Origin of the sequence: Streptomyces sp. NPDC088785, assembly GCF_044750685.1 — a bacterium.
Lineage (GTDB): Bacteria > Actinomycetota > Actinomycetes > Streptomycetales > Streptomycetaceae > Streptomyces.
Map to the genome: position 1 here is coordinate 1 of NZ_JBIVKH010000021.1, position 57671 is coordinate 57671.

49 protein-coding genes and 1 tRNA gene are annotated in these 57671 nt (G+C 71.2%); 33 read left to right on the forward strand and 17 right to left on the reverse strand.

Going from position 1 to position 57671, the window contains the following annotated elements:
* Positions 1-265 precede the first annotated feature (265 nt).
* A complete protein-coding gene (locus tag ACIP5K_RS34185; protein WP_401416067.1) occupies positions 266-1114 on the reverse strand; it encodes a nitrilase-related carbon-nitrogen hydrolase in 849 nt (282 codons plus the stop codon).
* A gap of 143 nt (positions 1115-1257) precedes the next feature.
* On the reverse strand, positions 1258-2304 hold the full coding sequence (locus tag ACIP5K_RS34190; RefSeq protein WP_401416069.1) for a DMT family transporter: 1047 nt from the start codon (positions 2302-2304) through the stop codon (positions 1258-1260).
* Between the two features lie 127 nt (positions 2305-2431).
* Between ACIP5K_RS34190 and ACIP5K_RS34195 the strand changes: the two genes are divergently transcribed.
* Positions 2432-3235 carry a phosphatase gene (locus ACIP5K_RS34195; protein WP_401416072.1) on the forward strand — a complete coding sequence of 268 codons (804 nt, stop codon included), beginning with the start codon at positions 2432-2434 and terminating at the stop codon, positions 3233-3235.
* A gap of 70 nt (positions 3236-3305) precedes the next feature.
* Here the strand turns inward: ACIP5K_RS34195 and ACIP5K_RS34200 are convergent, their stop codons facing one another.
* From ACIP5K_RS34200 to ACIP5K_RS34215, 4 genes are all read right to left on the reverse strand, one after another.
* Entirely contained in the window at positions 3306-4319 is a 1014-nt protein-coding gene (locus tag ACIP5K_RS34200; protein WP_401416075.1) for a cation diffusion facilitator family transporter, read from the reverse strand.
* Positions 4320-4327: 8 nt separating this feature from the next.
* Positions 4328-5197: an acyl-CoA thioesterase gene (locus ACIP5K_RS34205; RefSeq protein WP_401416077.1), complete on the reverse strand. Its 870-nt coding sequence runs from the start codon at positions 5195-5197 to the stop codon at positions 4328-4330.
* 35 nt (positions 5198-5232) lie between these two features.
* Positions 5233-6390: an acyl-CoA dehydrogenase family protein gene (locus ACIP5K_RS34210; RefSeq protein ID WP_401416188.1), complete on the reverse strand. Its 1158-nt coding sequence runs from the start codon at positions 6388-6390 to the stop codon at positions 5233-5235.
* Positions 6391-6472: 82 nt separating this feature from the next.
* A complete protein-coding gene (locus ACIP5K_RS34215) occupies positions 6473-7072 on the reverse strand; it encodes a TetR/AcrR family transcriptional regulator (protein WP_401416080.1) in 600 nt (199 codons plus the stop codon).
* Between the two features lie 93 nt (positions 7073-7165).
* Between ACIP5K_RS34215 and ACIP5K_RS34220 the strand changes: the two genes are divergently transcribed.
* The 11 genes from ACIP5K_RS34220 to ACIP5K_RS34270 all read left to right on the forward strand — a co-directional run bounded on the left by ACIP5K_RS34220 (position 7166) and on the right by ACIP5K_RS34270 (position 21044).
* Positions 7166-8788, forward strand: coding sequence for a carboxyl transferase domain-containing protein (locus ACIP5K_RS34220; RefSeq protein ID WP_401416082.1), 1623 nt, complete (start codon positions 7166-7168; stop codon positions 8786-8788).
* Between the two features lie 15 nt (positions 8789-8803).
* The gene (locus tag ACIP5K_RS34225) at positions 8804-10738 is read left to right on the forward strand and encodes a biotin carboxylase N-terminal domain-containing protein (protein ID WP_401416084.1); all 1935 of its coding nucleotides are present in this window, start codon (positions 8804-8806) and stop codon (positions 10736-10738) included.
* Positions 10739-10749: 11 nt separating this feature from the next.
* Positions 10750-11682, forward strand: coding sequence for a hydroxymethylglutaryl-CoA lyase (locus tag ACIP5K_RS34230; RefSeq protein WP_401416190.1), 933 nt, complete (start codon positions 10750-10752; stop codon positions 11680-11682).
* Positions 11683-11687: 5 nt separating this feature from the next.
* On the forward strand, positions 11688-12848 hold the full coding sequence (locus ACIP5K_RS34235; protein WP_401416192.1) for an acyl-CoA dehydrogenase family protein: 1161 nt from the start codon (positions 11688-11690) through the stop codon (positions 12846-12848).
* Between the two features lie 122 nt (positions 12849-12970).
* Entirely contained in the window at positions 12971-14014 is a 1044-nt protein-coding gene (locus ACIP5K_RS34240; RefSeq protein WP_401416087.1) for an ABC transporter substrate-binding protein, read from the forward strand.
* A gap of 4 nt (positions 14015-14018) precedes the next feature.
* The gene (locus tag ACIP5K_RS34245; RefSeq protein WP_401416089.1) at positions 14019-14888 is read left to right on the forward strand and encodes a siderophore-interacting protein; all 870 of its coding nucleotides are present in this window, start codon (positions 14019-14021) and stop codon (positions 14886-14888) included.
* A gap of 171 nt (positions 14889-15059) precedes the next feature.
* Positions 15060-16502, forward strand: coding sequence for a lysine decarboxylase DesA (gene desA / locus ACIP5K_RS34250; protein WP_401416092.1), 1443 nt, complete (start codon positions 15060-15062; stop codon positions 16500-16502).
* Positions 16486-17760 carry a lysine N(6)-hydroxylase/L-ornithine N(5)-oxygenase family protein gene (locus ACIP5K_RS34255; RefSeq protein WP_401416095.1) on the forward strand — a complete coding sequence of 425 codons (1275 nt, stop codon included), beginning with the start codon at positions 16486-16488 and terminating at the stop codon, positions 17758-17760. Before desA ends, ACIP5K_RS34255 begins: the two co-directional genes overlap by 17 nt.
* Positions 17757-18311 carry a GNAT family N-acetyltransferase gene (locus ACIP5K_RS34260; protein ID WP_401416098.1) on the forward strand — a complete coding sequence of 185 codons (555 nt, stop codon included), beginning with the start codon at positions 17757-17759 and terminating at the stop codon, positions 18309-18311. Before ACIP5K_RS34255 ends, ACIP5K_RS34260 begins: the two co-directional genes overlap by 4 nt.
* Positions 18308-20080, forward strand: coding sequence for an IucA/IucC family protein (locus tag ACIP5K_RS34265; protein WP_401416101.1), 1773 nt, complete (start codon positions 18308-18310; stop codon positions 20078-20080). Before ACIP5K_RS34260 ends, ACIP5K_RS34265 begins: the two co-directional genes overlap by 4 nt.
* A 67-nt stretch (positions 20081-20147) precedes the next feature.
* Positions 20148-21044 (forward strand): DUF4429 domain-containing protein, encoded by an 897-nt coding sequence (locus ACIP5K_RS34270; protein ID WP_401416104.1) that lies wholly within the window; start codon positions 20148-20150, stop codon positions 21042-21044.
* Positions 21045-21066: 22 nt separating this feature from the next.
* Here the strand turns inward: ACIP5K_RS34270 and ACIP5K_RS34275 are convergent, their stop codons facing one another.
* Positions 21067-22647 carry a purple acid phosphatase family protein gene (locus ACIP5K_RS34275; RefSeq protein ID WP_401416107.1) on the reverse strand — a complete coding sequence of 527 codons (1581 nt, stop codon included), beginning with the start codon at positions 22645-22647 and terminating at the stop codon, positions 21067-21069.
* Between the two features lie 196 nt (positions 22648-22843).
* Between ACIP5K_RS34275 and ACIP5K_RS34280 the strand changes: the two genes are divergently transcribed.
* Together ACIP5K_RS34280 and glmS are read left to right on the forward strand one after the other, a co-directional pair.
* Positions 22844-23101: a hypothetical protein gene (locus ACIP5K_RS34280; RefSeq protein ID WP_401416108.1), complete on the forward strand. Its 258-nt coding sequence runs from the start codon at positions 22844-22846 to the stop codon at positions 23099-23101.
* 23 nt (positions 23102-23124) lie between these two features.
* A complete protein-coding gene (glmS, locus tag ACIP5K_RS34285) occupies positions 23125-24942 on the forward strand; it encodes a glutamine--fructose-6-phosphate transaminase (isomerizing) (protein WP_401416110.1) in 1818 nt (605 codons plus the stop codon).
* Positions 24943-25848: 906 nt separating this feature from the next.
* Here the strand turns inward: glmS and ACIP5K_RS34290 are convergent.
* Positions 25849-26373, reverse strand: coding sequence for a universal stress protein (locus ACIP5K_RS34290; RefSeq protein ID WP_401416112.1), 525 nt, complete (start codon positions 26371-26373; stop codon positions 25849-25851).
* A gap of 1146 nt (positions 26374-27519) precedes the next feature.
* On the opposite strand from ACIP5K_RS34290, the gene ACIP5K_RS34295 reads away from it, so the two are divergent.
* The 5 genes from ACIP5K_RS34295 to ACIP5K_RS34315 all read left to right on the forward strand — a co-directional run bounded on the left by ACIP5K_RS34295 (position 27520) and on the right by ACIP5K_RS34315 (position 31045).
* Complete coding sequence (locus ACIP5K_RS34295; protein ID WP_401416114.1) at positions 27520-28809, forward strand: helix-turn-helix domain-containing protein; 1290 nt, start codon at positions 27520-27522, stop codon at positions 28807-28809.
* A gap of 63 nt (positions 28810-28872) precedes the next feature.
* On the forward strand, positions 28873-29475 hold the full coding sequence (gene orn / locus ACIP5K_RS34300) for an oligoribonuclease (RefSeq protein WP_401416116.1): 603 nt from the start codon (positions 28873-28875) through the stop codon (positions 29473-29475).
* A gap of 122 nt (positions 29476-29597) precedes the next feature.
* Positions 29598-29670 (forward strand) — tRNA-His (locus ACIP5K_RS34305).
* Positions 29671-29790: 120 nt separating this feature from the next.
* Positions 29791-30183, forward strand: coding sequence for a hypothetical protein (locus ACIP5K_RS34310; RefSeq protein WP_401416118.1), 393 nt, complete (start codon positions 29791-29793; stop codon positions 30181-30183).
* Positions 30165-31045, forward strand: a protein-coding gene (locus ACIP5K_RS34315; RefSeq protein WP_401416194.1) for an IS5 family transposase whose coding sequence is annotated in 2 segments (ribosomal slippage) — positions 30165-30525 and positions 30525-31045 — 882 coding nt in all. Because the reading frame shifts where the segments join, the coding sequence is not laid out codon by codon here. Before ACIP5K_RS34310 ends, ACIP5K_RS34315 begins: the two co-directional genes overlap by 19 nt.
* 212 nt (positions 31046-31257) lie before the next feature.
* Here ACIP5K_RS34315 and ACIP5K_RS34320 read toward each other — a convergent pair.
* Both ACIP5K_RS34320 and ACIP5K_RS34325 read right to left on the reverse strand, forming a co-directional pair.
* Positions 31258-31695, reverse strand: a complete 438-nt coding sequence (locus ACIP5K_RS34320; protein WP_401416120.1) for a hypothetical protein — start codon at positions 31693-31695, stop codon at positions 31258-31260.
* 275 nt (positions 31696-31970) lie between these two features.
* Complete coding sequence (locus ACIP5K_RS34325; RefSeq protein ID WP_401416123.1) at positions 31971-32516, reverse strand: flavoprotein; 546 nt, start codon at positions 32514-32516, stop codon at positions 31971-31973.
* Between the two features lie 131 nt (positions 32517-32647).
* Between ACIP5K_RS34325 and ACIP5K_RS34330 the strand changes: the two genes are divergently transcribed.
* From ACIP5K_RS34330 to ACIP5K_RS34350, 5 genes are all read left to right on the forward strand, one after another.
* Positions 32648-33826: a helix-turn-helix domain-containing protein gene (locus ACIP5K_RS34330; RefSeq protein WP_401416125.1), complete on the forward strand. Its 1179-nt coding sequence runs from the start codon at positions 32648-32650 to the stop codon at positions 33824-33826.
* Between the two features lie 165 nt (positions 33827-33991).
* The gene (locus tag ACIP5K_RS34335) at positions 33992-34408 is read left to right on the forward strand and encodes a hypothetical protein (RefSeq protein WP_401416128.1); all 417 of its coding nucleotides are present in this window, start codon (positions 33992-33994) and stop codon (positions 34406-34408) included.
* Between the two features lie 557 nt (positions 34409-34965).
* Positions 34966-35466, forward strand: coding sequence for a hypothetical protein (locus tag ACIP5K_RS34340; RefSeq protein WP_401416130.1), 501 nt, complete (start codon positions 34966-34968; stop codon positions 35464-35466).
* 73 nt (positions 35467-35539) lie between these two features.
* Positions 35540-36193, forward strand: coding sequence for a class I SAM-dependent methyltransferase (locus tag ACIP5K_RS34345; protein WP_401416132.1), 654 nt, complete (start codon positions 35540-35542; stop codon positions 36191-36193).
* Positions 36194-36661: 468 nt separating this feature from the next.
* Complete coding sequence (locus ACIP5K_RS34350) at positions 36662-37270, forward strand: hypothetical protein (protein WP_401416134.1); 609 nt, start codon at positions 36662-36664, stop codon at positions 37268-37270.
* Between the two features lie 301 nt (positions 37271-37571).
* On the opposite strand, the gene ACIP5K_RS34355 is transcribed toward ACIP5K_RS34350, so the two are convergent.
* Positions 37572-38627: a LacI family DNA-binding transcriptional regulator gene (locus ACIP5K_RS34355; protein ID WP_401416136.1), complete on the reverse strand. Its 1056-nt coding sequence runs from the start codon at positions 38625-38627 to the stop codon at positions 37572-37574.
* A 254-nt stretch (positions 38628-38881) separates the two neighbouring features.
* On the opposite strand from ACIP5K_RS34355, the gene ACIP5K_RS34360 reads away from it, so the two are divergent.
* The 7 genes from ACIP5K_RS34360 to ACIP5K_RS34390 all read left to right on the forward strand — a co-directional run bounded on the left by ACIP5K_RS34360 (position 38882) and on the right by ACIP5K_RS34390 (position 48932).
* Positions 38882-40207: an ABC transporter substrate-binding protein gene (locus tag ACIP5K_RS34360; RefSeq protein WP_401416138.1), complete on the forward strand. Its 1326-nt coding sequence runs from the start codon at positions 38882-38884 to the stop codon at positions 40205-40207.
* Positions 40204-41235: a carbohydrate ABC transporter permease gene (locus ACIP5K_RS34365; RefSeq protein ID WP_401416140.1), complete on the forward strand. Its 1032-nt coding sequence runs from the start codon at positions 40204-40206 to the stop codon at positions 41233-41235. The genes ACIP5K_RS34360 and ACIP5K_RS34365 overlap by 4 nt, the downstream gene beginning before the upstream one ends.
* Positions 41232-42140: a carbohydrate ABC transporter permease gene (locus ACIP5K_RS34370; RefSeq protein ID WP_401416142.1), complete on the forward strand. Its 909-nt coding sequence runs from the start codon at positions 41232-41234 to the stop codon at positions 42138-42140. Before ACIP5K_RS34365 ends, ACIP5K_RS34370 begins: the two co-directional genes overlap by 4 nt.
* A 151-nt stretch (positions 42141-42291) precedes the next feature.
* Positions 42292-43743 carry a GH1 family beta-glucosidase gene (locus tag ACIP5K_RS34375; RefSeq protein WP_401416145.1) on the forward strand — a complete coding sequence of 484 codons (1452 nt, stop codon included), beginning with the start codon at positions 42292-42294 and terminating at the stop codon, positions 43741-43743.
* A 125-nt stretch (positions 43744-43868) separates the two neighbouring features.
* Positions 43869-45545 carry an aspartate-alanine antiporter gene (gene aspT / locus ACIP5K_RS34380; protein WP_401416147.1) on the forward strand — a complete coding sequence of 559 codons (1677 nt, stop codon included), beginning with the start codon at positions 43869-43871 and terminating at the stop codon, positions 45543-45545.
* A gap of 10 nt (positions 45546-45555) precedes the next feature.
* Positions 45556-47259 (forward strand): aspartate-alanine antiporter, encoded by a 1704-nt coding sequence (gene aspT / locus ACIP5K_RS34385; RefSeq protein WP_401416150.1) that lies wholly within the window; start codon positions 45556-45558, stop codon positions 47257-47259.
* A 23-nt stretch (positions 47260-47282) separates the two neighbouring features.
* Positions 47283-48932 (forward strand): bifunctional aspartate transaminase/aspartate 4-decarboxylase, encoded by a 1650-nt coding sequence (locus ACIP5K_RS34390; RefSeq protein WP_401416152.1) that lies wholly within the window; start codon positions 47283-47285, stop codon positions 48930-48932.
* 90 nt (positions 48933-49022) lie between these two features.
* Here ACIP5K_RS34390 and ACIP5K_RS34395 read toward each other — a convergent pair whose 3' ends face one another.
* The 3 genes from ACIP5K_RS34395 to ACIP5K_RS34405 form a co-directional block, all read right to left on the reverse strand.
* Positions 49023-50516 carry a cellulose binding domain-containing protein gene (locus tag ACIP5K_RS34395; RefSeq protein ID WP_401416155.1) on the reverse strand — a complete coding sequence of 498 codons (1494 nt, stop codon included), beginning with the start codon at positions 50514-50516 and terminating at the stop codon, positions 49023-49025.
* Between the two features lie 110 nt (positions 50517-50626).
* Positions 50627-52027 (reverse strand): sensor histidine kinase, encoded by a 1401-nt coding sequence (locus ACIP5K_RS34400; protein ID WP_401416158.1) that lies wholly within the window; start codon positions 52025-52027, stop codon positions 50627-50629.
* Positions 52024-52728 carry a response regulator transcription factor gene (locus tag ACIP5K_RS34405; protein ID WP_401416161.1) on the reverse strand — a complete coding sequence of 235 codons (705 nt, stop codon included), beginning with the start codon at positions 52726-52728 and terminating at the stop codon, positions 52024-52026. The genes ACIP5K_RS34400 and ACIP5K_RS34405 overlap by 4 nt, the downstream gene beginning before the upstream one ends.
* A 186-nt stretch (positions 52729-52914) precedes the next feature.
* Between ACIP5K_RS34405 and ACIP5K_RS34410 the strand changes: the two genes are divergently transcribed.
* The gene (locus ACIP5K_RS34410; protein WP_401416195.1) at positions 52915-53451 is read left to right on the forward strand and encodes a hypothetical protein; all 537 of its coding nucleotides are present in this window, start codon (positions 52915-52917) and stop codon (positions 53449-53451) included.
* A gap of 21 nt (positions 53452-53472) precedes the next feature.
* On the opposite strand, the gene ACIP5K_RS34415 is transcribed toward ACIP5K_RS34410, so the two are convergent.
* Together ACIP5K_RS34415 and ACIP5K_RS34420 are read right to left on the reverse strand one after the other, a co-directional pair.
* The gene (locus tag ACIP5K_RS34415; RefSeq protein ID WP_401416163.1) at positions 53473-54366 is read right to left on the reverse strand and encodes a spermidine synthase; all 894 of its coding nucleotides are present in this window, start codon (positions 54364-54366) and stop codon (positions 53473-53475) included.
* 55 nt (positions 54367-54421) lie between these two features.
* Positions 54422-54850 carry a hypothetical protein gene (locus tag ACIP5K_RS34420; RefSeq protein WP_401416165.1) on the reverse strand — a complete coding sequence of 143 codons (429 nt, stop codon included), beginning with the start codon at positions 54848-54850 and terminating at the stop codon, positions 54422-54424.
* Between the two features lie 300 nt (positions 54851-55150).
* On the opposite strand from ACIP5K_RS34420, the gene ACIP5K_RS34425 reads away from it, so the two are divergent.
* Positions 55151-56527, forward strand: a complete 1377-nt coding sequence (locus tag ACIP5K_RS34425) for a tetratricopeptide repeat protein (protein WP_401416167.1) — start codon at positions 55151-55153, stop codon at positions 56525-56527.
* A 457-nt stretch (positions 56528-56984) separates the two neighbouring features.
* Here the strand turns inward: ACIP5K_RS34425 and ACIP5K_RS34430 are convergent, their stop codons facing one another.
* On the reverse strand, positions 56985-57578 hold the full coding sequence (locus tag ACIP5K_RS34430; RefSeq protein ID WP_401416170.1) for a histidine phosphatase family protein: 594 nt from the start codon (positions 57576-57578) through the stop codon (positions 56985-56987).
* Positions 57579-57671: the final 93 nt, after the last annotated feature.

Consider the following 57671-nt stretch of genomic DNA (forward strand, 5'->3'; position numbering starts at 1 on the left):
AAGACGACCCACCAGGGGCGCGGGGAACTGCGCGACCAGCCACGACGGCGGCGCACCCGAAAGACGACCCACCAGGGGCGCGGGGAACTGCGCGAGAAGCGGCCACCGGCGCGCGCCCGAAAAACCACCCAGGGGCGCGGGGAACTGCGCGACCAGCCACGACGGTGGCGCGCCCGAAAGACGACCCCAGGGGCGCGGGGAACTGCGCGAGACGCGGCCACCGGTGCGCACCCCCAAAGAACCGCCCAGGAGCGCGGGGAACCGCTCAGTAGAGGTCGGGGCGGCGGTCGGTGAAGACGTTGTTGTGGGCGCCGAGAGACTTGTCGCGGGCCTGCGCGAGATCACAGGACGCCAGCAACAACGCCGGCCCCCCACTAGGCACCCGCCCGGCGACCGGAAACCCGTCGGGGTCGACGATCACCGAGCCCCCGGTCCAGACGACCCCGCGCTCGTCCCCGGCCCGATCGGCGACGGCCACATACATCCGGTTCCCCGCGGCAGCGGCCTGCGCCTTGACGACCTCGGCCGGCCGCTCCCCCTCGGGCCGCGGGAACAGCGGCCAGTTCACGGGCGCGCACAGCAGCTCGGTCCCGGCGAGCGCCGCCCGCCGCACCCACTCGGGGAACTCCAGGTCGTAGCAGACCATGACCCCGATCCGCCCGACGCCGTCGATGTCGACGGTCGGGGGCGCCGCGTCGCCGGGTACGAAGAAGTCCTTCTCGGTGCCGAAGAGGTGGGCCTTGCGATAGACGGCGCGCAGCTCGCCGGCCGGGTCGACGACGACGGCGGAGTTGCGGACCCGGCCCTCGGCGTCGAGTTCGGCGAGGCCCGCGACGAGGGTGACCCCGTGCCGCCGGGCGGCGGCCGACCAGGCGGTGACGGTCGGCCCGTCGACCGGTTCGGCGAGCGCGCGGGCCTCGGCGACGGACGCGAAGACGTAGCCGCTGTTGGCGAGTTCGGGCAGTACGACGACCCGCGCACCGGCGCGGGCGGCGGCCTCGACGGCCTCCTCGGCGGCGGCCAGGTTCTCGGCGACGTCGCCGACCCCGAGGGCGAGCTGGGCGCAGGCCACGGTGGTCATCGGCCGGCCGTCCCGCTCCGTGGAGTCGTTCATCGCGGAGCCTTCCCTCTCGCCGTACGGGGGCGCGCGGGCGCACGCCTGGTGTCGGCTGGACCCTAACCCGCGCCCCCCGGGCCCGTCTCCGCCCATCCGGCCAAATGCGCCTCACGCACCTGGACACGGCGTACGGAGCCCGGTCAGCTGCCGGTGCCGGCGCTCTCCGGCCGCTCCTGCGCCTGCGCCCCCGCCCGCTCCTCCGGCCGGTCCTCCGGCCGGTCCTCCGGCCGCTCCGCCACCCGGGGGACGATCTCGGTGCCGCGCACGGCGGCCCGCGCCCGGGACCGGGAGACCGCGACGCCGGCCAGGCACAGCGCACCGCCGAGCAGGGTCAGCCAGCCGGGCACCTCGTCCAGGAACAGCCAGCTCAGCAGGACGACGATCGCGGGCACGGCGTACGTCGTCGCGCCCATCTTCCCGGCGGGCGTGCGGGCGAGCGCGTACGTCCAGGTGGTGAAGGCGAGCGCGGTGGGCACGACGCCGAGGTAGACCATGTTGAGCGTCGCGGACATCGGGGCGCGGGACGCCTCGGAGACCAGCTGGCCGGAGAACGGCAGGCAGACCGCCGTACCGATCAGGCAGGCGAACGCGGTGACCTGGAGCGGGGAGCCGTACGACAGGGCGGGCTTCTGGGAGACGACGCCGACCGCGTACGCCACGGCGGCCAGCAGGCACAGCGCGACACCGCCGACCAGCTCGCCCGTGCTGCCCCCGACGTCCCCGGAACCCGAGGAACCGGCCGACATCGACAGGCCGACCACGGCCGCTCCGGCGAACGACACGCCCATCCCGGTGAGCAGCCGCGGCGGCAGCCCCTCGCCGAGCAGCCGGGCGGCGAGCAGCGCCATCAGGATCGGGCCGACGTTCACGAGCAGGGCGGCGGTGCCGGCGTCGACGAGCCGCTCGCCCCAGTTCAGCGCCACCATGTAGGCGCCGAACCACACCACGCCCGACACCGCGATCCCGCGCCAGGCGCCGCGCGGCGGCAGCCCCTCGCGGCGGATCAGCACCAGCGCGACGAGCACCACCGACCCGGCGAGCAGCCGCCCGAGGGCCAGCGCGCCGGGCGAGTAGGCGGCGCCCGCGCTGCGGATGGAGACGAAGGCGGAGGCCCAGGCGAGCACGGTGAAACAGGCGGCGCCGACGGTGAGCGGGCCGGGTGCGGGACGCGGATCCTGAGGGGTCATACGGGGGAGGGTACGGAGAAAACCGTGCGGGGGGCACCGGAATTCCGAGGCCCGGAGCGGGGGTGGCGCCGGTCCCACTCCGCGGAACCGATCGGCGCCCCCGGGCGGCCCCCGGCACAATGGAGCCATGCCGATACCCGGGATACCCACCGACAGTCCGACCCGCGCCGCCCTGATCGACCACCTCGTCCGCACCCGCATCGCGGGCGACGTGGCCACGCCCCGCGAGAACAACCTCTCCCACTACCGCAAGCTCGCGAACGGCGACCGGCACTTCTGGCTGGGCCTGGAACTCGGCGACCGCTGGACCGACGAGCAGGACGTGCTCTCGGTGATGGCCGAGCGCTGCGGGGTCGTCGACGACCCGGAGCACCGCTACGGGCAGGACACCATCGACCCGGAGCTGACGGTGGACGCGCTGGAGCGGATGGCCGCGCGGCTGCACAAGGCGGCCGAGGACCGGCAGCGCGTGCTGTTCGCCACCGGACACCCGGGCGGGCTGCTCGACGTGCACCGGGCGACGGCGGCGGCGCTGCGCGCGGCCGGCTGCGAGATCGTCGTGGTCCCCGAGGGGCTGGCCACCGAGGAGGGCATGGTCTTCCAGTTCGCGGACGTGGCGATGCTGGAGCGCGGGGCGACGCTGTGGCACACGCACTCCCCCGACCCGATGACACGGATCCTGGACGGCCTGGAGCGCGCCGGGCGTCCGCTGCCCGATCTGGTCGTCGCCGATCACGGGTGGGCGGGGTGCGCCGCCCAGCGCGGGATCGACTCCGTGGGGTACGCGGACTGCAACGATCCCGCGCTGTTCGTCGGGGAGGCCGAGGGCACCATGCAGGTGACGGTCCCCCTGGACGACCACGTGACGAGCCCGCGCCACTACGACCCGATGACGGCCTACCTGCTGACCGCGGCCTCGCTCCTGAACTAGCCCCGCACCCGGCCCGGCGTCCGTGTGCGGCTCTCGCCGGGGAGGCCGCGCGGCGCCACCGGGGCCGGTGCTACCAGGGGTCCAGGCCCGCCTCGCGGCGCTGGGCGAATCCGGGGGTCGGGTCCAGGTACACCCGTCGTACGGCGGGGAACCGCTCCTGCAACCGCCGGGCGGCGTCCTCGCAGGCCCACTCGATCTGCGCGGCGGTGGACGCGTCCCGGAAGTCGACCTTGGCGGCGACGAGCGCCTCCCGGGGCCCCTGCACCAGCGTCGTCAGCTCCAGCACGCTCTCGACGTGCTCGCTGCCGAGCAGCAGCGTGCGGATCTCGTCGCGCACGGACCGCGGCAACGGCCGCCCCACCAGCAGTTGGGCGTTGGACCGCCCCAGCACCCAGGCGACCCACAGCAGCAGTCCCCCGATGCACAGCGAGGCGATCCCGTCCCACACCCCGGACCCGCTCAGCTGGCCGCCCAGCAGCCCGCCGGCGGCGAGCAGCAGGCCGGCGAGCGCGGCGCTGTCCTCCATGACGACGGCCTTCACGGCGGTGTCGGGCGTGTGTTTCAGGTACGTGCCGAAGGACGCCTTGAACCGGGCCGCCTCCCCCCGCGCCTGCCTGACGGCGGTGCGCAGCGAGAAGCCCTCCAGCAGGAAGGCGACGGCGAGCACGATGTAGGAGACCAGCGGATCGCCCAGGTCCTCACCGGCGACGAGGGTGTGGATGCCGTCGTAGAGGGAGAAGACGGCGCCGCCGACGAACGTGGCGACGGCGGCCAGCAGCGCCCACACGTACCGTTCGCCGCCGTGGCCCAGCGGGTGGTCCTCGTCGGCGGGCTTGGCGCCGCGCTTGAGGGCCGTGAGCAGCATCAGTTCGGTGACGGTGTCCGCGAAGGAGTGCGCGGCCTCGGAGAGCATCGCGCTGGAGCCGCTGATGAGCCCGGCGACGGCCTTGGCGAGCGCGATGCCGAGGTTGGCCGCCGCGGCGACGAGCACCGTGAAGACACTCTCCCCACCGCCCTGCCCCGCGTCGTCGGACCCGTCCGCCACCACGTCACCGCCGTCCCGTACATCCACGTACGGGACCATATGTCCGATCAGCGCGGAACGCGAACCACGCCTTCCTGGATCACGGTGATCGCGAGCCGCCCGTCCTGGGTGTGGATGCGGGCCTGTCCGAGGCCCCGGCCGCCGGACGCGGACGGCGACTGCTGGTCGTAGAGGAGCCATTCATCGGCGCGGAAGGGCCGGTGGAACCACATGGCGTGGTCGAGGGAGGCCCCGACGACGTCGCCGACGGCCCAGCCGCCGCGCCCGTGGGCGAGCAGCACGGAGTCGAGGAGGGTCATGTCGGAGACGTAGGTGGCGAGGCAGACGTGGAGCAGCGGGTCGTCCGCGAGCTTGCCGTCGGTGCGGAACCAGACCTGCGAGCGCGGCTGCTGCGGCTCGCCGACGAAGGCGAACGGCGGCGCGTCCACGTACCGCAGGTCGACGGCCTCGCGCGCTTCGAGCAGCCGGCGGACGCGGTCGGCGCCGAGGACGCCGGTGTAGCGGGGCAGCATCTCGGCGGCCGTCGGCAGCGACGCCGGGTCGGGCGCGGGCGGCATGTCCGCCTGGTGCTCCAGACCGTCCTCGTACGTCTGGAAGGACGCGGAGAGGTGGAAGATCGGCTGCCCGTGCTGGATGGCGACGACCCGCCGGGTGGTGAAGGAGCGGCCGTCCCTGATCCGGTCGACGGTGTAGACGATGGGCGCGCCGGGGTCCCCCGCGACGAGGAAGTACGCGTGCAGGGAGTGCGCGTGCCGGTCGGCCGGGACGGTGCGGCCGGCGGCGACCAGCGCCTGGGCCGCCACCTGTCCGCCGAAGACCCGGGGGACGACGGCGGACCGCGACCGGCCCCGGAAGATGTCCTCCTCGATCCGCTCCAGGTCGAGCAGATCGAGGAGGGACTGAAGTGCCTTGTTCATGCGCTCAGTTGTATGCGACGTCCGGGTCCCGTGGGTTACAGGCCCATGTTCTTCGCGATGATCATCTTCATGACCTCGCTGGTGCCGCCGTAGATGCGGTTGACGCGGTTGTCCGCGTACAGGCGGGCGATCGGGTACTCGTTCATGAACCCGTAGCCGCCGTGCAGCTGGAGGCAGCGGTCGATGACGCGGTGCGCGACCTCGGTGTTGAACAGCTTGGCCGAAGCGGCCTCGGCGGCGGTCAGCTCACCGGCGTCCAGGGCCTCCAGGGCGCGGTCGGCGACGGCCTCGGCGGCGTCCACCTCGGCCTGGCAGGCGGCCAGCTCGAACTTGGTGTTCTGGAAGGACGCGACCGGCTTGCCGAAGACGGTGCGGTCCTGCACGTACTGCTTGGCGAACGCGACGGCGGCCTTGGCCTGCGCGTACGCGCCGTAGGCGATGCCCCAGCGCTCGGAGGGCAGGTTCTGGCCGAGGTAGTAGAAGCCCTTGTTCTCCTCGCCCAGCAGGTCCTCGACGGGCACCTTCACGTCGACGAACGCCAGCTCGGCGGTGTCGGAGGTGCGCAGGCCCAGCTTGTCGAGCTTGCGGCCGATCGAGTAGCCCTCGGACGTGGTGTCGACGGCGAAGAGCGAGATGCCGAAGCGGCGGTCGTCGGCGGTCGGCGCGGCGGTGCGGGCGCAGACGATGACGCGGTCGGCGTGCACGCCGCCGGTGATGAACGTCTTCGAGCCGTTGAGGACGTAGTGCGTGCCGTCCTCGGAGAGCTTCGCCGTGGTCTTCATGCCGGCGAGGTCGGAGCCGGTGCCCGGCTCGGTCATCGCGAGGGCCCACATCTCCTCGGCGGTGACGAACTTCTCCAGGTAGCGCTTCTTCTGCTCGTCGGTGCCGAGCATCTTGATGTACGGGAGCGCGAGCAGGACGTGGACGCCCGAGCCGCCGAAGGTGACGCCCGCGCGGGCGGTCTCCTCGTACTGGATGGCCTCGAACTTGTGCGTCTCGAGGCCGGCGCCGCCGAACTCCTCCGGCACGTTGATGCCGAACAGGCCCAGGTCGGCGAGCTTGGTGTACAGCTCGCGCGGGACGATGCCCTCCTGGAACCAGGCGTCGTAGTGGGGGACGACCTCGGCCTCGACGAAGGCGCGCAGGGTCTCCCGGAACGCCTCGTGGTCCTCATCAAAAACGGTACGGCGCACGGAGAACTCTCCCTCTACGACGACTAAGCGCTTGCTCATAACAACGTTACCGGCCGGTCACCGGAGCGTCCAGAGATACACGTCACTCCGCGGCGGTCGCGAACGCCCCGCGCGCCAGCCGGTGCAGCATCCGGGCGGTGCTCTCCCGCCCGGGCAGCGACTGCGGGCGGCTCAGGTGCGGGGTGGAGTTCAGCAGGCCGAAGACGGCGTGGACGGCCACGCGCGCGTGCGGTTCGGCGAGGTCGGGGTGGACCTCGCGCACGACCTCCACCCACAGCTCCACGTACTGGCGCTGGAGGGAGCGCACCAGCTTGCGGTCGGTGTCGCGCAGGCGGTCCAGCTCGCGGTCGTGCAGCGTGATCAGGTCCCGGTCGTCGAGGGCGAAGTCGATGTGGCCCTCGATGAGCGAGTCCAGCAGCGCCTGCGGGCCGTGCTCGGCCTCGGCGAGCCGGCGCCGGCCGCCGGTGAGCAGCTGGCCGCTGATGCCGACGAGGAGCTCGGCGAGCATCGCGTCCTTGCCGGCGAAGTGGCGGTAGAGGCCGGGGCCGCTGATGCCGACGGCGGCGCCTATCTCGTCCACCCCGACCCCGTGGAACCCGCGCTCGGCGAAGAGCCGGGCGGCCTCTTTGAGGATCTGCTCGCGACGGGTGGGGGCATCGGTTCTGGTGGCTCTGGAGACCATGCGTCGATTCTAGACAGCGAGGTTAGCGGACGTTAACCTGAAGGCGACTGGTTAACGGTCATTAACATCACGACGTGGTGAGGGGACCGCAGGATGCAGGAGGCACCTGAGCTGACGAGCGCGGCCGATCCCGCCTCGGAGGCCTGGCGGGCCAATGAGGCGGCGCACCGGGCGCTCGCGGCCGAGCTGCGCGAGAAGCTGGCGGCCGCCCGGCTCGGCGGCGGCGAGCGCTCCCGCGCCCGGCACACCGCGCGCGGCAAGCTGCTGCCCCGCGACCGCGTGGACACCCTGCTCGACCCGGGCTCCCCGTTCCTGGAGCTGGCCCCGCTGGCGGCCGACGGGATGTACGGGGACCAGGCCCCGGCCGCCGGGGTCATCGCCGGCATCGGCCAGGTGTCGGGCCGCGCCTGCGTGATCGTCGCCAACGACGCGACCGTCAAGGGCGGCACGTACTACCCGATGACGGTGAAGAAGCACCTGCGCGCCCAGGAGGTGGCGCTGGAGAACCGGCTGCCGTGCGTCTATCTGGTGGACTCCGGGGGCGCCTTCCTGCCGATGCAGGACGAGGTGTTCCCCGACCGCGACCACTTCGGGCGGATCTTCTACAACCAGGCGCGGATGTCCGGCGCGGGCATCCCGCAGATCGCGGCGGTGCTCGGCTCGTGCACGGCCGGCGGCGCGTACGTCCCGGCGATGAGCGACGAAGCGGTGATCGTCCGCAATCAGGGCACGATCTTCCTCGGCGGCCCGCCCCTGGTGAAGGCGGCCACCGGCGAGGTCGTCACGGCCGAGGAGCTGGGCGGCGGCGAGGTCCACGCGCGGATCTCCGGCGTCACCGACCACCTCGCCGAGGACGACGCGCACGCGCTGCGCATCGTGCGGACCATCGTCTCCACCCTGCCCGAGCGCGGCCCGCTGCCGTGGTCGGTGCGCCCGGCCGCCGAGCCCAAGGTGGACCCGGCGGGCCTGTACGGCGCGGTCCCGGTCGACCCGCGCACCCCGTACGACGTCCGCGAGGTCATCGCCCGGGTCGTCGACGGCTCGCAGTTCGCCGAGTTCAAGGCCGAGTTCGGGCAGACGCTGGTCACCGGCTTCGCCCGGATCCACGGCCACCCGGTCGGCATCGTCGCCAACAACGGCATCCTGTTCGCCGAATCCGCCCAGAAGGGCGCCCACTTCATCGAGCTGTGCGACCAGCGCGGCATCCCGCTGGTGTTCCTCCAGAACATCTCGGGCTTCATGGTCGGCAAGGACTACGAGGCGGGCGGCATCGCCAAGCACGGCGCCAAGATGGTGACGGCGGTGGCCTGCACCCGCGTGCCGAAGCTGACGGTGGTGATCGGCGGCTCGTACGGCGCGGGCAACTACTCGATGTGCGGCCGCGCGTACTCGCCCCGCTTCCTGTGGATGTGGCCCGGCGCGAAGATCAGCGTCATGGGCGGCGAGCAGGCCGCGTCGGTGCTGGCGACGGTCAAGCGCGACCAGACGCAGGCGCGCGGCGAGGAGTGGCCCGCGGACGCCGAAGAGGCGTTCAAGGCCCCGATCCGCGCCCAGTACGACACCCAGGGGAACGCGTACTACGCCACGGCGCGGCTCTGGGACGACGGCGTGATCGACCCCCTGGAGACCCGCCAGGTCCTCGGCCTGGCCCTGACCGCCTGTGCCCACGCGCCGCTTCCGGAGAAGTCCGGCGGCTTCGGCGTCTTCCGGATGTGAGAGGAGCTTAGGGAAGTGTTCGACACAGTCCTGGTCGCCAACCGCGGCGAGATCGCCGTCCGCGTCATCCGTACGCTGCGGCAGCTCGGCATCCGCTCGGTGGCGGTCCACAGCGACGCCGACGCGGACGCCCGGCACGTGCGCGAGGCCGACGAGTCGGTGCGCATCGGCCCGCCGCCCGCCGCCGAGAGCTATCTGTCGGTGGAGCGGATCGTCGAGGCGGCCCGGCGCACGGGCGCGCAGGCGGTCCACCCGGGATACGGCTTCCTCGCGGAGAACGCGACGTTCGCGCGGGCCTGCGAGGACGCGGGCCTGACCTTCATCGGCCCCTCCCCGGACGCGATCGCGCTGATGGGCGACAAGATCCGCGCCAAGGAGACGGTCGAGGCGGCCGGCGTCCCGGTGGTGCCCGGCGGCCGCGACCCGGACCTGGCCGCGGCCGCGCGCGAGCTGGGCGCCCCGGTGCTGCTCAAGCCCTCCGCGGGCGGTGGCGGCAAGGGCATGCGGCTGGTGCGCGAGCTGTCCCTGCTGGAGGAGGAGATCGCCGCCGCGCGCCGCGAGGCCCGGACCTCCTTCGGCGACGACACGCTGCTCGTGGAGCGGTGGGTCGACCGCCCCCGGCACATCGAGATCCAGGTCCTGGCCGACGGGCACGGCGGCGTCGTGCACCTCGGCGAGCGCGAGTGCTCCCTCCAGCGCCGCCACCAGAAGATCGTCGAGGAGGCGCCCAGCGTGCTCCTCGACGACGCGACCCGGGAGGCGATGGGCGCGGCGGCCGTGGAGGCGGCCCGCTCGTGCGGCTATCGGGGCGCGGGCACGGTGGAGTTCATCGTCCCGGGCGACGACCCGTCCGCGTACTACTTCATGGAGATGAACACCCGCCTCCAGGTCGAGCACCCGGTCACCGAGCTGGTCACCGGCCTGGACCTGGTGGAGTGGCAGGTGCGGGTCGCGGCGGGCGAGCGGCTGCCGTTCGCCCAGGCCGACATCACGCTCACCGGGCACGCGGTGGAGGCCCGGCTGTGCGCCGAGGACCCCGCGCGCGGGTTCCTCCCCTCGGGCGGCACGATCCTCGCGCTGAGCGAGCCCGAGGGCGACGGGGTGCGCACCGACTCCGGGCTCGGCGTGGGCACCGAGGTCTCCTCGCTCTACGACCCGATGCTGGCGAAGGTCATCGCGTACGGCCCCGACCGGGACACGGCGCTGCGCCGGCTGCGGGCCGCGCTGGCGCGGACGGTGACCCTCGGCGTGCCGACCAACGCCGGCTTTTTGCGCCGCCTGCTGGCCCATCCGGCGGTCGTGGCGGGCGCGTTGGACACCGGTCTCGTGGAGCGCGAGGCCGACGCGCTGGTCGAGGCGGACGTCCCGGCGGCGGTGTACGCGGCGGCGGGGGTGCTGCGCCAGCGGGCGCTCGCCCCGGCGGACGGCGGCGGCTGGGTGGATCCGTTCGCGCGGCCCGACGGCTGGCGCCTGGGCGGCGTCCCCGCCTGGACCGTGCACCACGTCCGCGTCCCCGGACACGACCCGGTCGAGGTCCGCGTCCGCGGCACCGAGGTCCTGGTCGACGGCGTCCCGACGGTCCCCGCCCGCCTGACGGCGTCCGCGGGCGACTGGCTGGGCCGCGACGGCGACGCGTGGCAGGTCCGCGACCACGACCCGGTGGCGGCGGCCCTGACCGGCGCCGGGTCCGGCGGCGCGGGCTCCCTCACCGCGCCCATGCCCGGCACGGTGACCGTCGTCAAGGTGGCGGTCGGCGACGCCGTCACCGAGGGCCAGAGCCTGCTGGTGGTGGAGGCGATGAAGATGGAGCACGTCATCGCGGCCCCGCACGCGGGCACGGTCACCGAGCTGGACGTGACCCCGGGCACGACGGTCGCCATGGACCAGGTCCTGGCGGTGGTGGAGCCACCGGCGCGGCCGGCGGCACCGGGCGAGGAGGCCGCACAGTGAGCGCACTGCCCATGGTGGTCCCCGCCGAGCACCTGCCCGCCCGCGTCCGCATCCACGAGGTGGGCCCGCGCGACGGCCTCCAGAACGAGAAGTCCACGGTCCCCACCGAGGTCAAGGCGGAGTTCGTCCACCGGCTGGCCCGGGCCGGCCTGACCACCATCGAGGCCACCAGCTTCGTGCACCCGAAGTGGGTTCCCCAACTGGCGGACGCGGAGACGCTGTTCCCCGCGCTCCAGGACCTGCCCGCCGAGGTGCGCCTGCCGGTCCTGGTGCCGAACGAGAAGGGCCTGGACCGCGCCCTGGCGCTCGGCGCCACCCGCATCGCGGTGTTCGCCAGCGCCACCGAGTCCTTCGCGAAGGCCAACCTGAACCGCACGGTCGCCGAGTCCCTGGCGATGTTCGCGCCGGTGGTGGCCCGCGCCCGGGAGGCGCGGGCGCACGTGCGCGGCTATCTCTCCATGTGCTTCGGCGACCCGTGGGAGGGCCCGGTCCCGGTGTCCCAGGTGGTCTCCGTCGCCAAGGCCCTGCGGGACCTGGGCTGCGACGAGCTGAGCCTCGGCGACACGATCGGCGTGGCCACCCCCGGCCATGTCCGGGCCCTGCTCGCGGCGCTGACCGCGCAGGGCGTGCCCGTCGACGTGCTCGGCGTGCACTTCCACGACACCTACGGGCAGGCGCTCGCCAATACCCTGGCGGCGCTCCAGCTCGGCGTGCGCACGGTCGACGCGTCCGCCGGCGGCCTCGGCGGCTGCCCGTACGCGAAGAGCGCCACCGGCAATCTCGCCACCGAGGACCTGGTGTGGATGCTGCGCGGGCTCGGCATCGAGACCGGCGTCGACCTCGGCCTGCTCACCGACACCAGCCGGTGGATGGCCGGACACCTGGGCCGACCCAGCCCCTCCCGCACCGTGCGTGCCCTCTCCGCGACCCCCCAGGAGCAGTGACGACGATGGACCACCACCTCTCCCCCGAGCACGAGGAACTGCGGCGCACCGTCGAGGAGTTCGCGCACGAGGTCGTCGCGCCGAAGATCGGCGACTACTACGAGCGGCACGAGTTCCCGTACGAGATCGTGCGCGAGATGGGCCGGATGGGCCTGTTCGGGCTGCCGTTCCCGGAGGAGTACGGCGGCATGGGCGGCGACTACCTGGCGCTCGGCATCGCGCTGGAGGAGCTGGCCCGGGTCGACTCCTCCGTCGCCATCACGCTGGAGGCCGGCGTCTCGCTCGGCGCGATGCCGATCCATCTGTTCGGCACCGAGGAGCAGAAGCGGGAGTGGCTGCCGAGGCTCTGTTCGGGCGAGCTGCTCGGCGCGTTCGGGCTGACCGAGCCGGAGGCGGGCTCGGACGCGGGCGGCACCCGCACCACGGCCACCCGCGACCCGGAGAGCGGCGACTGGGTGGTCAACGGCACGAAGTGCTTCATCACCAACTCCGGTACGGACATCACCGGTCTGGTGACGGTGACGGCGGTGACCGGGCGCACGGCGGACGGCAGGCCGCTGATCTCGTCGGTCATCGTGCCGTCCGGGACGCCCGGCTTCACGGTCGCGGCGCCCTACTCGAAGGTGGGGTGGAACGCGTCGGACACCCGCGAACTGCACTTCGACGACGTCCGGGTGCCGGCGGCGAACCTGCTGGGCACCGAGGGCCGCGGCTTCGCCCAGTTCCTGCGCATCCTCGACGAGGGCCGCGTCGCGATCTCGGCGCTCGCCACCGGCCTCGCCCAGGGCTGTGTCGACGAGTCGGTGAAGTACGCCAAGGAGCGGCACGCCTTCGGGCGGAGCATCGGCGGCTTCCAGGCGATCCAGTTCAAGATCGCCGACATGGAGATGAAGGCGCACACCGCGCGGCTCGCGTGGCGGGACGCGGCGTCGCGGCTGGTGTCCGGGGAGCCGTTCAAGAAGGAGGCGGCGCTCGCGAAGCTGTACTCGTCGACGGTCGCGGTGGACAACGCGCGCGAGGCGACCCAGATCCACGGCGGCTACGGCTTCATGAACGAGTACCCGGTGGCGCGGATGTGGCGGGACTCCAAGATCCTGGAGATCGGGGAGGGCACGAGTGAGGTGCAGCGCATGCTGATCGCCCGTGAACTGGGGCTCACCGGCTAGGAATCGGCCCGTCGGCGGGCCGGTCGCCCCGCCCCCTGGACATCACAGGAACTTAGGTTAACCTACCCTCAGTTCTGCGCCCCTGCCGGGAAGGGTTCCGGCACGTCCGAAAGCGGCCCGTGATGTCCCACTCCCGACTGTCCCGCCCCACCCGCCGCGGCCTGATCGCCGCCGGCGGGGCCCTCGGCCTCGGCGCCGCGCTCGCCGCCTGCGGCGGCGACTCCGGGGACGGCGGTTCGGCCGCGGCGAGGACCACGGAGAAGCCCGGCCCCTGGTCGTTCGAGGACGACCGGGGCACGACCGTGAAGCTGGACGCGCCCCCGGCGAACATCGTCGCCTTCACCGGCGTCGGCGCCGCCCTCTACGACTACGGCATCCAGGTCAAGGGCGTCTTCGGCCCGACCACCGGCAAGGGCGGCAAGCCGGACGTGCAGGCCGGCGACATGCCGGTCGACAAGGTCACCGTCATCGGCAACACCTGGGGCCAGTTCAACATCGAGAAGTACGCGGGCCTGGCGCCCGACGTCCTGATCAGCACGATGTTCGACAGCGCCGGCACCCTCTGGTACGTCCCCGAGGAGTCCAAGGACAAGATCGCCGAACTCGCCCCGAGCGTCGGCGTCTCCGTCTTCGACCGCCAGCTGACCAAGCCGCTGGAGCGGATGTACGCGCTGGCCGAGTCGCTGGGCGGGGACCTGAAGGACGCGAAGGTCGTCGCCGCGAAGAAGCGCTTCGAGGACGCGGCCGCCCGACTGCGCAGGGCCGCCAAGGCGCACCCCGACATCAGGGTCCTGGCCGGTTCGGCGAGCGCGGACATCTTCTACGTGTCCGGCACGGACCTCTCCATCGACCTGGAGTACTTCAAGGCCCTCGGCGTGAACTTCGTCGAGCCGCCGGCGAAGGCGAAGAAGGACTCCGGCGGCTGGTTCGAGAACCTGAGCTGGGAGAACGTCGACAAGTACCCGGCCGACATCATCATGATGGACGACCGCGCCCAGGCCCTCCAGCCCGACGCCATCGAAGAGGGCACCTGGAAGAAGCTGCCGGCCGTCAAGGCGGGCCAGGTCATCGCCCGCTCCCCCGAGCCGATCCTGTCCTACGACAAGTGCGCCCCGCTCCTGGAGCACCTCGCCCAGGCGATCGAGACCGCGAAGAAGGTGTCCTGACCCCATGACCGCGACGGCCGAAGCCCCCGCTGTAGCCCCTTTCCGATTCTTCGATCTGCAAGTGGTCCGCACGCGACGGCTCGGCCCGTCGCTGCTCCGGGTGACCTTCACCGGCCCCGACCTCGAACACTTCCACGGCGGAGGCCGGGACCAGTCCCTCTCCCTGTTCCTGCCGCGGCCCGGCCAGGACGCGCCGGTCCTGCCGCCCGTCCTGCCGGGCGACGACGGCCACGGCTGGCACGCCGCGTACCGGGCGCTGCCGGACGACGTCCGCGCGGTCATGCGCTCGTACACCCTGAGCGGCCAGCGCCGGTACCCGGCGCAGGAGGTCGACATCGACTTCGTGCTGCACAACGACGCCCCGGCCACCACCGGCCCCGCCTGCCGCTGGGCCGAGGCCGCGACGGCGGGCGACAGGGTCGTGGTGCTCGGCCCCGCGGTCCGCGACAACGCGGCGGTGCGCTGCCGGCCCCCGCAGGACTTCGACCACATCCTCATGTGGGCCGACGAGACGGCCCTGCCCGCCGCGCTCGGCATCCTGGCCTGGCTGCCGCCGTCCGTCTCCGCGCACGTGTGGCTGGAGGTCCCGCACCGCGCCGACATCCAGCCGATCCTCACGGCGGCCCAGCTCACCGTGCACTGGCTGGTCCGCGACGAGCGGGCACCCAGCGCGCTCGACGCCCTGCGCGCGGCCCGGCTCCCGGACGCCGCGCGGCCGTACGCCTGGCTGTCCGGCGAGTCCGGCGCGATGAAGGAGCTCCGCCGCCACCTGGTGCGCGAGCGCGGCTACGACAAGCGCGCCGTGACGTTCGTCGGGTACTGGCGGCGCGGCCTGAGCGAGGACGCGCTGCGGGCCGAGGCCGCCACCGCCTAGGCTCAATTCCCGCCACACACCTACACATTCCGCCATAAAGTGGGGCGGGGTCGCGCGTGAAACTTAGGTTAGGCTAACCTAAGTACACACCGCGGCCCCGCCCCTGCCCATGGCCCGCGGCACTCCTGCCCCACCCGGGAACCACCTCATCCCCACCCGGAGGAACCGTTCATGCGCTCGCACCTGCTCAATGACACGACCGCGGAGTTGTACCGCAGTTCCGTGACCGAGGGAATCGAGCGGGTGGCGGCCAAACTCGCCACCACCGCACGGCCGTTCACCGGCGTCACACCCGACGCACTCTCCCCCGCCGTCGACGCGGTCGACCTCGACGAGCCGCTGCTCGACACGGTCGCCGCGCTCGACGAGCTGGAGGACGTCTACCTCCGCGACGCCGTCTACTTCCACCACCCGCGCTATCTGGCCCACCTCAACTGCCCGGTCGTCATCCCGGCCGTGCTCGGCGAGGCCGTGCTGTCCGCCGTCAACTCCTCGCTCGACACCTGGGACCAGTCCGCGGGCGGCACGCTCATCGAGCGCAAACTGATCGACTGGACGGCCGCGCGGATCGGCCTCGGCCCGGCCGCCGACGGCGTCTTCACCTCGGGCGGCTCCCAGTCCAACCTCCAGGCGCTGCTGCTCGCCCGCGAGGAGAGCAAGACCGACGACCTCGCCCGGCTGCGCATCTTCGCGTCCGAGGCCGGCCACTTCAGCGTCCAGAAGTCCGCCAAACTCCTCGGCCTGCCCCCGGAGTCCGTCGTGACCGTCCCGGTCGACAAGGACCAGCGGATGCGGACCCTGGCCCTCGCGGCAGAGCTGGAGCGCTGCCGGGCCGAGGACCTCGTCCCCATGGCCGTGGTCGCCACCGCGGGCACCACCGACTTCGGCTCCATCGACCCGCTGCCGGAGATCGCCGAGCTCTGCGCCCAGTACGACGCCTGGATGCACGTCGACGCGGCCTACGGCTGCGGACTGCTCGCCTCGCGCACCCGCCGGGACCGGCTGGACGGCATCGAGCGCGCCGACTCCGTCACCGTCGACTACCACAAGTCGTTCTTCCAGCCGGTCAGTTCGAGCGCCGTGCTGGTCCGCGACAGCGCCACCCTGCGGCACGCCACCTACCACGCGGAGTACCTCAACCCCCGGCGCACCGTCGCCGAGCGCATCCCCAACCAGGTGGACAAGTCCCTCCAGACCACCCGCCGCTTCGACGCCCTCAAGCTGTGGCTCACCCTGCGCGTGATGGGCGCCGACGGCATCGGCTCGCTCTTCGACGAGGTCTGCGAACTCGCCCACCGCGCCTGGGAGGTGCTGGCCGCCGACCCGCGCTTCGACGTGGTCGTCGAGCCGAGCCTGTCCACCCTCGTCTACCGCTACATCCCCGCCGCCGTCACCGACCCGGCCGAGATCGACCGGGCCAACCTGTACGCCCGCAAGGCCCTGTTCGCCTCCGGCGACGCGGTCGTCGCGGGCACCAAGACCGGCGGCCGCCAGTACCTGAAGTTCACCCTGCTCAACCCCGAGACGACCCTCGACGACATCCGGGCCGTCCTCGACCTCATCGCCGGCCACGCCGAGCAGTACCTGGGAGACCTCCTTGACCGCGCCTCTTGAGACCTACGACTTCATCGGGATCGGGCTCGGCCCCTTCAACCTCGGTCTCGCCTGCCTCACCGAACCCATAGCCGAGCTGAACGGCGTCTTCCTGGAGTCCAAGCCGGACTTCGAGTGGCACTCGGGCATGTTCCTCGACGGAGCCCACCTCCAGACCCCGTTCATGTCGGACCTGGTCACCCTCGCCGACCCGACCTCGCCCTACTCCTTCCTCAACTACCTCAAGGAATCGGGGCGGTTGTACTCGTTCTACATCCGCGAGAACTTCTATCCGCTGCGCGTCGAGTACAACGCGTACTGCCGCTGGGCGGCGGCCAAGCTCTCCTCGATCCGGTTCAGCACCACGGTGAGCGAGGTGCGCTACGACGACGCCGCCGAGAGCTACGTCGTCACCACCGACACGGGCACCGTCCTGCGCGCCCGCCGGCTCGTCCTCGGCACCGGCACCCCGCCCCACATCCCCGAGTCGTGCGCGGAACTGGGCGGCGACGGAGTCCTGCACAACTCCCGCTACATGCAGCACAAGCAGGCCCTCCAGCAGAAGAAGTCGATCACGCTGGTCGGCAGCGGCCAGTCCGCCGCCGAGATCTACTACGACCTGCTGAGCGAGATCGACGTCCACGGCTACCGGCTGAACTGGGTGACCCGCTCGCCCCGCTTCTTCCCCCTCGAATACACCAAACTGACGCTGGAGATGACGTCCCCGGACTACATCGACTACTTCCACGCGCTGCCGGAAGCCACCCGGTACTCGCTTGAGGAGCGGCAGAAGGGCCTGTTCAAGGGCATCGACGGCGAGCTGATCGACGCCATCTTCGACCTGCTCTACCAGAAGGGCATCGACGGCCCGGTGCCCACCCGGCTGCTCACCAACTCGGCGCTGCGCACGGCCTCGTACGCCGACGGCACGTACACCCTCGGCCTGCACCAGGAGGAGCAGGACAAGGGCTACGAGCTGGAGACCGAGGGCCTGATCCTCGCCACCGGCTACAAGTACGCGACGCCCGCGTTCCTGGAGCCCGTCAAGGACCGCATCCGCCTCGACGGCAGGGGCCGCTTCGACGTCGCCCGCAACTACACCATCGACACCACCGGGAGCGGCATCTTCCTCCAGAACGCCGGCGTGCACACCCACTCGATCACCAGCCCCGACCTGGGCATGGGCGCCTACCGCAACAGCTACATCATCGGCGAGCTGCTCGGCACCGAGTACTACCCCGTCGAGAAGACCATCGCCTTCCAGGAGTTCTCCGTATGAGCACCACCACCGTAGGAAAGCTGACCCTCCGCCCGGTCGACCCGCGCAGCGACGCCGAGCTGCTGCACCGCTGGGTCACCGATCCGAAGGCCGCGTTCTGGCTGATGCAGAACGCGAAACTGGAGGACGTCGAGCGCGAATACATGTCGATCGCCGCGGCCGAGCACCACGACGCGTTCCTCGGCCTGCACGACGGCGGGCCGGCGTTCCTCATGGAGCGCTACGACCCGCGCCACGTCGAGCTCGTCGGCCTGTACGAGCCCGAGCCCGGCGACATCGGGATGCACTTCCTGACCGCGCCCTCGGAGATACGCATACCGGGCTTCACCCGGGCCGTGATCACCGCGGTGATGGAGCACCTCTTCGCCGACCCGGCGGTCGCCCGGGTCGTCGTCGAGCCCGACGTGCGCAACACGGCCGTCCACGCGCTCAACGAGGCCGTCGGCTTCGTCCCCGCGCGCGAGATCGACAAGCCGGAGAAGAAGGCGCTGCTGAGCTTCTGCACGCGCGAACAGTTCGAGAAGGCCACCGGAAGGAGCGCGCGGGCATGAGCATCGCGGACGCCGTCTCCCACCTGACCCCCGACCACTGGGCCGAGGCCAACCGCCTGCTGATCCGCAAGGCGCTCGCCGAGTTCGCCCACGAGCGGCTGCTCACCCCCGAGCCCGCCGGGGACGACCGGTACGTGGTGCGCAGCGACGACGGCGCGACCGGCTACCGGTTCGCGGCCCGGCGGCTGCGCCTCGACCACTGGCAGGTGTCCGCCGAGTCCGTCACCCGCCACCGCGACGGCGCGGAACTCCCGCTGGACGCGCTGGAGTTCTTCATCGAGATGAAGGACTCGCTGGGCCTGAGCGACGCGATCCTGCCGGTCTACCTGGAGGAGATCTCCTCCACCCTGTCCGGCACCTGCTACAAACTGGCGAAGCCGGACACGACGGCCGCCGAGCTGGCGGCGAGCGACGACTTCCAGGCCGTCGAGACGGGCATGACCGAGGGCCACCCGTGCTTCGTCGCCAACAACGGCCGGCTCGGCTTCGGCATCCACGAATACCTGTCGTACGCGCCCGAGACCGCGAGCCCGGTCCGGCTGATCTGGCTGGCGGCGACCCGCGAGCGCGCCGCGTTCACGGCCGGCACCGGCCTGGAGTACGAGTCCTTCCTCCGCGCCGAACTGGGCGAGGAGACGCTCGGCCGGTTCCACGCGACCCTGCGCGAGCAGGACCTGGACCCGGCGGACTTCCTGCTGATCCCGGTCCACCCCTGGCAGTGGTGGAACAAGCTGTCGGTCACCTTCGCGGCCGAGGTCGCCCGCCGCCACCTCGTCTGCCTCGGCGAGGGCGACGACGAGTACCTGGCCCAGCAGTCGATCCGGACGTTCTTCAACACCACCGACCCCGCCAAGCACTACGTGAAGACGGCCCTTTCGGTCATCAACATGGGCTTCATGCGCGGTCTGTCGGCGGCGTACATGGAGGCGACGCCCGCGATCAACGACTGGCTGGCCGGGCTCATCGAGAACGACGCCGTGCTCAAGGGCACCGGCCTGACGATCATCCGCGAGCGGGCGGCCGTCGGCTACCGGCACCTGGAGTACGAGGCCGCCACCGACCGCTACTCGCCCTACCGCAAGATGCTCGCCGCGCTGTGGCGCGAGTCGCCGGTCCCGTCCCTGGCCCCCGGCGAGCGGCTGGCCACCATGGCCTCGCTGCTGCACGTGGACCGCGCGGGCCGCTCGCTGGCGGGCGCCCTGATCGAGCGCTCGGGGCTGACGCCGCGGGAGTGGCTGAAGCCGTACCTGCGGTCCTACCTGACCCCGCTGCTGCACAGCTTCTACGCCTACGACCTGGTCTTCATGCCGCACGGCGAGAACGTCATCCTGGTCCTGGACGAGCGGGGCGTGGTCCAGCGGGCCGTGTTCAAGGACATCGCCGAGGAGATCGCGGTGATGGACCCGGACGCGGTGCTGCCGCCGCAGGTCGACCGCATCCGCGCCGACGTGCCCGACGACATGAAACTGCTGTCGATCTTCACGGACGTCTTCGACTGCTTCTTCCGCTTCCTGGCGGCGAACCTGGTCGCGGACGGCGTCGTCGACGAGGACACGTTCTGGGCGGCGGTCGCGGACTGCGTCCGCGACCACCAGGCGTCGGCGCCCCAGCTCGCCGACAAGTTCGACCGGTTCGACATGTTCGCCCCGCGCTTCGCGCTGTCCTGCCTGAACCGGCTCCAGCTGCGCAACAACGAGCAGATGGTGGACCTCGCCGACCCGTCGGGCGCCCTGCAACTGGTCGGCGACCTCGCCAACCCGATCGCCTGATCCCCGGGCGCACGGACCGGCAGGGGTTCGGGGGACGGTCCTCCCGGGCCCCTGCCAGAATCGCCCCATGGCGGAAATCATCCAGCGCGACGGGACGTGGACGTTCGACGGCGGGACGCTGCGGCTCGTCCCCGGCCGGGACAAGAGCGTGTCCCTGCTGCGCAAGGCCCTGGGTGAACTGACCGTCCCGCTCGCCGCCCTGGCCGGGGTCTCCTTCGAGCAGGGCCGCAGGTCCGGCCGGCTGCGGCTGCGGCTGCGCGACGGCGCGGACCCGCTGTTGCAGGCGACCGGCGGGAAGCTGGCCGAGGGCACCGACCCGTACCAGCTCACCGTCGACGCGGACCGCTACGGCGTCGCGGAGTACCTCGTGGACGAGGTGCGCACCGCGCTGCTGCTCGACCAGGTCCCGGCGACGGCCTGCACCGCGTACCTGCTGCCGGGCCCGGCCGTGCCGCTCTCGGTCTCCGCGGGCGACGGCACGGCCGGGTTCGACGGGGAGCACGTCCGGCTGGAGTGGAACTGGAAGACGGAGGACGCGAAGGCGAGCGCCGGCACCCGGCAGCTCGCCCTCGCCGACATCACGGCGGTGGAGTGGCAGCCCGCCGTCGGCCTGGAGAACGGGTGCCTGCGCTTCACCGTCCGCTCCTCGCCCACCAAGGCCCCGCCGAAGTACGACCCGAACTCGGTGGAGCTGTGGGGCTTCAAGAAGGACCCGCTGATGGCGCTGGTCGCGGCGGCGGTGCAGGCCCGGCTGCCGCATCCGGCGGCGGGCGCCGCCGTGACGGCGGCGCCCGCCCCGGAGAAGGCGGCCGGGGCCGCGCCCCCGGCCGCCGCGGCGCCGGCGGAGGACGACCACGACGCGCTGCTGCGCCGGCTGCGCGAACTGGGCGAGCTGCACCGGGCCGGGGTCCTGACGGACGAGGAGTTCGCGGCGGCCAAGCAGGCGCTGCTCAAGCGGCTCTAGGGCCCGTCCGGCCGGGCCGCCCCTACCGCCGGGAGGTGCGGGCCACGACGAACCGGTCGATCTCGGCGCCGGTCTCGGCGATGCCGCGGACGGTGAGGGTCGCCGTGCGCCCGAACGTCGCGGGCTTCACGTCCACCCGCAGGAACGAGTAGTTGGTGTAGCGCACCCGCGACCAGTCGACGGTGACGGCCTTCTTGGCGCCGCCCTCCTCGGTGACGTACGAGGCGAACGGGTCGGTGTCCTTCTCGTGGCCCTCGTACGAGTCGGCGACCGGGAAGGCGTACAGGCTCTTGCCCGCCGCACCGGCGGTGACGTACACGACGCCCTCGGTCTCCGGGTAGACGGTGCCGCCGATCGGCAGCTCCTTGGTGACCTTGTCGCCCTTGAGCACGTCGGACCGCTCGTACACGTGGTTGTGGCCGTTGATCACGAGGTCCACGGTGTACTTCTCGAACAGCGGCACCCACTCCTTGCGCACGCCCCCCTCCGAGGCGTGCGCGGTCGCGGTGCAGTACGCGCAGTGGTGGAAGAAGACGACGATGAAGTCGATGCCCGAGTGGCGCGCGCGGAACTTCTTCAGCTGCGCCTCGAACCACGTGGTCTGGGTGCCGCCGGAGAGGCCGAGGTTGGCCGGGATCTCGAACGACACGTCGTTGGCGTCGAGCGAGATGACGGCCGTGTTGCCGTGCACGAAGGAGTAGACGCCGGGCAGGTTCTCCGGGTCGGGGCCGGTGGCCGGCGGCTCGAAGCGGGCCTGCTGGCTGCCGTAGCCGTGCGGCGCGTACCAGGCCTCCATGTCGTGGTTGCCGTAGGAGACCATCCACGGCACGGTCTTGGCGACGGACTCGGTCTGCGCGAGGAACTGGTCCCAGGTCCGCGCGTCGAAGGTGTCCGTGGTCTGCCCCGAGCCGGACGGGTCGGCGTACGCGATGTCACCGGCGTGCAGGTGGAAGGACGGGCCCTGGGCGAGGATCAGGGAGTCGTTGGCCAGCGCGTGGTAGCTGACGCCCTGGTCGCCGAAGGCGGTGAAGGTGAAGGGCTCCGCGTGCGAGGGCGCCGTGGTGAAGGTGCCGATGGTGCCCGCGAACCGCGGCGACGCCGGGTCGAAGCCCTGGTGGCCGACGCCGTAGAAGTAGGTGCGGCCCGGCTTCAGGTGGGAGAGCTTGGCGTGCACGTAGTACTGGGTGTGGTCGGCGCTGGTGCCGACCCCGGCCGGGGTGTACAGGGCGCGGACCTCGGCGGGGATCTTCCGCGACAGCTCGCCGGCGCCGGCGCCGATCCGGATGAACGGGTTGCGCACCGGCGCCGGCACCTGCCAGGAGACGGTCATCTCGGTGCGCGGGTCGTCGCCGTAGGAGAGGTGGCGGCCGAAGGGGGCGACGAGGGCCCCGTCGATGTCGGCGGTGGCGGAGACCGGCGCGGCGGCCGGGGCGGCCTGGGCGACGGCGCCCGGCACGAAGGCACCGCCGGCGACCGCGCCGAGGGTGACGGCGCCGCCGCGCATCATCGTGCGGCGGGAGAAGGTGCTGCGCAGGTACTCGTGCTGCTCGGCGAGGCTCCGGCCGGCCAGTTCGGCGGGTACGCCCATACGTGGAATGTCCATGACCCGAAAGGTGCTGGTGGCAACCATCCCGGTCGGATACGCCGGGTGAACACGGGCCGAACAAGCGGCATGGCGCCCCTCAAACCTTCGCCGAATCCACCCCGGCCCCCGCGCCGCCCGCACCGAGCAGCCATCCCTTGCCCGATATCGGGCAGATTTCTTGCGAAAGACACGGCCTTCCCCCAGGATCTACCGAGTGCACGAGGAACTGGTCGATCACCTGACGCGAACCACCGCCCTGAGCCGGGGCGAGGCGCTGCGGGTGGTCCAGGACGTGCTCGCGTTCTTCGACGAGCCGACGGACGCCTTCGTCCGCCGCCGGCACCGCGAACTCCAGGGTCAGGGCCTGGTGAACGCGGCGATCTTCGAACAGGTCCTGGCGGAGCTGCGCTATCGCGCGGTGGCTCCGCCGGAGCTGTCGATCCGCCAGCTGCGGCGCATCGTCTACGGCTGAAACAGAGGGGACTCTCAACACTCATGTGCGGAATCGTCGGCTACATCGGCAAGCGTGACGTGGCGCCGCTGCTCCTGGAGGGGTTGCAGCGCCTGGAGTACCGGGGTTACGACTCCGCGGGCGTCGTCATCACCAGCCCCAGGGCGAGCGGCCTGAAGATGGTCAAGGCGAAGGGCCGCGTCCGTGACCTGGAGGCGAAGGTCCCGGCCCGCTTCAAGGGCACGACCGGCATCGCGCACACCCGCTGGGCCACGCACGGCGCCCCCTCCGACGAGAACGCGCACCCGCACATGTCCGGCGACCACAAGGTCGCCGTCGTGCACAACGGCATCATCGACAACGCCTCCGAGCTGCGCGAGAAGCTGACCGCCGAGGGCGTCGTCTTCCTCTCCGAGACGGACACCGAGGTCCTCACCCACCTCGTCGCCCGCTCCGCGCAGGCGGACCTGGAGGACAAGGTCCGCGACGCGCTCCGGCTCATCGAGGGCACGTACGGCATCGCGGTCGTGCACGCCGACTTCCCGGACCGCATCGTCGTGGCTCGCAACGGCTCGCCGGTCGTCCTCGGCATCGGCGACAAGGAGATGTTCGTCGCCTCGGACATCGCCGCGCTGGTCTCCCACACCCGCCAGATCGTCACGCTCGACGACGGCGAGATGGCGACGCTGAAGGCCGACGACTTCCGTACGTACACCACCGAGGGCACCCGCACCACGGCCTCCCCCACCACGGTGGAGTGGGAGGCGGCCTCCTACGACATGGGCGGCCACGACACGTACATGCACAAGGAGATCTCCGAGCAGGCCGACGCCGTGGACCGCGTGCTGCGCGGCCGCATCGACGACCGGTTCTCCACCGTGCACCTGGGCGGCCTGAACCTGGACGCCCGCGAGGCCCGCACCGTGCGCCGCGTGAAGATCCTCGGCTGCGGCACCTCGTACCACGCCGGTCTGATCGGCGCCCAGATGATCGAGGAGCTGGCCCGCATCCCCGCGGACGCCGAGCCGGCCTCCGAGTTCCGCTACCGCAACCCGGTCGTCGACCCCGACACCCTGTACATCGCGGTGTCCCAGTCCGGCGAGACGTACGACGTGCTCGCCGCCGTCCAGGAACTGAAGCGCAAGGGCGCACGGGTCTTCGGCGTCGTGAACGTCGTCGGCTCGGCGATCGCCCGCGAGTCGGACGCCGGTGTCTACGTGCACGCGGGCCCCGAGGTCTGCGTGGTCTCCACCAAGTGCTTCACGAACACGACGGTCGCCTTCGCGCTGCTCGCCCTGCACCTCGGCCGCATCCGCGACCTGTCGGTGGCCGACGGCAAGCGCATCATCGAGGGGCTGCGCAAGCTGCCCGCCCAGATCACGGAGATCCTCGCCCAGGAGGCGGAGATCAAGAAGATCGCCGAGGAGTACGCGGACGCCCGCTCGATGATGTTCATCGGCCGCGTCCGGGGCTACCCGGTGGCCCGCGAGGCGTCCCTGAAGCTCAAGGAGGTCTCGTACATCCACGCCGAGGCCTACCCGGCCTCCGAGCTGAAGCACGGGCCCCTCGCGCTGATCGAGCCCGCGCTGCCCACGGTCGCGATCGTGCCGGACGACGATCTGCTGGAGAAGAACCGCGCCGCCATGGAGGAGATCAAGGCCCGCTCCGGCCGGATCCTCGCCGTCGCGCACCAGGAGCAGGAGAAGGCGGACCGCACCATCGTCGTCCCGAAGAACGAGGACGAGCTGGACCCGATCCTGATGGGCATCCCCCTCCAGCTCCTCGCCTACCACACGGCGCTGGCCCTGGGCCGCGACATCGACAAGCCCCGCAACCTGGCCAAGTCCGTAACGGTGGAATAGCCCCCGCGCCCCTGAGGCCGCCTCTCGGTCACGGCCCGGTGGCGACTGATCGCGCAGTTCCCCGCGCCCCCGGGTAGCCCTTCGCCTGCGGCCCGGTGGGGGCTGGTCGCGCAGTTCCCCGCACCCCCGGGTGGTCTTCCGGGTGCGGGCCGGTGGCCGCTTCTCGCGCAGTTCCCCGCGCCCCTGGGTGGTCTTTCGGGTGCACCACCGTCGTGGCTGGTCGCGCAGTTCCCCGCGCCCCTGAGATGCGCACTGCGTGCGCCATCTCATCAGGAGAGGCGCGCCACCGTCCCACCTCTCCCACCCCTGTTGAGAGGCGCCCTTCAGCCCCAACCTCTTGGGAGGCGCGCCACCGTTCCGCCTCCCAGGAGAGGCGCACCACCGTCCCGCCTCTCTGAAGAGGCGCGCCCCGTCCCGCCTCTCAGTGGAGGCGCGCGGAGCGCAGCCTCAAGGGGAGGCTGCGCGCAGCGCATGCCTCAGGGGCGCGGGGAACTGCGCGACCAGCCACGACGGTGGCGCGCTTAACAGACGGCCCAGGGGCGCGGGGAACTGCGCGAGAAGCGGTCACCGGGCCGCGGGCGACGTGCGACCCAGGGGCGCGGGGAACTGCGCGACCAGCCCCCACCGTGGCGCGCCGGGGGTCGTCCGGTTCGGGTCCGTCGAGGTGGAGGCGGAGGCGGGTGAACGGGTCCCCGCGCGTACCACCAGTCGCGAAGGGACCCGTTCCGGATGGCCGGGGCCGCCCATTGCCCCGGCCAGGCCCGGTCCGACCGAGCATGCCCAGCGACCGGTATGTACCCTTCACAAGGGCACGAAGCACCTCTACGCGCCAGTAGATTCAGCTGCGGCCGACACGTTCAACACCCCGCCGCCGTACACAAGTTGAAGAAACCGCGCCCCCGAAAACTACGGGATGACGATGACGGGCCGCTGCGCCCGCCGCGCGAGCCGCCCGGCGACCGACCCGAAGATCCGCCCGACGAGCCCATGGGTCGAGCCCACGACGATGGCGTCGGCGGAGTACTCCCGGCCGACCTCCTCCAGCTCGTGACAGATGTCGCCACCGCGCTCGACGAGGATCCACGGCACCTCGGAGAGATAGTCGGCGCAGGCCAGCTCCAGACCGAGCACCTCGGTGCGATGGTCGGGCACGTCCACGAACACGGGCGGCTCACAGCCGGCCCACACCGTGGTCGGCAGCCGATTGGCCACGTGCACGATGATCAGCCCGGATCCGGAGCGGTGCGCCATGCCGATGGCGTACGAGAGGGCCCGCTCGCTCGACGTCGAGCCGTCGAAGCCGACGACGACACCGTGCTTGAACGCGGGATCACAGGCGTGACGCAGCTCTTCCGCCGCTCGGGGGGTCGTCGTCGGATCGGCGACCTGCCGCTTGCGGCCTTCGGGTTCGAAGAATTCGTGACCGGCCATGAGTGTCTCGGCGTGTACCTCGTGGGCCTCAAATGAGGGGGGACGACATCTGATCGGCGGAGCCGTGTCCGGGAATCATCTTCCCAACCGCATACCCCCAAGGGTACGGCGACACTCCTCCTCTGCCCAGACTCAAGCCCGCTTCCGGACCGGTGTGCACGTGCGCTCCGCCGCGTTCAGGGGAGCATGCACGAGCCGCCGACCGTCTGGCAATGGTTGCTGCCCCGTACAGGCGGTTTGCGCACCCTTGTGGACCACTCGGCGGCCGGATCCAGTGACCGGTACGCACACCACGCGTTGAACTCCCGACCGTCACGACCCAGGGAGCACCAAGGAGCACCTCGTGCCCGGACCGTCCACCGCGCACCGGACCGCCGGCTCGCGCCGGAGCATCCCGGCCCCCGCCCGCGCGCCGGAGGCACACACCCGGCCGACCCCGCACACCCGTGACACGCCCCCCGCGGGGACCGACGGAGCGGGGGACGTCGTCCGCTGGGCCGCGTTCAGCTGCGTCCTGGTGCCCCTCGTCCTCGTCGGCTACGGCACCTCGGCAGCCGGCGCCGCCGGGTCCGCGCTGGGCCTCGCCGCGATCACCGCCGCCTGCCGGCTGCTGCTGCGCCGCTCCGAACGCGGAGCCGCACAGTTGCACACTGAACAATGCTGCACGCATCGTGGGAGGCACGGCCGGACGGGTCAGGGGGCGCACAGGGGCGGGCACCGCGCCGGGCAGAGTACGCCGGTGGACTGACGCCTTTCAGCACACCACTCCGTACATTTTCAGCCAACTTCAGCCGCACAGGCTTTCCTTGCTCATCAGCGCTTCCAACCCCCGTTCCACCAGGGCTGAAAGGGCCGCAAAACCCCCGTGCACCCTACGGGGACCGGCCACTGAGTTGAGGCGCACTTCCCTGCAACGCCCGCGAGTGCGACGCTTCGTGATCGACTGCTTCACGCCAAGTTGCCATGTCGACAATGTGCCAGGTCTTTAACTGGTCACGGGGGCGGCCGCAGACGCAGTAGATTCGATCATGACTGGTCGAGATTTTGGCGGCGGGGGACTTCAGCAGGACCGAGGGGAAACGTGCAGGAGCGAACAGCCCGTCAAAGTATTGAGGGAGCCGCGATCACCGAGGGGGGCTTAGCAGGATGAGCCACGACTCCACCACCGCGCCGGAGGTGGCGGCTCGCAAGCTGTCGGGGCGCCGGCGACGCGAGATCGTCGCGGTGCTGCTGTTCAGCGGCGGACCCATCTTCGAGAGTTCCATACCGCTCTCCGTGTTCGGAATCGACCGTCAGGACGCGGGAGTTCCTCGCTACCGGTTGCTGGTGTGCGCCGGCGAAGAGGGCCCCCTGCGGACCACGGGGGGACTTGAACTCACCGCGCCGCACGGCCTGGAGGCGATCTCCCGCGCGGGCACGGTCGTCGTACCGGCCTGGCGGTCGATCACCTCACCGCCTCCCGAGGAGGCACTGGACGCGATCCGTCGCGCCCACGAGGAGGGCGCGCGCATCGTCGGCCTGTGCACGGGGGCGTTCGTGCTCGCCGCGGCCGGCCTGCTCGACGGCCGACCGGCCACCACGCACTGGATGTACGCGCCGACGCTGGCCAAGCGCTATCCGTCGGTCCACGTGGACCCGCGCGAGCTGTTCGTGGACGACGGTGACGTGCTGACCAGCGCGGGCACCGCGGCCGGTATCGACCTGTGCCTGCACATCGTGCGCACCGACCACGGCAACGAGGCGGCCGGCGCGCTTGCCCGCCGCCTGGTGGTCCCGCCGCGCCGCAGCGGCGGCCAGGAGCGCTACCTCGACCGGTCGCTGCCGGAGGAGATCGGCGCCGATCCGCTGGCCGAGGTCGTCGCCTGGGCGCTGGAGCATTTACACGAACAGTTCGACGTGGAGACGCTGGCCGCCCGCGCCTACATGAGCCGCCGCACCTTCGACCGCCGCTTCCGGTCGCTGACGGGGTCCGCCCCGCTCCAGTGGCTGATCACGCAGCGGGTCCTCCAGGCGCAGCGGCTGCTGGAGACCTCCGACTACTCCGTGGACGAGGTCGCGGGGCGCTGCGGATTCCGCTCCCCCGTCGCGCTGCGCGGCCACTTCCGGCGGCAGCTCGGCTCGTCCCCGGCCGCGTACCGGGCGGCCTACCGGGCGCGCCGACCCCAGTCGGGCGACGCGGGGGCGAACGGCAGGGCGGCCGACAAGCCGCCGGTCGACCTCGCCGCCGTGGCGGGCGAGCCGGGCCCGGGCGCCGTGCCGAGCCAGTCCCGGCGGACGGCCGCGGCCACCTCCGGCCTGGGCGCCCACGCGGCGTCACTGCCGACGGGGCACGGCGGGCACGCGGCGCACTCCGGGCACCTGGAGAGCGGCAGACCGCAGTCCGACGCGTTCGCGCCGGGGCGCGCCAGCCTGCCCGGGCCGCGGGCGCCCCAGTGACGCCGCACAGGAGCTGACGCCCGTCGTCTGCCAGCGAGAAGGTCTGACCCGTAGGGTTGGCGCATGAACGATCGCATGGTGTGGATCGACTGCGAGATGACCGGTCTCTCGCTGGCGAACGACGCGCTCATCGAGGTGGCCGCACTGGTCACCGACTCGGAGCTGAACGTACTCGGTGAAGGGGTGGACATCGTGATCCGCCCCCCGGACGAGGCCTTGGAGCACATGCCCGAGGTGGTGCGGCAGATGCACACCGCCTCGGGCCTCCTCGACGAGCTGGCGGGCGGCACGACGCTGGCCGACGCCGAGGAGCAGGTCCTGGCGTACGTACGTGAACACGTCAAGGACGCGGGCAAGGCCCCGCTCTGCGGGAACTCGGTCGGCACCGACCGGGGATTCCTGCTGCGGGACATGCCGACGCTGGAGGAGTACCTCCACTACCGGATCGTCGATGTGTCCTCGGTCAAGGAACTGGCCCGCCGCTGGTACCCGAGGGCGTACTTCAACAGTCCGGACAAGAACGGCAACCACCGGGCCCTCGCCGACATCCGCGAATCCATCGCGGAGCTGCGCTACTACCGCGAGGCGATCTTCGTCCCGCAGCCCGGACCCGACTCCGACACCGCGAAGACGATCGCGGCGAAGCACGTCCTGCCTGCGGAGTAACCGCTTCCAGGCCCGTCCGTACGGGGTCCGGCCCGCTTCGGGAAAAGGGGTGCGCGAGCACCCCTTCGGACCCTGTACACTTTTTCTCGGCCGGTCGGAAGAGCGACAGAAGACCGGACATGGTGGGTGTAGCTCAGTTGGTAGAGCACCTGGTTGTGGTCCAGGTGGCCGCGGGTTCAAGTCCCGTCACTCACCCTGAATGATCAAGGCCCGACCTGCGAAAGCAGGCCGGGCCTTGATCGTTTCCCGGCTCTTGGGAACACTGCGGGAACAACACCCCTCCCCGGCGTCCCTTTCGGCACGTATCTTCCCTGCATGGCGAGCATCGTTGAGCGCCCCAAGAAGTCGGGCGAGATCACGTACCAGGTGAAGTGGCGCGAGGACGGCGCCTGGCAGACCGAGAACTTCGCCGGCGACGAGGGCGCGGACCAGGCCGCCCAGTTCAAGAAGCTGGTCGAGGCGCACGGGAACCGATGGCCGCACGGCTGGACCAAGGGGCACGGGTTCGTCGCACCCGAGGAGCACCCCAACGATCACCTGCTCGGCGACTGGGCGCACCGGTACGTCGATGGTCTGAACACGGTGGATCCCCGGACCAAGCACGACTACAAGCGGGACATCGAGAACCACTTCCTGGCACTGTCCGGCGGATCATGCGACCTTCCGACCCGTCGCTCGTTGGTCGGGTCATGGGTCGGGGGGATCTGACGAATCGTGAATGGTTGCTGCTGGAGCCGCATCTACCGCCTTCGGGTGGCCGAGGCGGCCGGTGGAACGACCACCGCACGGTGCTCAACGGGATCTTGTTCCGAATCCGCACGGGTGTCCCGTGGCGTGACCTGCCCGAACGCTACGGCTCCTGGAAGACTGCCTACGAGCGGCATCGTCGCTGGTCGGCGGACGGTACTTGGGACCGGTTCCTGCAAGCGGTCCAGGCCGACGCCGACTTTGCCGGGCGGATCGACTGGGGCATGGTCGGTGTCGACTCGACGTCCTGTCGGGCCCACCAGCACGCGGCCGGCGCCCGCAAGGCCAGGCCGAGGGTCCCGAAAAAAGGACGACGCCCCGGCACCACCGCCCTGATGAGGGACTCGGTCGGTCCCGGGGCGGTCTGACCTGCAAGATCCACCTTGCCGGTGAGGGCGGCTGCCGTCCCATGGCTCTTCTGGTCACTCCAGGTCAGTGGGGTGACGCCCCACAGATGACCGAGGTTCTGGACCGAATCCGGGTTCCCCGCCCGCTGGGCGGACGACCCCGGACCCGGCCCGATCATGTCAGTGGAGACAAGGCTTACAGCTCCCGCCGTAATCGCCGCTACCTGCGAAGGCGCCGCATCAAGCACACGATCCCTGAACCGAAGGACCAGCAGGCCAACCGCCGACGCAGAGGCAGCACAGGCGGCAGACCTGTCGGCTTCGATCGCGAGCGTTACCAGCGACGAAACGAGATCGAGAGGACCATCAACCGGCTCAAGAACTGCCGTGCCGTCGCCACCCGTTACGACAAGAGGGCCTACGTCTTCCACGGCACTGTTACGGCCGCAGCGATCCGACTCTGGCTTCGGCCCTGAGCGGGCTCACCGTCTCTGAGTCGACGCCTGGGGAAACGGCAGCAGCGTGGCAGCCAAGACAACGGGTTCGACGCCCACGCTTCACGATTGCGGCACGATCTTCCAGGCGGCAACCGCCACAACTGCGAGCCAGAACCCAGCTCACTGCCAACCATGGCCGCTTGACCAGCAGCCCCCTGGGGAGTAATCATCCAAAATTCGCCGGACAGTGCCTAGAGCACCGTCGTCGTTACGAGGGTCCGGAACTCAGCGACCGCACCTTTCCAGTCGGATGCGACGGCGTCCTCCAGAGGGAGACCACGGCCAAGGTCCTCCGCCGCGCTCAGCACAGCGGTAACAACCTCCAGGACCGTCGCCCGAGCGACAACTCCACCCTTACCGGCGACGGACAGGCCATTCTTGGTTCGTCGCACCACAAGGTTGAACGAGGTGTCAATGCCAATGAAGCTGTGTACGCGGGCGTTGCTCTGGAGAAAGCTGCGCAGGCTGTCCATCAACAGGACAACCGAGGGGTAGATCATCATGCCCTGATCGGGGACGTGCCCGGCTGAGTCGGCCATGCCGAGGTCCCCACTGACGACCATGTCGCCCAGATCGAACCCGCTCGCGTCACCCTGATCCGGCCGCACGGTGAACTGCACAGTGATCACGGTATGTAGACCTTTCCTGCCAGACAAAGATGATGCCGCGGTCTCATAGCTCTTTTGTGTTTCAGCCCCGACGCCCTGGGTTCTGTCCGGGTTGGTACTCGTCGCCGTAGAGATACTGGGCGTGCTCCGTCAGAGTGCTGCGCATGGCCCGGGAGCAACGCCGCCATGATCCGCCGGACAGAACCTAGGCGCCCTCGAGGCGGCGGTCTCAGTCCCCAGACCCTGGACAGACGCGCAGAACGGCCCCCATCGCTCAAGCGATGGGGGCCGATTCGTCATGCCCGCTCGGCCAGCTCCCGCGCGGCAGCGAGCGCCGCATCCCACGGGTACGCCTTCGGCTTGCCCGACCCCGCGGGGTTCGGCACGAACCCACCCTCGCCGTACAGCACCGTGATGCCCTGCTCGCGCAGCTCGGAGATGCTCCGGTCCAGGGCTCGGTGCTGGGCGTAGGCCGCGTTCACGCACGGCATCGCGACGGTGGGGATCCCCTTGCCGATCGCTTCGGCTACGACGCCGACGACGAACGAACTCGTGATGCCGCACGCCCACGAGTTGATGGAGTTGAAGGTGGCCGGCGCGAACAGGATCACGTCCGCCTTGGGCCAGGCGTCATCCTCGCCGGGGAGCTTGTACTCGCTGCGCACCGAGTGGCCGGTCAGCTCCGCCAAGTCGTCGAGGCTGTCACCGAGCCAGCGGGCCGCGGTCGGCGTCAACCCGAGGCAGACGCCCCACCCTTCGGCCTGAGCGGTCTCGATGACCTTGGCGACGTCGAACACCGGGGGCGCGGCCGAGGCGAACAGGTACAGGGTCCGTGTGGTCATGTCTCATACGACCCCGACTGGTTGACCTCACGCAACCGCCCCCGATCCGGATGGAACGGGGGCGATCGCCAGTCCAGCGCCACGAAGCGCGGGTACCGTTCCAAGTGGTGAGCCAGGAACGGAGTTCCAGTATGCCCGGACACGACCACGCAGGGGCCCGGATCGCAGAGCAGCGCAAGCTTGCTGGGTACACGCAGCGCGGGTTCTCCCTGATCATTCCGTACTCGTACAGCCTGCTCCACCAGGTGGAGAGCGGGCACAAGGTAGCTACGGGGGATTTCATTTCGGCGTGTGCCAGGGCACTGCACATCGACGTCACAGCCCTGACAGGACAGCCGTACATGACCGAGCTGCAACAGGATCGCCTCGCCGAGCTGATCCGCCCGATCCGTGAGTCCCTCGACCTCTACGACCTCGGCGCCGATCCCGACCTCGTTCTACGCCCGACGCCCGAACTGATCACCGGCGCGGACGAGTTGTGTCAGCGAGTCCGCGCTACCCAACTGAACGCAGCAGCCGAGACGCTGCCACGGCTGGTAGCCGAGCTCACCACAGCCGTACACCGCCGCCCGTCCACCGAGCTGTGGCGCGCGCTCGCATCCACCTATCGCACCGCTCACGACGTGTCGGTCAAGCTCGGCTTTTTCGACCTGTCGACGATCGCGCTCGACCGCATGGACTGGGCAGCACAGCGGGCATCTGATCCGGTGCTGGCCGCCGTACGCCAGTACATGCGCGGCCTGGTGTACTTCCGCGAGGGCGAGCACACCATCGGGCTGCGCCTCGTCGCCGCCGGCCACAACGTCCTCGGCCAGGTCGACCAGAGCACAGAGTCCCTCGCCGTTGCCGGTCAACTCCACCTCGGCGCAACCGTCATCGCCGCCCGGGCCCGCGATGGCGCCACGGTGCAGCGGCATCTGAAGGAGGCGAAGCGGATCGCCAAGCAAACCGGCGATGCCTCCGAGATTCACTGGCTGTCCTTTGGCCCGGCGAACGTCGCGATCCATGAGGTGTCCGCGCTGGGAGAGCTGCGCGAGTACGGGCGCGCCGTCGAGAAGGCGCGCAAGGTACGGCTGCCCAAGACCTGGGCGGTATCGCGGAAGGCTCACTTCTACATCGACCGGGCCCGCTCCGAGATGGAGATCGGGCGTAGCGACGCCGCCCTGCGATCCCTCGTCAAGGCGCGCGAGGTGGCCCCCCAGCAGACCCGGTATCACCCTGCCGCCCGCGAGACGATCCAGGGACTGGTGGCCCACCAGCGCCGCACACCCGACACGCTCGGGCACATGGCCGCCTGGGTCGGACTGTAGGTGTCACGCCCAGACCACCGAGTGTCACTGAAGAGTGACAACTAAGCCCCTTGGCATTCGTCACGCTGTCCTCACAGCCCGATCAACGGCGACGGCAAGGGGCCAACTGTGAAGACCGGAACGCAGGGCAGATCGATTACCGCGTGGCTGGCGCGAGAGCATCCCGTGCCTGCGCAGGCGACCGCCGAGTGGGACAACCACGGTGTCGCGATGCTCCCCATGGGCGGGCGCCTCGCCGCGATCCGCCTGCCCGGCGACCTCGTCCACCTCGCGCTCGACAGCAGCGACCGCGAGCAGATCGCAGCCACGCTCGCCGAGCTGCTCGAGGGCCCGGCCATCCACGACACCTACAGCGGCTCTTACTACGCGCTCATCGCGTGGCGCGACGAGCTCGTCTGGCGCCATGAGACCACCGCGCCGTGTCTCGCTACCGGCCACTACGTCGGCATCCCGCGCATCGACCGCACGACGCCGCCTGGACCGCACTGGGTTGTGGCACCCCGCCGCGACGAGGACCTGTGCGACCTCACCGCCGTCGCCGCCCTCGTCAGCGCCGGCCGCCAGCGGATGCCGCAGGACTAGGCCCCCGCAGTACCTGGCGCCCTGACGCCAGCGCACGAACTGCCGAGGTGGCCATGCCCCCGCCTGCCCTCGAACTCACCGCCGAGCAGTACGCCGGCCGAGCCTGCTGCTGGTGCGGTGCTCCACTTCTGCATGGCGCCGTCAGCGCAGGTATCGCCCGCGGTCAGATTGGCTGTCACGTCCTCGACCTCGAGGTGTTCGCCTGCCAGATGTGCGCGCCGAGGAAGGGACGGCGACAGCGACGGTGACCAGCTCCCTCCGTTGCTGGCGATGCCAGCGGCCGATCACGTCACGTCAAGAGAGTGAACGTCAAGTGGTCCACGTCGGCTCAGGCGGCGGGCGACCTGTCGATGTTCACGCCAAGTGCCCCGCTCGCCCCGATGCCCGCGCCTCGTCTGAAGACGGCGAAGCCACGGCACCGCAAAACCCCGTCGACAGCGCACCACGGGGTCCATAGACGCCCGCTACCGGACGGTGAGGTCCCCGGCAGCGGGTCCCCATGAAGCACCCACACCTCAACCCACAAGGAACCACGCACTCCTCATCTGGGAGGAACAGTGACCATCGCGGTAGAGCAACCCATCAAGGCCCGTACCCGCGATCCGCAGGAGATCCTCAACGCGGTCGCCCCGCACATCACCGAACTCACCGCCAACGTCTTCGACTCCGACATGACGCTGTGGGACCGCGAGATCGCGCTCCTGCTCCGGGACCACACCATGGTCCGCGACATGGCCGAACGAATCCTCGGCAACGGAATCATGTACGTCATGGGCAGCATCGAGAACCCCGACGTCCACCTCGGGGTCGGCAAGCTCGTCGACATCGGCGTGCACCAGCTCATCCTCGACACGCCCGTGTGGTGGGCCATCTGCCGGCTCTACAACGGCGGCCGCTACAAGCACCACGCTCCGTTCATCCAGCGCCGCTCGGACGGCTTGTGCCTGCGCACCGGTGACTTCCTCAAGTCCCGGGGCTGGGCCATCGACGAGGAGCTGTGGGCCATCGACGGCGCCAACTGCTCCCCGTGCGACAACAAGGTCCCCGACAGCCACTGACCCGCTACAGTCGCCCCGCTCTCGCCCGCGCGGCGAGGGCGGGGCCCGCAATCCGACCACCCGAGGAACCGCCGTGCCTGTACCCCACGACATCGCCGCCGAGACCGCCCTGTGGAACACCTACGCCGAGTCCGCGTTCAAGGACGACGCCGAACCCACCTTCTGCTGGACCCAGTACGCCGGCCACGGCCCCGGCCCCGAGCTCCTCGGCAACCCGGCCTCCGTCCTGGAGATCGGATGCGGCACCGGCCGCGCCCTCGCGCACCTCGCCCTGTCCGGCGTGAAGGCACGGGGCATCGATCTCTCTCCGGTCATGGTCCAGAAGACCACCGAGAAATGGGCGCACACTGGGGCCGAGTTCCTGTGCGGCGAGGTCCTCGACATCCTCCGCGACGACACCCAGAGCTACGGCGCCGTGCTCAGCATCTTCGGAGCGGCCTGGTTCACCGACCCCTCCCGCCTGTTCCCCCTCGTCCGCGAACACCTCGCCCCGGGCGGACGGTTCGTGTTCGCCCAGCCGCCGGCCATCCCAGGCGCCTACGGACCGCAAGGCATGTACAAGGGCGGGTTCGCAGGGAAAGCCCAGTTCACCTATCGCTACAGCTACAAGCCATCGGTGTGGGAACGACACCTGCTGCGCGCCGGGTTCACCACGGCTACCGCTCAGGTACTGGACGCCCCCACCCCCGGACACATCGGCACCCTGCTCGTGACCGCAGAGGCTTAGCGCACGTCGGCTCGAGCACGTCGCTCCCTCAACAACTCCGCCCGTCGGAGTCCAGACTCCCACCGCTTTCCTCCCCCGGGTCTGGCGGTGGGACGCTCGGCCCGCCTGTGCCTGAGCACGGGCGGGCCGACGCACACCTACGCCCCGGCGTCGCCAGCGGACGGCCTGCTTCCCTGCGCCTCAGCTCACGTGTTCAGAGTTTGCGAAGAGCCTGTACGAATAGAGCACATGTTCGAGTGAATCCACGTTCGGGCCCTTGCCACCGGCATAGCCGCCAAAAAGGATGGCACCACCACCCACCCAGACTGGCCGCACTCATAGCTCCCCAGGCGTGAGCCCGCGGCCGGCAGCGCCCCCGCCACCCCATCCGGGCCGGGGGCGCTGTTACGTGCCCGATGAAGCAGCTCAACTGCTCAGAAATCCCTCAAGTCACGTTTCATGCACTTCTGTTGGGCACACAACAGGACCATGAAACCGGACTGGGGCACCGTGCCCGCATGGGCCAGCGCGATCCTGACGGGCGGATCACTACTGCTCGGCTTCTACATTCTGCTGCGCGACCGCAGGAAGGAGGAGCGTGCCGGAGCAAGCAGGTTGGTGTTCTCCACACGCCTCGACCGGCAGGGCAACTTCCATGTCAAAGCCACCAACCTGTCCGACCAGCCGTTCCTACTGGTCGAGATGGTCGATGGGATATGGCAGACGAGCCCAGCCCCCGACGAGTCCGATCCACTGAACGACCCGTCCCTGCAGCCAGGCGAAACCAGAATCTTCACGCACCTCAAGTCCGACCCCCCTGCCAAACTCGGCGTCACCATTCAGGACGCGGACGGCATGTACTGGCTCAAGATCCTTCACACCAGGCGCCTCGTCCGGCTGTCCGGCACCATGCACCACGCGGGAGCCCACTTGGAACGCCACCAGATCGGGATGCACCGGACCGACGGGCACGCGCCTGGCTACGACCGCGTTGAGGGCGGGATCATCATCGGGGGGTGGACGCTCGCTCGCATGATCTTGGCCATTGTGAGGCACGACCGTCGGATGCACAGGCGCAGGATGCGCCGCCGCAAGTAGCAACTATCCCTCGGTTAGGGCAATCTGCACTCACCTCTCAGCGTGCGCGGCACACTCGTACCCGTCGTGTTCCCGCGGGAACACTGAGCGGCATCGAGGCCCACTCAACGACACCGGGCGACATCGAACCGCACCCATTTGTCCAAGTTCCCGCCATCCCTGCAGGTCAAAAGTGGGTAACAAAACAGGTTCAAGTCCCGTCACTCACCCTGAATGATCAAGGCCCGGTCCGCGCAAGCGGACCGGGCCTTGATCGTTTCCGGGGTGCGGGCGGCGGGCGCCCCGCCCCCGCACCCGCTCCCTACGACGAGCCGCGGACCACCAGCTCCGTCGGCAGGACCAGGTGCCGCTCCGCCCCCCGCCGGGTCGAGGAGCGCTTGCCGTCGGCGGCCAGGGCTATCTCGTCGAGGAGGAGCATCGTCATCGCCCGGCCCATGTCGCGGGTGGGCTGGCGGACGCTGGTCAGGCCCGGCTCCATGTGGCGGGCGATCACCGAGTCGTCGAAGCCGACCAGGGCCACGTCGTCGGGGATGCGCCGGCCGGCCTCGCGCAGGACCTGGCGGGCGCCCGAGGCCATCAGGTCGGAGCAGGCGAAGACCGCGTCCAGGCCGGGGCTGCGCTCCAGTAGCTCGGCCATGCAGCGGCGGCCGCCCTCCTCGGTGAAGTCTCCGTACGCCACCAGCTTCTCGTCGTACGCGAGGTCGTCCTCGGCGAGCTGGGCCTCGTAGCCGGCGAGGCGGCGCTGGGCTCCGTAGACGTCCAGCGGGCCGGTGATGATGCCGACCGAGCGGCGCCCGCGCGAGACCAGGTGGCGCACGGCCGAGCGGGCGCCCGCGTGGTTGTCGGTGTCGACCGAGGGCAGCGGCTCGTCGGCGGAGCGCGGACCGCTGATCACCGTGGGGATGTCCATCTGGAGGAGACGGTCGGCGAGCGGGTCGTCGGAGTGGACGGAGACCAGGAGGACGCCGTCGACGCGGTGCGCGGCGAGGTAGGAGGCCAGCCGGTCCTGTTCGCGCTCGCCCCGGGCGAAGGTGAGCAGCAGCTGGAGGTTGGACTCCGCCAGCGCCATGCCGACACCGCCGACCATGCCGGAGAAGTACGGCTCGGAGAAGAACCGGGACTCGGCCTCGGGGACGACCACCGCTATGGAGTCCGTGCGGTTGGCGGCGAGCGCGCGGGCCGCGGTGTTCGGCACGTAGCCGAGCTCGGCGACCGCCTCCTCGACCGCGGCGCGCGTGCGGTCGCTGACCCGCGGCGATCCGTTGATCACCCGGGAGACCGTGCCCCGGCCCACGCCTGCCCGGGCCGCGACCTCCTCAAGGGTCGGACGCCTGCCGTGAGTGCCGCGAGCCGCCATGACTCCTACCTCCCCAAGTCTTCTGCGGAATCTAACAGCCCTATAACCGCCGCCACTTGTCGCTGCCCGGTGTCTTGACACCCCCGGGCCGAGCGACGACCCTTCAACACATCACGGATGGGAGCGCTCCCACCTTAGTGGACGTATACAGAAGCCGCACGTTCCCCGACCGAGCCGCACGTGAACGCACGGGTCCAGCATGGCAGTTGGCCGGGATCAGTACAGAAGAGCAATTGAGCACTTTGGAGGACGCAATGCGCACGACTGCCCGTACGTCCCGCCGGGCGATGACCTTCGCGGTCGCCGCCACTCTGGCGACAGGACTGCTTGCCGGATGTGCCGCCGACGACGGCGACTCCGGCAGCGGGTCGAGCGGTGGCTCCGGCGGCGGGGGCAAGACGACCCTGACGATCGGCACGTTCGGCACCTTCGGTTACAAGCAGGCCGGGCTCTACGACGAGTACATGAAGCTCCACAAGGACATCACGGTCAAGGAGAACGTCACCACCCGCACCGACGTCTACTGGCCCAAGACGCTCACCCGTCTCCAGGCCGGCTCCGGCACCGACGACGTGCAGGCCATCGAGGTCGGCAACATCACCGAGGCCGTGCAGACCCAGGCCGACAAGTTCGTCGACCTCGGCAAGGAGGTCGACAAGTCGCAGTGGCTGGACTGGAAGAACGCCCAGGCCACCACCAAGGACGGCAAGCAGATCGCGCTCGGCACCGACATCGGCCCGATGGCCATCTGCTACCGCAAGGACCTGTTCGAGAAGGCCGGTCTGGAGACGGACCGCACCAAGCTCGCCGCGTCCTGGAACGGCAGCTGGGACAAGTACGTCGCCCTGGGCAAGCAGTACATGAAGAAGGCGCCGAGCGGCACCAAGTACGTGGACTCGGCCTCCTCCGTCTACAACGCGGCCATCGGCGGTGAGAAGGAGCGCTACTACGACAAGGACGGCAACGTCATCTGGGACAAGTCCTCGGGCGTGAAGAACTCCTGGAACGCCGCGATGACCGTCGCGACCAGCGACATGTCGGCCAAGCTGAAGCAGTTCGACAAGCCGTGGGACCAGGGCTTCGCCAACGGCACCTTCGCCACGGTGGCCTGCCCCGCGTGGATGCTCGGCTACATCCAGACCAAGGCCGGCGCGGCCGGCGAGGGCAAGTGGGACGTGGCGGCGGCGCCGACCGCGGCCAACTGGGGCGGCTCGTTCATCGGCGTGCCGACCGCGGGCAAGCACCAGAAGGAGGCCATCGCCTTCGCGAAGTGGCTGACCGCGCCCGCGCAGCAGGCGAAGGTCTTCGGTGAGCAGGCCAGCTTCCCGTCCACGCCGTCGGCGTACGCGAGCCTGAAGCCCGAGGCGAAGACCACCAAGTACTTCTCGGACGCCCCGCTGACCCAGATCTTCTCCGACTCGGCGAAGACCATCCCGGTCCAGGTCTTCGGCGTCAAGGACCAGCCGATCGGCACCGCGATCACCGACACCGGCATCCTCCAGGTGGAGCAGAAGGGCAAGTCGCCGGCGCAGGGCTGGGACGCGGCCACCAAGGAAGTCAAGGACGTGCTCGGCCAGTGACCAGCTCCGAACAGGCACTCGCGCAGTCCGCGCCGAGCGCCGACGCCGCGCCCGACCCCTCCCGGGGGTCGGGCGCGGCCCGGGGCGCTCAGGGTCGCGGTACGCCCGACCACGGCGACTCCTGGCGCCGCCGGCTGTACCGCTGGGACATGAAGGCGTCCCCCTACGCGTTCATCGCTCCGTTCTTCGTCATCTTCGGTGCCTTCTCGCTGGTGCCGCTGCTGTACACCGCCTGGTACTCGCTGCACAACGTGCAGCTGTCCTCGCTGGACACCCAGACCTGGGCGGGTCTGGACAACTACACCAACCTGTTCCAGTCGGACTTCTTCTGGAACGCGCTGAAGAACACCTTCAGCATCGGTGTGCTCGCCACCGTGCCGCAGCTGATCGCGGCCATCTGGCTCGCCCACATGCTGAACTACCGGCTGCGCGGCTCGACCGTGTGGCGCGTCGTGATGCTGACGCCCTACGCGACCTCGGTGGCGGCGGCGACGCTCGTCTTCGTGCTGCTGTTCTCGCCGGACACCGGCATGGTCAACTGGGTGCTCGACCTGATCGGCATGGATCCGGTCAACTGGCGTGAGTCCGACTGGGGTTCGCAGTTCGCCGTGTCGTCGATCGTCATCTGGCGGTGGACGGGGTACAACGCGCTGATCTACCTCGCCGCGATGCAGGCCATCCCGGCCGACCTGTACGAGTCGGCGGCGCTCGACGGGGCGAACCGGTGGCAGCAGTTCCGGCACGTGACCATCCCGATGCTGCGGCCGACCATCCTGTTCACGGTGGTCGTCTCCACCATCGGGGCGACCCAGCTCTTCGGCGAGCCGCTCCTGTTCGGCGGCGTCAGCGGCACCAAGGGCGGCTCCGAGCACCAGTACCAGACGCTCGGCCTGTACATGTACGACCAGGGCTGGATCGTCGGCAACCTCGGCAAGGCGTCCGCCATCGCCTGGTCCATGTTCCTGATCCTGTTGGTCATCGCCGCGATCAACCTGTTGATCACCCGACGGCTGAGGAAGTCCCAATGAGCACGATCAGTGATGTGACCCCGGCGCCCGCGGCCCTGCCCGCGCCGGTGCCGCCGGGACCGAAGCGGCGGATCCTGGGCGCGGGCAAGCAGCTGCACGCGGGGCCCGTGACCTATGTGGTGCTCGCGCTGTTCGCCGTGGTCTCGCTGGCCCCGCTGGTGTGGACGGCGGTCGCGGCCTCGCGCACCAACACCCGGCTCGCGCAGACGCCGCCGCCGTTCTGGTTCGGCGGGAACCTGTTCAAGAACCTCCAGACCGCCTGGGAACAGGCCGCCATGGGCACCGCGATGCTCAACTCGGTGATCGTGGCGTCGACCATCACCGTCGGCACCGTCCTGTTCTCCACGCTCGCCGGGTTCGCCTTCGCCAAGCTGAAGTTCCGCTTCTCCTCGACGCTGCTGCTCATGACCATCGGCACGATGATGATTCCGCCGCAACTGGCCGTCGTCCCGCTGTACTTGTGGATGAGCGACCTGGGCTGGGCCAACCAGCTCCAGACGGTGATCCTGCCGACGCTGGTCAGCGCCTTCGGTACGTTCTTCATGCGGCAGTACCTCGTGCAGGCGCTGCCGACCGAGCTGATCGAGGCCGCGCGGGTGGACGGCGCGAGCAGCCTGCGGGTCGTGTGGCACGTGGTCTTCCCCGCGGCCCGGCCGGCGATGGCCGTGCTGGGGCTGCTGACCTTCGTCATGGCCTGGAACGACTTCCTGTGGCCGATCATCGCCCTGAACCAGGAGAACCCCACGGTCCAGGTCGCCCTCAACTCGCTGGGCACCGGCTACATCCCCGACGACTCCGTGATCATGGCCGGCGCGCTGCTGGGCACCCTGCCGCTGCTCATCGCGTTCCTGCTGTTCGGCAAGCAGATCGTGGGCGGCATCATGCAGGGCGCGGTCAAGGGATAGCGGGGGCCGCCTCCCCGTCCGCCGCGCCCGCCCCGTCCGCCCCGTTCCGGCCGCGGGCGGGTGCGGCTCCCGCCGTGGGCGCGCGAAGCGGCCACCGGCCCGCGCCCGCCCCTCCCCCCCGACCTCCTCTCACCCCTATGGGAGCGCTCCTATGACGACCACCAACAACATCGGCACCGCCACCACCACGGCCCCCACGGCGGTGACCCGCTTCCCCCCGGGGTTCCTGTGGGGGTCCGCCACCGCCTCGTACCAGATCGAGGGCGCCGTCCGCGAGGACGGCCGCACCCCGTCGATCTGGGACACCTTCAGCCACACCCCCGGCAAGGTGCTGAACGGGGACACCGGCGACATCGCCGTGGACCACTACCACCGCTGGCGCGACGACGTCCGGCTGATGGCGGACCTGGGCCTGACCGCGTACCGCTTCTCCGTGGCCTGGCCGCGGGTGCAGCCGACCGGGCGCGGGCCGGCCGTGCAGCGCGGGCTCGACTTCTACCGGCACCTGGTCGACGAGCTGCTCGCGCACGGCATCAAGCCGGTCGCCACGCTGTACCACTGGGACCTGCCGCAGGAGCTGGAGAACGCCGGCGGCTGGCCCGTGCGGGACACCGCGTACCGGTTCGCGGAGTACGCGTCGCTCGTCGGCGAGGCGCTCGGCGACCGGGTCGAGCAGTGGGTGACGCTCAACGAGCCGTGGTGCAGCGCCTTCCTCGGCTACGGCTCGGGCGTGCACGCGCCGGGCCGCACCGACGGGGCCGCCGCCCTGCGCGCCGCCCACCACCTGAACCTCGGCCACGGGCTGGCCACGCAGGCGCTGCGCGGCATCCTGCCCGGCCGCGCGAGCATCGGCCTCAGCCTCAACCCGAGCGTGGTCAGGCCGCTCACCGACGCCCCGGCGGACCTGGACGCCCAGCGCCGGATCGACGCGCTCGCCAACCGGGTCTTCACCGGACCGCTGCTGACGGGCGCCTATCCCGAGGACCTGCTCGCCGACACCGCGCGGCTCACGGACTGGTCGTTCGTGCAGGAGGGGGACACCGGGACCATCCACCAGCCGCTGGACTTCATCGGCCTGAACTACTACACGCCGGCCATCGTCTCGGGCCCGCGCGCGGAGCGGACCGGCGCCCGGCTCGACGGCCACGGCGCCAGCGACCACTCCCCCTGGCCGGGCTCGGACGACGTCGAGTTCCACCACGTGAACGAGGACGTCACGGCGATGGGCTGGCCGGTGGACCCGACCGGCCTGAGCGACCTGCTCCTCGACTACACCGCGCAGGCGCCCGGGGTCCCCCTCTACGTGACGGAGAACGGGGCCGCGTACGACGACGTGGTCGTGGACGGAGCGGTGCACGACCCGGAGCGGGTCCGCTACCTGCACGCCCACCTCGGCGCCGTGCACGACGCGATCGCCCGGGGCGCGGACGTCCGCGGCTACTTCCTCTGGTCGCTGCTGGACAACTTCGAGTGGGCGTACGGGTACAGCAAGCGGTTCGGCGCGGTCTACGTCGACTACGAGACGCAGCAGCGCATCCCGAAGTCGAGCGCGACCTGGTACGCCGGGGTCGCGCGCGCGGGCGGGCTGCCCGCGCGGGACTGACCCGGGGCCGGTGCGGGGCCGGTACGCCGAACGCCACTCACGTGGCGGAGCGGCGTACCGGCCCTTATTTTTCGGCTATGTCCGTTAACTCACACATGTCCGTCCACGAGAGCCGCTGAGTCGCCATGGGGGTACTCAAGGACCACCCGGAACTCGTCCTGTTCGCGAGCCTCGCGCTCGGCTACCTCGTCGGGAAACTGCGCGTCGGTCCGCTCACCCTGGGCGGCATCTGCGGCACCCTGATCGTCTCGCTGCTGCTCGGCGCCTGGACCAAGGCGCAGGTCTCCGACGACGTGAAGACGGTGTTCTTCGCGCTGTTCATCTTCGCGCTCGGCTACATGGCCGGGCCGCAGTTCTTCCGGAACCTCAACAGGAAGTCGCTGCGCTTCTTCGTCCTGTGCGGCATCGAGCTGGTCTGCGTCCTCGGCATCGCCCTCGGCCTGGCCAAGTGGTTCGACCTGGACGTCGGCACCGCCTCCGGCATCCTGGCGGGCGCGGCCACCGAGTCGGCCGTGGTCGGTACGGCGACCGAGGCCATCGGCAAGCTCGGCGACCTGACCGCCGCGCAGGTCACCGAGTACCAGGGCAACGTCGCCACCGCGTACACGGTCTGCTATCTGTTCGGCCTGATCACGATCGTGCTCTACACGAGCCAGATCATGCCGATGATGATGCGCATCAACCTGCGCGACGCCGCCCGCGACCTGTGGGAGCGCACGCGCAGCACCGGCAGCCTGGAGCCGGACGAGCGCCCGGCGCTGCCGGGCATGGTGGGCCGCACCTATCTGGTGACGACCGCCGACGGCCGCACCATCGGCGACCTCCAGGCGCACCTCGGCGAGCGGGTCACGGTCGAGTCGGTCAAGCGCGGCAGCAAGATCCTCACCAGCTCGCCGGAGCTCGAACTCACCCTTTCGGACCTGGTGCTCCTGGTCGGCCGGCGGGCCAACGTGATCGAGGCCGGCCGGATGATCGGCCCCGAGACGCCGGGCGTGCCCGGACTCGACTCGCCGCTCGCCAGCCGCGAGGTCTCGGTCACCGACAAGGCGCTCGACGGCAGGACGGTCGACGAGTTGCAGCGGGCCAACCCCGAGTTCCTCGACGACGGCGTCTACGTCACCGACATCACCCGCGGCGACACCGACATCCCGGCCAACGGCGACACGGTGCTGCACCGCGGCGACGTGCTCACCCTGGTCGGCGCCCGCTCGGGCCTGAACAAGCTGGTCGCCAAGATCGGCTCGGTGGTCAAGAACGACGCCACCGACTTCATCTACCTGGGCCTCGGCATCGCCGCCGGTTCGCTGCTCGGGCAGATCGTGGTCAAGTTCGGCGACGTGCCGCTGTCGCTCGGCACGGGCGGCGGCTGCCTGGTCTCCGGGCTGCTCTTCGGCTGGTTCCGCTCGCGGTCGCAGACCTTCGGCGCCTTCCCGCCGCAGGCCGCGTCCACGATCAAGGACATGGGGCTCGCCGTCTTCATCGCCTGTACGGGCCTGGTGTCCGGGCCGCAGGCCTGGCCGCTGCTGAAGGAGTACGGGGCGCTGCTGCCGTTCGCCGGGATCGCGATGGTGCTGATCCCCGCCACGATCTCGCTGATCGTCGGCCGACGGCTGCTGAAGATCGAGAAGCCGCTGCTGATCGGCGCCATCGCCGGACAGCAGTGCTCGACACCCGCGATCACCGCCGTCACCCAGGTGGCGCAGTCGTCGGTGCCGCTGCTCGGCTACACGATCACCTACGCCCTCTCCAACTTCCTGCTCCCGCTGACGGGCCCCGTCCTCGTCGGCGTACTCGGACACTGAGAGGCGAGGCGTGATCGACTTCCTCAACCGGAACATCTTCCAGCCCCACCCCGAACTCCTGGTCTTCATCACCGTGGCGATCGGCTTCCTCTTCGGGAAGATCCGCTACAAGGCGATCGCGCTCGGCGCCGTCACCGGCTGTCTGGTGGCGGGGCTGCTGCTCGGCGCCCAGTTCAAGATCACCATCGACGGGACCGTGAAGAACCTGTTCTTCACGATGTTCCTGTTCGCCCTCGGCTACAAGGTCGGCCCGCAGTTCTTCCGCGGCCTGAAGAAGGACGGCCTGCCGCAGGTCGTCAACGCCATCGTCGTCTGCGTCACCGGCCTGCTGGTCTGCTGGGGCTTCGCCGCCCTGCTCGGCTACGGACCCGGGCTCAGCGCCGGCCTGCTCGGCGGGGCCCTCACCCAGTCCGCCGTGATCGGTGTCGCGCAGGACGCCATCGGAAACCTGCCGGGGCTGTCGTCGGCCCAGGTCAAGAGCGAGAGCAACCTCGTCGCCATCGGGTACGCGGTCACGTACCCCCTCGGCACGATCCTGTGCGCGATGCTGCTCGCCAACGTCCTGCCGAAGCTGTACCGCAAGGACCTGGCGGCCGAGTCGGCGGCGCTGGCCAAGGAGCTGGACGCGCCGGAGGACAACCCGGACCTCGCCGAGGGCTACTACGAGGTCGTGCTGCGGGCCTACACGATCCAGCGCCCGGACGTCGTCGGCCGCACCATCGACGACTTCGAGCAGCAGCAACAGCAGCTCGGCCACCGCATCTACATCACGCGGGTGCGCCGGGACGGGCAGATCCTCGACCACGACCAGCGCACGGTGCTGCGCGAGGGCGACATCGTGGCGCTCAGCGCGCTGCGCGGCTCGCTCGTCGACTACGACGCCCGCACCCACATCGGCGGCGAGACCGACGACGTCGAACTGCTCGGCTACCAGACCGAGACGCTGCACGTCGTCGCCTCGGAGAAGGCGCAGCTCGGCAGGACGGTCGCCGACCTGCGCAAGGAGCCGTTCATGGTCGGCGTCTACATCGACAGGATCTACCGCTCCGGCGCCGACTTCCCCTACCGCCTCACCTCGAAGATCGAGCGCGGCGACACCCTGGTCCTGACCGGGCCCAAGCGCCTGGTCGACCCGGCGGGCGCGGCGATCGGCAAGCCGGTCCCGACGTCCTTCGCGACGGACATGATCTGGGTCGGCCTCGGCATCTTCCTCGGCGGCTGCATCGGCATCCCGGCGCTGACCGCGGGCGGCGTCCCGATCTCGCTGTCCACCTCGGGCGGCGCGCTGATCATGGGCCTGGTCTTCGGCTGGATCCGCGGCAAGTACCCGACCTACGGCAACGTGCCGCCCGGCGCGCAGTGGTTCATGGACACGCTCGGCCTGTGCCTGTTCGTCGCGGTCGTCGGCATCAACGCGGGCCCGAGCTTCACCTCCGGCCTGTCGACGGCGGGCTGGGGTCTGCTGATCTTCGGTGCGGTGGCGACCGTGATCCCGCTGATCGTCGGGTTCCTGGTCGGCCACTACATCCAGAAGATCCGCTTCCCGATCCTGATGGGCGTCCTCGCGGGCGGCCAGACCACCACGGCGGCCATCGGCGCCATCAACGAGTCGTCCAGATCCCAGGTGCCGACGCTCGGCTACACGATCCCCTACGCCGTCGGGAACGTGCTGCTGACCATCTGGGGCGCCGTGATCGTCCTCCTCCACCACTGAGCACCGCAAGGAAGCAGAGGCCCATGCCGAAGACGAACCTGACCCGCGAGCAGATCAAGAGCTACGCCCAGCTCTCCCCCTTCGAGCTGAAGAACATCTTCATCGACCTGGCCAAGGAGGCGCAGGCCGACCAGCCCGGGCAGAAGGGCAAGTCGAGCGTTCAGATGCTCAACGCGGGCCGGGGCAACCCCAACTGGGCCGCGACCGGCCCCCGCGAGGCCTTCTACGCGCTGGGCTACTTCGCGCTGGAGGAGTCGCGCCGGGTGTGGACGGCCGACAACCTCGGCGGCATGCCGGAGGAGAAGGGCAGTTACGAGCGCTTCGACACGTTCGTGCGCCGCCACCCCGACCTGCCCGGCATCGAGATGCTCGCCCAGTGCGTGCAGATGGGCCTGCAACGCTTCGGGTTCGACAAGGACGCCTTCGTGCACGAGCTGACCGACAGCTCGATCGGCGACAACTACCCGGTGCCGGACCGGATCCTGCACCACACGCAGGAGATCGTGCGCGGCTACATCGCCGACGAGATGTTCGCGAAGAAGCCGCCGGCCGGTGACATCTCGTACTTCGCGACCGAGGGCGGCACGGCCGCCATGTGCTACATCTTCGACTCGCTCATGAAGAACGGGATCCTGCACAAGGGCGACAAGATCGCGCTGATGGTGCCGGTCTTCACGCCCTACATCGAGATCCCGGAGCTGGACACCTACGAGTTCGACGTCACGTACGTCGAGGCCAGCATGTTCGCCGAGGCGGGCGTGCGCGAGTGGCGCTACCCGACCGAGGAGGTCGCCAAGCTGGAGGACCCGGAGATCAAGCTGGTCTGCCTGGTCAACCCCTCCAACCCGCCCTCCCTCGCCCTGTCGCAGCGCGTCGCGAACCAGATCAAGGACATCGTCGCGACGAAGAACCCGAACCTGCTGATCGTCACCGACGACGTGTACGGCACGTTCGTGGAGGGCTTCCGCTCGATCGCCGCGGACCTGCCGCGCAACACGCTGCTCGTGTACTCGTACTCGAAGCACTACGGCTGCACCGGCTGGCGGCTCGGCGTCATCGGACTGCACGACGACAACGTGATCGACGAGATGATCGCGGGGCTCCCGGCGGCGGAGAAGGAGCGGCTGAACAAGCGGTACGGGACGCTCACCCTGGAACCCGAGAAGATCAGGTTCATCGACCGGCTCGTCGCCGACTCCCGTCAGGTGGCGCTCAACCACACGGCGGGCCTGTCGCTCCCCCAGCAGGTCATGCTCGGCCTCTTCTCGCTCTTCGACATGCTGGAGGAGGGCCAGGCGTACAAGGAGCGGATCCGCGCGATCGTCCAGCAGCGCCTCGAACTCCTCCTGGAGGGCGCCCGGATGAAGGTCGCCGAGGACCCGCACCGCGCCGGGTACTACATCGAGCTTGACCTGATGGCGCAGGCCGAGCTGGAGCACGGCGAGGAGTTCGCGGCCTTCCTCAAGGAGGAGTTCGAGCCCGTCGACCCGCTGTTCCGCCTCGCCCAGCAGACCGGCGTGGTGCTCCTGAACGGCGGCGGGTTCGAGGGCCCGGAGTGGTCGGTGCGCGTCTCGCTCGCCAACCTCGACGACCTGGACTACCTGAAGATCGGTCACCACCTGCGGGCGATCTTCGACGGGTACGCGGCCGAGTGGCGGGCAACGCAGGGCTGACGCCGGTCGGCCCCGGCCGGGTGGGGGGCTCCGCAGAGCGCCGGCCGGGGCCGCGACCCCCGTATTCCAGTGGCTGTGTGCCGGCGGGCGTCAGTCGAAAGCGGCGAACGCCTTCTGGAACGCGTCCGCCGACTGCGTGATCGAACTGCACGTCGGCTGCGCCGAGTCCGAGGCGCCGCCGGGGCACTGCCGGTCGCGGGTGGCCGACCACATCGACAGGCCGCCCAGGCCCTTCGCCTCGGCGAAGGAGACGAGCTGGGTGGCGTCGGCGACCGTGAAGACCTCCGACGAGACGTCGTTGACACCGATCATCGGGGTGATCGCCACGGCCTTCCAGGCGGCCGCGTCGGACAGGCCCAGCGCCGTCTTGAGCTGCGCCTGCGTGGCGGTCGCGGCCTGCTCCGCATAGGTGCCCATGTCACCGCTGTACGAGGCGCCGTAGTCCATCGCCATGATGTTCACGAGGTCCGCCGAGACGCCGTTCGCCTTGGCGTTCTTCAGGAAGTTCACGCCGTCGGAGGTCAGCCCCTCGGGCATCACCGGCAGGGTGAAGGAGACGTTCAGGTCCGGGTTGTCCTTCTGGAGCGTCGCGATCGCCCGGGCCCGCTCGGTGTTCGCGGCCGCGTCCGGCAGCGCGCCGCCCTCGACGTCGAAGTCGACCTTCGTGAGCTTGAACTGGTCGATGACCTTCTGGTAGGCCGCCGCCAGTTCGGACGCCGAGGAGCAGGCCTGGGCCAGCTCGGTGCCGGAGGCGCCGCCGAAGGAGACCCGGACGTCCCCGCCCGCCGAGCGCAGGGCGCCGATCTGGGCCGCGACCTCGTCGGCGCCGAGGTCGGTGACGCCGCCCCACTTCGGGGCGCAGGTGCCGCCGGAGGTGATGAAGGCGAGGTTGTACTCCTTGACGCCCGTCGCCTTCGCGGAGGAGACCAGGTCGAACTTCGGGTAGAGCGAGGTGTCGACGTACGGGGCGAAGGCGGCGCCGCTCGCGGCGGACCCGGTGCCGGTGCCGGACGACTGCGACGGGCTCGCCGCGGCGGTGGCCGACCCGGTGGGCCCGGCGCTCTGCGAGGCCGGGGCCGAGGCGGGGGCCGACGCGGTCGGCGACGGCGTCGCCGTCTTCGTCGGGCGGCCGCTCGGCTGCGGCGTCGCGCCCTCGTCGACGGAGCACGCGGTGTCGTCGATCCGGCACCCGGTCGGATCGGCGGAACCGGCGACCACGAAGCCGACCGTCACGGACCTGCCGGCCGCGATGCCCGCCTTGTCCCAGGAGGCCGGCGTGACGGTGACGTGCCGCCCGTCCGTCGTCGACTCGGCGTTCCACAGCGAGCTGAGCTTCGCGCCCTCGGGCAGGTCGAACTCCAGGGACCAGTCCGGCCGGGCGGCGGCCGTGTCGTTGGTGATGACGTACTGCCCGGTGTACCCGCCGGACCAGCTGCTGGTCCTGGTGTACGCGGCGCCGACCGAGGCGGCCGACGCGGTGGAGGTGAAGAGGAACGCGCCGCCGCCCACCACGGCCGCGGCGACGAGACCGCCGATGACCTTGTTCCTGCCGCTGATCCTGCCGCGCCGGTGCGTGCTGCTCATGACGTGCCTGCCTTAGCTGAACGGGGGTGTGGGGAGTGAGCAGCACGCTAGCGATCAGCAACCCGTCAATTCGGGCATCGGGGAGGCTCGTTGCGGATCTTAGGGTTGGCTTAAGGGAGGGATCGGGACCGATTAAAGGTCGGGACCAGTCCTTTGCGTTCCGGGCCGCGATGCCCGCGTCCCCGGCGGCTCTCGGCGGGCGCCCTGCGGTCCCGCTGGACCCAGACGCGCACCTCGGTGCCGCCGAGCACGGACGAGCCGATCGTGACGTCGCCGCCGGTCGACTCGGCGAGGCGGCGCACGATGTCGAGGCCGAGGCCGGTGGAGCCCACCCGGTCGTCGGCCGAGCCGCGGGCCATCGCCGCCCGCGGGTCGACGATGCCGGGGCCGGCGTCGGAGACGAGCACGATCACCGCGTCCTCGCCGCTGTGCACGTCCACGGCGAAGGCGGTGCCCTCGGGGGTGTGCCGGAAGACGTTGCCGAGCAGGGCGTCGAGGGCGGCGGCCAGCTCGCCGCGCGCCACCGGGATGCGCACCGGCCGGTCGACCCCGGCGACCCGCACCGTGCGCCCTTCGTCCTCGGCGAGCGCGGACCAGAAGTCCATCCGCTCCCGGATCACCGCGGCGGCGTCGCAGCCCGCGCCGGGACCGGCCGCGGCGGTCCGCGGCTTGGCGTCCCGCGCCGTGCGGATGATGGTGTCGACCTCGCGCTCCAACTGCTCGACGGCGGCCCGGGTCTGCTCGGCGGCGGGACCGGCGCCCAGCGACGCGGCGTTCAGCCGGAGCACGGTGAGCGGGGTGCGCAGCCGGTGCGAGAGGTCGGCGGCCAGCTCGCGTTCGTTGGCGAGGAGCTGGACGACCTGGTCGGCCATGGAGTTGAACGCGACGGCGGCGAGCCGCAGTTCGGTCGGCCCGTCCTCGGGCACCCGGGCGCCGAGCCTGCCCTCCCCCAGGTCGTGCGCGGCGCCGACGAGCCGCCGGGCGGGCTGCACCATGCGCACCCCGAGGCGGTCGGCGACGGCCACGGACCCGATGACCAGGGCGATGCCGACGCCCGCGAGGACCACCCAGGCGGTGGTGACGCCGTTGGTGACCTCGGCCTCGGGCACGTACACCTCGACGACGGCGATCTTCAGGTTGCTGACGGCGATCGGCTGGAGCCACACCGAGCCGCCGGGCACGTCCTGCACGGTCGCCCGGCGCACCCCGGCCAGGCGGTCCTCGGCGAGCCGCTGGGCGCCGAGCCGGATGGCGGGGTCGCCGCCGCCCGCGGGGACGTAGACGGACACCCGGTCGCCGCCGCCGGTCTGCGCGGTGGCGAGGGCGCGGGCGAGCTGGTCGCGGTCGGTGGTGATGGAGAGGGTCGGGCCGAGGGCGGTCGCGGTCCGTTCCGCGTTGGAGAAGGCGCGGTCGCGGGCCATCTCCTTGATGACGAGCCCGAGCGGGATCGCGAAGGCCACGACGACCATGGTGGTGACGGCCAGGCAGACCTTGACCAGCGCCCACCTCACGGGGCGGGCTCCGGGCGCGGCGGCTCCAGCTTCACGCCGACCCCGCGCAGGGTGTGCAGATAGCGCGGCCGCGCCGCCGTCTCGCCCAACTTCCGGCGCAGCCACGACAGATGGACGTCGATGGTCTGGTCGTCCCCGTAGCTCTGCTGCCACACCTCGGCGAGGAGTTCCTTGCGCGGCACGACGACACCGGGGCGCCCGGCGAGGAAGGTCAGCAGGTCGAACTCGCGGCGGGTCAGGTCCAGCGGCGACCCGTCGAGGGCGGCCTGGCGGCGCAGCGGGTCGATGGCGAGCCCGCCGACCTGGATCAGCCGGGACGGCGGTTCGGCGCCCGCGCCGCCCCGGGCGCGCCGCAGCACGGCGGCCATCCGGGCGGAGAGGTGCTCGGGCGAGAAGGGCTTGGTGAGGTAGTCGTCGGCGCCGTCGTTGAGCAGCCGGACGATCTCCGCCTCGTCGTCCCGCGCGGTCGCGATGATCACGGGTACGTCGGTGATCCCGCGCAGCATCTTCAGCGCCTCGGCGCCGTCCAGGTCGGGCAGTCCGAGGTCGAGGATCACCACGTCGAACCGGAGATGGGCGACCTCGCGCAGCGCTTCCAGGGCCGTGCCGACACTGCGCACGGTGTGCGCGGCGTCGGTCAGGTGCCGGATGAGAGCGGAGCGCACGAACTGGTCGTCCTCGACCACGAGCACACTTGCCATGGGCGGCACCGTACGCCATTCGGTCGTCGGGCAGCCTCTTCCGGGGGGCGGTGGACCGCGTGGGACAGCGGTGGCGGGTGTGGGGCAGTATGGCCCGCGATGCCATCGACGCCCCCTCCGCCGACCGCCCCGTCCGCGCCGCCGACTCCGCCGTCCGCACCGCCCGCGGCGCAGGGCGGGAACCCGGTGCGGCGGGGGCTGGTGCACGCGGTGGCGTGGCTGCTCGCGACGGGCGCCGCGGTGACCCTGTCGTGGTGGGGCGTGCACACGGTGATGGCGGGCACGGCGTACGACCCGCCGCGGGCGCTGCCGGTGGCCGGGCCGGCGTCCCCGCTCGCCTCGTCCACGCACCGGCCGGAGCCGTCGCCCTCCCCGTCGTCGGCGCCGGCGTCCGCGCCGCCCTCCCGTCCGTCGGCATCGGCGTCCGCATCGGCGGACGCGCCGCGCCGCACGGCGACCGGGGCGCCGCCGCCCGCGTCGTCGCCCGGCACGGCCTCGTCCGGCACCGTGAAGAGCTACGCGACGGCCGGCGGGCGGGCCGTCTTCGACCTCGGCGACACCTCGGCGACGCTCGTCTCCGCGACACCGGGCGCCGGCTGGACGGTGCAGGTGTGGAAGCAGACGACGTGGATCCGGGTGGAGTTCACGTCGGGGACGGACACGGTGTCGGTGTTCTGCACCTGGCACGACCACGAGCCGTCGGTGCAGGTCGCCGACTACTGAGCCGGGCCCGCCGGACAGGCCCTAGGGGCGGAAGACGGACGGCGGCGGGGCCGGGGACGCCTTCGCCGAGGCGTCGGTGACGGGGAGCGCTCCGCCGGTGAGGTCGAGCAGCCCCCGCCCGTGCTCCACCCGGCCGGGATGCGGGTCGCCGGCCGCCCTGCGGGTCAGCTCGGCGACCGGCAGCGGCCGCGCGGAGGCGGCCAGCACCGCGTTGCCGAACCGTTTGCCGCGCAGCACCGTCGGATCGGCGATCAGGGCCAGTTCGGGGAAGACGGTGGCCGCGGTCGCGATCTGGCCGCGCAGATGGGCCAGCGGCGGGCCGTCCGCCAGGTTCGCCACGTACGTACCGGCGGGCCGCAGCACGCGCCGCACCTCGGTCAGGAACTCGGTACTGGTGAGGTGGGCCGGGGTGCGCGCCCCGGCGAACACGTCGGCGACCAGCACGTCGGCCCAGGCGTCGGGCAGCTTGGCGAGCGCCTCGCGGGCGTCGCCGGTGCGCACCCGGATGCGGGCGCCGGGGTCCAACGGCAGTGCGGTGCGCACGAGTTGGACGAGGGGCCCGTCGCGCTCGACGACCTGCTGGGTGGAGCGCGGCCGGGTCGCGGCGACGTAGCGGGCGAGCGTGAAGGCGCCGCCGCCGAGGTGCACGGCCTGGACCGGGCGGCCCGGGTCGGCGGCGAGGTCGAGCACGTGGCCGATGCGGCGCTGGTACTCGAAGGCCAGGTGCGCGGGGTCGTCGAGGTCGACGTGCGACTGGGGGGCGCCGTCCAGGTACAGCGTCCAGCCGGCCGGGCGGTCCCGGTCGGGCGTCAGCTCGGCGAGCCCTCCGTCGACGTCCGCCACGACGGGCTCCCTGGCGCCGCGGCCGCCGCCGTCGCCCCTGCGCGCCTGCTGCTTCCCGCGTGACCTCGCCATTCGCCCATTATGACGCCGCCCGGACACCCGCGACGGCGGGCGGTGCGGGACCGGCTCAGCGGCAGTTGTCGGCCGCCTCGATGAGGCGGGCCGCCTCGTCGAGGGCGGCGCGCAGCACGGCCGGGTCGGTGACCAGGTCGGCGGTGCCGGTGCCGTCGGGGTCGGGCGGCAGCAGCCAGCCGGTGCCCTCGACCGGCGGCGCGAGCCGGGCACCGCGCCCGTCGGTGTGGGTACAGGCGCTGCCCGGCACGTCCCAGCCGTCGGCGGTGCCGGGCGGGACGAGGAATCCGAGGGTGTCGCCCCCGCCGTCGTGCAGCACCGGACCGACCGGCTCCGCGCATCCGCGGCGCAGGATGTCGACCGCCTCGAGTCCTTGCCGGGACGGCACGGTGACCAGGTCGCAGGCGCCCGCCGGCCGAGTGCTGCGCTCCTCGGTCGGACCGTGCTGCGCCGTCGATGTCGTGGGCTGTACCGCGTCCAACACGTCGGCCCCTCCTCATGTCCAGATGGGGTGTCGCCGCATGGTTCAACGCCTCGGAGCGTCAACGGCTACGGCGGCACGCCGCCGCAAAGGATGGCAGATCATGGCGGATCGTGGGTGAGATATCCGTTTTGTAGCCAAACCCTGCGTGTCGGACCCGTCGCAGCCGGTACCTTCGAGCCTCGCCGGACCAAGGACCAGCACGCCGCGTCGAGGTGTCCGTTCCATCGCGCCACCGCGCCGCCCGCATCTCGGCACCCGCTCCGTCGGTGTCCGGCACGGTTCGCACGGGAGGACCCGCTCATGACGTCGTCTCCGCATCTTCCGGATGCCCCGGCGCCGCCGCCCCAACCCAACCTCGCCTTCCGCGCGTTGCGCGGCAGGCGCTCACCGGGCGAGTTCGCGGCGGCGGTACGGCGCTCGGCGCGCGAGATCGGCGAGCGGGTGAGCTGCGACGCACGCTACATCGGGCGCGTGGAGGCCGGCGAGATCCGCTGTCCCAACTACGCGTACGAACGGGTGTTTCTGCACATGTTCCCCGGCCGGACCCTCGCGGACCTGGGGTTCGCGCCCCGCTCCGTCGTCCGGGGCCGGGGCGCGCGCCTCACCGTCGCGGACCGGCACCTCCCCCCGCACGACCCCCAGCACCACGAGGAGAGCGACGTGCGACGTCGCGCGTTCATGACCGGCATGACCGGCTCGACGGCCACCGTGGCCGTCGCCGCACTGACGCCCTTCGGCGTCGTCCCCCCGCAGACCCGGCAGGCCCCCCTGGACCGGCATCCCGCGCGCGCGGGCATCGGCGCCGTCGAGGAGGCGATCCGGCGGATCCGGCTGCTCGACGACCGGCACGGCGGCGACGGCCTGTACGGGCGCGCCGCCGCCCCGCTGCGCACCGCCTTCGAACTGCTCGACTCGGGGACGGCGTCCCGCGACGTCACCGACCGGCTCCAGGCCGGCGCCGGTGAACTGGCCATCTCCGTGGGCTGGCTGGCCCACGACTCGGGCCGCTTCGACGACGCCCGCTCGCACTACGCGGAGGCGCTCGCCACGGCCCGGGTCGCGGGGGACGACGCGCTGGAGGCGCACGCGTTCTGCAACACGGCCTTCCTGGCCCGGGACGCGGGGCGCCCCCGTGAGGCGGTGCGGGCCGCGCAGGCCGCCGCGCGCGTGGGGGCCCGGCTCGGTTCGCCCCGGCTGCTCTCGCTGCTCGCGCTGCGGGAGGCCGGCGGCTGGGCGGGCCTCGGCGACCAGCGGGCCTGCGAGCGGGCGCTGGCACGGGCGCAGGCTTTGTTCGCCCGGGGCGGCACGGACGCCGACCCCGAATGGATGTCGTTCTACGGCGCGGCCGAGCTGGCCGGCCTCGAGGCGCAGTGCTGGTCGGCGCTGGGTGCCTGGGACCGCGCCGCCCTGCACGCGCGGCGCGCCGTCGCGCTCCAGGACCCGCACTTCACCCGGAACATGGCGCTGTACACCGCCGAACTCGCGGACGACCTGGCGCGCGCGGGTCAGATCGACGAGGCCGCTGCCGCGGGGGGCCGGGCGCTGGCCCTGCTCCGGGACGTCCGGTCGTCGCGCGTCGAGGGCATGCTGGCGACGACGGCACGCGTGCTGCTGCCGCATCGCCGGGCGTCGGGGGTGGCGGCGTTCCTGACCTCCCAGTCAAAGCCCCGCCACTGACCCGGCCCGCCAGGCGCGCCCACCATCGTGGCCGGTCGCGCAGTTCCCCGCGCCCCCGGGGCCCGTCTCTCACGCGCACCACCATCGTGGCTGGTCGCGCAGTTCCCCGCGCCCCCGGGGCCCGTCTTTCACGCGCACCACCATCGTGGCTGGTCGCGCAGTTCCCCGCGCCCCTGGGCCCGTCCGTTACGCGCGCCACCGCCGTGGCCGGTCGCGCAGTTCCCCGCGCCCCCGGGGCCGTCCGTTACGCGCGCCACCATCGTGGCTGATCGCGCAGTTCCCCGCGCCCCTGAGGCATGCGCTGCGCGCAGCCTCCCCCCGAGGCAGCGCTTCGCGTCTCCTGAGGCGGTGCTGCGCGTCCCTGGGCGAGCGGAGCTCGCTTCAGGGGCGCGGGGAACTGCGCGAGAAGCGGCCACCGGCCCGCAGGCGTCGGAGTCCGGACCGGAGCCCGGAAAGGTCAGAGGAGGTGGCCCGTTTCGTTCCAGGATTCGATGGCGGGGGCGCCATAGGCCCAGCCCAGCACCGACAGCGAGGTCGGGTGCAGGCGGACGCGGGCGGCGAAGTCGAGAGGGAGGCCGAGCCAGCGGGCGCCGATCGAGCGGAGGATGTGCCCGTGCGCGAAGACCAGGACGTCCCGGTCGGCCGAACGGGCCCACGCGACGACCTCGTCGGCCCGCGCGGCGACCTCACCGATGCTCTCCCCGCCGGGAACCCCGTCCCGCCAGATGAACCACCCGGGCCGCATCTCCTGGATCCGGGCCGGCGTCAGCCCCTCGTACGCGCCGTAGTCCCACTCCATCAGCGCGTCCCACGCGACGGCCCGCTCCCCGAACCCGGCCAGCTCACAGGTCTCGCTCGCCCGCACCAGCGGCGACGTCCGCACCTCGACCCCGTCGAGCCCGTCGTACGGCGGCCGGTGCAGCCGCTCACCGAGCAGCTTCGCCCCGCGGCGGCCCTCTTCCAGGAGCGGGATGTCCGTCCTGCCGGTGTGCCGTCCGGACAGGGACCACTCCGTCTGTCCGTGCCGGGCCAACAGGATGCGCGGTGCCATACGGGATGAACCTTTCGACAAGAAGGACGCGGGGAGTGTGAAGAGTGCGCCGAGGAAGGACGGGGGAGATCAGGATGAACAGGAGGCGACGGG

Excerpts from the sequence above, each read along its gene's own strand:
- ACIP5K_RS34185 (WP_401416067.1), bottom strand. The coding sequence starts at position 1,114 with ATGAACGACTCCACGGAGCGGGACGGCCGGCCGATGACCACCGTGGCC.
- ACIP5K_RS34190 (WP_401416069.1), bottom strand. The coding sequence starts at position 2,304 with ATGACCCCTCAGGATCCGCGTCCCGCACCCGGCCCGCTCACCGTCGGC.
- ACIP5K_RS34195 (WP_401416072.1), top strand. The coding sequence starts at position 2,432 with ATGCCGATACCCGGGATACCCACCGACAGTCCGACCCGCGCCGCCCTG.
- ACIP5K_RS34200 (WP_401416075.1), bottom strand. The coding sequence starts at position 4,319 with ATGGTCCCGTACGTGGATGTACGGGACGGCGGTGACGTGGTGGCGGAC.
- ACIP5K_RS34205 (WP_401416077.1), bottom strand. The coding sequence starts at position 5,197 with ATGAACAAGGCACTTCAGTCCCTCCTCGATCTGCTCGACCTGGAGCGG.
- ACIP5K_RS34215 (WP_401416080.1), bottom strand. The coding sequence starts at position 7,072 with ATGGTCTCCAGAGCCACCAGAACCGATGCCCCCACCCGTCGCGAGCAG.
- ACIP5K_RS34220 (WP_401416082.1), top strand. The coding sequence starts at position 7,166 with ATGCAGGAGGCACCTGAGCTGACGAGCGCGGCCGATCCCGCCTCGGAG.
- ACIP5K_RS34230 (WP_401416190.1), top strand. The coding sequence starts at position 10,750 with ATGGTGGTCCCCGCCGAGCACCTGCCCGCCCGCGTCCGCATCCACGAG.
- ACIP5K_RS34235 (WP_401416192.1), top strand. The coding sequence starts at position 11,688 with ATGGACCACCACCTCTCCCCCGAGCACGAGGAACTGCGGCGCACCGTC.
- ACIP5K_RS34240 (WP_401416087.1), top strand. The coding sequence starts at position 12,971 with ATGTCCCACTCCCGACTGTCCCGCCCCACCCGCCGCGGCCTGATCGCC.
- ACIP5K_RS34245 (WP_401416089.1), top strand. The coding sequence starts at position 14,019 with ATGACCGCGACGGCCGAAGCCCCCGCTGTAGCCCCTTTCCGATTCTTC.
- desA (WP_401416092.1), top strand. The coding sequence starts at position 15,060 with ATGCGCTCGCACCTGCTCAATGACACGACCGCGGAGTTGTACCGCAGT.
- ACIP5K_RS34260 (WP_401416098.1), top strand. The coding sequence starts at position 17,757 with ATGAGCACCACCACCGTAGGAAAGCTGACCCTCCGCCCGGTCGACCCG.
- ACIP5K_RS34265 (WP_401416101.1), top strand. The coding sequence starts at position 18,308 with ATGAGCATCGCGGACGCCGTCTCCCACCTGACCCCCGACCACTGGGCC.
- ACIP5K_RS34270 (WP_401416104.1), top strand. The coding sequence starts at position 20,148 with ATGGCGGAAATCATCCAGCGCGACGGGACGTGGACGTTCGACGGCGGG.
- ACIP5K_RS34275 (WP_401416107.1), bottom strand. The coding sequence starts at position 22,647 with ATGGACATTCCACGTATGGGCGTACCCGCCGAACTGGCCGGCCGGAGC.
- glmS (WP_401416110.1), top strand. The coding sequence starts at position 23,125 with ATGTGCGGAATCGTCGGCTACATCGGCAAGCGTGACGTGGCGCCGCTG.
- ACIP5K_RS34290 (WP_401416112.1), bottom strand. The coding sequence starts at position 26,373 with ATGGCCGGTCACGAATTCTTCGAACCCGAAGGCCGCAAGCGGCAGGTC.
- ACIP5K_RS34295 (WP_401416114.1), top strand. The coding sequence starts at position 27,520 with ATGAGCCACGACTCCACCACCGCGCCGGAGGTGGCGGCTCGCAAGCTG.
- orn (WP_401416116.1), top strand. The coding sequence starts at position 28,873 with ATGAACGATCGCATGGTGTGGATCGACTGCGAGATGACCGGTCTCTCG.
- ACIP5K_RS34310 (WP_401416118.1), top strand. The coding sequence starts at position 29,791 with ATGGCGAGCATCGTTGAGCGCCCCAAGAAGTCGGGCGAGATCACGTAC.
- ACIP5K_RS34325 (WP_401416123.1), bottom strand. The coding sequence starts at position 32,516 with ATGACCACACGGACCCTGTACCTGTTCGCCTCGGCCGCGCCCCCGGTG.
- ACIP5K_RS34330 (WP_401416125.1), top strand. The coding sequence starts at position 32,648 with ATGCCCGGACACGACCACGCAGGGGCCCGGATCGCAGAGCAGCGCAAG.
- ACIP5K_RS34350 (WP_401416134.1), top strand. The coding sequence starts at position 36,662 with ATGAAACCGGACTGGGGCACCGTGCCCGCATGGGCCAGCGCGATCCTG.
- ACIP5K_RS34355 (WP_401416136.1), bottom strand. The coding sequence starts at position 38,627 with ATGGCGGCTCGCGGCACTCACGGCAGGCGTCCGACCCTTGAGGAGGTC.
- ACIP5K_RS34360 (WP_401416138.1), top strand. The coding sequence starts at position 38,882 with ATGCGCACGACTGCCCGTACGTCCCGCCGGGCGATGACCTTCGCGGTC.
- ACIP5K_RS34370 (WP_401416142.1), top strand. The coding sequence starts at position 41,232 with ATGAGCACGATCAGTGATGTGACCCCGGCGCCCGCGGCCCTGCCCGCG.
- ACIP5K_RS34375 (WP_401416145.1), top strand. The coding sequence starts at position 42,292 with ATGACGACCACCAACAACATCGGCACCGCCACCACCACGGCCCCCACG.
- aspT (WP_401416147.1), top strand. The coding sequence starts at position 43,869 with ATGGGGGTACTCAAGGACCACCCGGAACTCGTCCTGTTCGCGAGCCTC.
- ACIP5K_RS34390 (WP_401416152.1), top strand. The coding sequence starts at position 47,283 with ATGCCGAAGACGAACCTGACCCGCGAGCAGATCAAGAGCTACGCCCAG.
- ACIP5K_RS34395 (WP_401416155.1), bottom strand. The coding sequence starts at position 50,516 with ATGAGCAGCACGCACCGGCGCGGCAGGATCAGCGGCAGGAACAAGGTC.
- ACIP5K_RS34405 (WP_401416161.1), bottom strand. The coding sequence starts at position 52,728 with ATGGCAAGTGTGCTCGTGGTCGAGGACGACCAGTTCGTGCGCTCCGCT.
- ACIP5K_RS34415 (WP_401416163.1), bottom strand. The coding sequence starts at position 54,366 with ATGGCGAGGTCACGCGGGAAGCAGCAGGCGCGCAGGGGCGACGGCGGC.
- ACIP5K_RS34425 (WP_401416167.1), top strand. The coding sequence starts at position 55,151 with ATGACGTCGTCTCCGCATCTTCCGGATGCCCCGGCGCCGCCGCCCCAA.
- ACIP5K_RS34430 (WP_401416170.1), bottom strand. The coding sequence starts at position 57,578 with ATGGCACCGCGCATCCTGTTGGCCCGGCACGGACAGACGGAGTGGTCC.